Source organism: Vibrio sp. 10N.222.54.E6 (assembly GCF_041473955.1).
Taxonomy (GTDB): Bacteria; Pseudomonadota; Gammaproteobacteria; order Enterobacterales; family Vibrionaceae; genus Vibrio; species Vibrio tasmaniensis_A.
Window position 1 is genome coordinate 1 of record NZ_JBFRTD010000009.1, and the last position, 57,671, is coordinate 57,671.

The 57,671-nt window shown below is 45.2% G+C and carries 53 protein-coding genes; 15 read left to right on the plus strand and 38 right to left on the minus strand.

Annotated elements, in window-relative coordinates:
• From tuf to fkpA, 9 genes are all read right to left on the minus strand, one after another.
• Positions 1–1,022: elongation factor Tu (gene tuf / locus AB4513_RS04250; protein ID WP_102513627.1), on the minus strand; the 1,022-nt coding region annotated here is incomplete at its 3' end.
• Between the two features lie 146 nt (positions 1,023–1,168).
• On the minus strand, positions 1,169–3,265 hold the full coding sequence (gene fusA / locus AB4513_RS04255; protein WP_012604915.1) for an elongation factor G: 2,097 nt from the start codon (positions 3,263–3,265) through the stop codon (positions 1,169–1,171).
• A 166-nt stretch (positions 3,266–3,431) separates the two neighbouring features.
• Entirely contained in the window at positions 3,432–3,902 is a 471-nt protein-coding gene (gene rpsG, locus AB4513_RS04260; protein WP_012604916.1) for a 30S ribosomal protein S7, read from the minus strand.
• Between the two features lie 103 nt (positions 3,903–4,005).
• Entirely contained in the window at positions 4,006–4,380 is a 375-nt protein-coding gene (gene rpsL / locus AB4513_RS04265; protein WP_012604917.1) for a 30S ribosomal protein S12, read from the minus strand.
• Between the two features lie 181 nt (positions 4,381–4,561).
• Positions 4,562–4,837: a sulfurtransferase complex subunit TusB gene (gene tusB, locus AB4513_RS04270; protein ID WP_009848936.1), complete on the minus strand. Its 276-nt coding sequence runs from the start codon at positions 4,835–4,837 to the stop codon at positions 4,562–4,564.
• A gap of 8 nt (positions 4,838–4,845) precedes the next feature.
• On the minus strand, positions 4,846–5,202 hold the full coding sequence (gene tusC / locus AB4513_RS04275; RefSeq protein ID WP_009848935.1) for a sulfurtransferase complex subunit TusC: 357 nt from the start codon (positions 5,200–5,202) through the stop codon (positions 4,846–4,848).
• A complete protein-coding gene (gene tusD / locus AB4513_RS04280) occupies positions 5,199–5,588 on the minus strand; it encodes a sulfurtransferase complex subunit TusD (RefSeq protein ID WP_009848934.1) in 390 nt (129 codons plus the stop codon). Before tusD ends, tusC begins: the two co-directional genes overlap by 4 nt.
• Positions 5,582–6,307 carry a transcriptional regulator gene (locus tag AB4513_RS04285; RefSeq protein WP_012604921.1) on the minus strand — a complete coding sequence of 242 codons (726 nt, stop codon included), beginning with the start codon at positions 6,305–6,307 and terminating at the stop codon, positions 5,582–5,584. The genes tusD and AB4513_RS04285 overlap by 7 nt, the downstream gene beginning before the upstream one ends.
• Before the next feature lie 205 nt (positions 6,308–6,512).
• Positions 6,513–7,289 carry an FKBP-type peptidyl-prolyl cis-trans isomerase gene (gene fkpA / locus AB4513_RS04290; RefSeq protein WP_009848932.1) on the minus strand — a complete coding sequence of 259 codons (777 nt, stop codon included), beginning with the start codon at positions 7,287–7,289 and terminating at the stop codon, positions 6,513–6,515.
• A gap of 131 nt (positions 7,290–7,420) precedes the next feature.
• Between fkpA and AB4513_RS04295 the strand changes: the two genes are divergently transcribed.
• The gene (locus AB4513_RS04295) at positions 7,421–8,398 is read left to right on the plus strand and encodes a WD40 repeat domain-containing protein (protein ID WP_009848931.1); all 978 of its coding nucleotides are present in this window, start codon (positions 7,421–7,423) and stop codon (positions 8,396–8,398) included.
• Between the two features lie 5 nt (positions 8,399–8,403).
• Positions 8,404–8,631: a SlyX family protein gene (locus AB4513_RS04300; protein WP_009848930.1), complete on the plus strand. Its 228-nt coding sequence runs from the start codon at positions 8,404–8,406 to the stop codon at positions 8,629–8,631.
• 182 nt (positions 8,632–8,813) lie between these two features.
• Here AB4513_RS04300 and AB4513_RS04305 read toward each other — a convergent pair whose 3' ends face one another.
• From AB4513_RS04305 to kefG, 5 genes are all read right to left on the minus strand, one after another.
• Entirely contained in the window at positions 8,814–9,779 is a 966-nt protein-coding gene (locus AB4513_RS04305) for an isoaspartyl peptidase/L-asparaginase family protein (protein ID WP_009848929.1), read from the minus strand.
• 219 nt (positions 9,780–9,998) lie between these two features.
• Entirely contained in the window at positions 9,999–10,589 is a 591-nt protein-coding gene (gene slyD, locus AB4513_RS04310; protein WP_009848928.1) for a peptidylprolyl isomerase, read from the minus strand.
• Between the two features lie 94 nt (positions 10,590–10,683).
• On the minus strand, positions 10,684–10,884 hold the full coding sequence (locus AB4513_RS04315; RefSeq protein WP_009848927.1) for a YheV family putative zinc ribbon protein: 201 nt from the start codon (positions 10,882–10,884) through the stop codon (positions 10,684–10,686).
• A gap of 158 nt (positions 10,885–11,042) precedes the next feature.
• Positions 11,043–12,839: a glutathione-regulated potassium-efflux system protein KefB gene (gene kefB, locus AB4513_RS04320; protein ID WP_009848926.1), complete on the minus strand. Its 1,797-nt coding sequence runs from the start codon at positions 12,837–12,839 to the stop codon at positions 11,043–11,045.
• Positions 12,826–13,410, minus strand: coding sequence for a glutathione-regulated potassium-efflux system ancillary protein KefG (gene kefG / locus AB4513_RS04325; RefSeq protein WP_009848925.1), 585 nt, complete (start codon positions 13,408–13,410; stop codon positions 12,826–12,828). The genes kefB and kefG overlap by 14 nt, the downstream gene beginning before the upstream one ends.
• A gap of 174 nt (positions 13,411–13,584) precedes the next feature.
• Here kefG and AB4513_RS04330 point away from each other — a divergent pair, with 174 nt between their 5' ends.
• The 6 genes from AB4513_RS04330 to crp all read left to right on the plus strand — a co-directional run bounded on the left by AB4513_RS04330 (position 13,585) and on the right by crp (position 19,381).
• On the plus strand, positions 13,585–15,507 hold the full coding sequence (locus AB4513_RS04330) for an ABC transporter ATP-binding protein (protein WP_017096560.1): 1,923 nt from the start codon (positions 13,585–13,587) through the stop codon (positions 15,505–15,507).
• Positions 15,504–15,974: a TIGR02444 family protein gene (locus AB4513_RS04335; RefSeq protein ID WP_009848923.1), complete on the plus strand. Its 471-nt coding sequence runs from the start codon at positions 15,504–15,506 to the stop codon at positions 15,972–15,974. The genes AB4513_RS04330 and AB4513_RS04335 overlap by 4 nt, the downstream gene beginning before the upstream one ends.
• A 278-nt stretch (positions 15,975–16,252) precedes the next feature.
• Complete coding sequence (locus tag AB4513_RS04340) at positions 16,253–17,245, plus strand: hydrolase (RefSeq protein WP_009848922.1); 993 nt, start codon at positions 16,253–16,255, stop codon at positions 17,243–17,245.
• Between the two features lie 102 nt (positions 17,246–17,347).
• The gene (locus tag AB4513_RS04345; protein ID WP_009848921.1) at positions 17,348–17,560 is read left to right on the plus strand and encodes a YheU family protein; all 213 of its coding nucleotides are present in this window, start codon (positions 17,348–17,350) and stop codon (positions 17,558–17,560) included.
• Positions 17,561–17,637: 77 nt separating this feature from the next.
• Positions 17,638–18,507 carry a phosphoribulokinase gene (locus tag AB4513_RS04350; RefSeq protein ID WP_012604929.1) on the plus strand — a complete coding sequence of 290 codons (870 nt, stop codon included), beginning with the start codon at positions 17,638–17,640 and terminating at the stop codon, positions 18,505–18,507.
• A gap of 241 nt (positions 18,508–18,748) precedes the next feature.
• Positions 18,749–19,381, plus strand: coding sequence for a cAMP-activated global transcriptional regulator CRP (crp, locus tag AB4513_RS04355; RefSeq protein ID WP_004729651.1), 633 nt, complete (start codon positions 18,749–18,751; stop codon positions 19,379–19,381).
• Between the two features lie 184 nt (positions 19,382–19,565).
• Here the strand turns inward: crp and AB4513_RS04360 are convergent, their stop codons facing one another.
• The 18 genes from AB4513_RS04360 to pilM all read right to left on the minus strand — a co-directional run bounded on the left by AB4513_RS04360 (position 19,566) and on the right by pilM (position 40,328).
• Positions 19,566–20,357 (minus strand): DUF1338 domain-containing protein, encoded by a 792-nt coding sequence (locus tag AB4513_RS04360; RefSeq protein ID WP_009848919.1) that lies wholly within the window; start codon positions 20,355–20,357, stop codon positions 19,566–19,568.
• Positions 20,358–20,615: 258 nt separating this feature from the next.
• Complete coding sequence (gene astD, locus AB4513_RS04365) at positions 20,616–22,073, minus strand: succinylglutamate-semialdehyde dehydrogenase (RefSeq protein ID WP_102258058.1); 1,458 nt, start codon at positions 22,071–22,073, stop codon at positions 20,616–20,618.
• 39 nt (positions 22,074–22,112) lie between these two features.
• Complete coding sequence (gene astA / locus AB4513_RS04370) at positions 22,113–23,132, minus strand: arginine N-succinyltransferase (protein WP_009848917.1); 1,020 nt, start codon at positions 23,130–23,132, stop codon at positions 22,113–22,115.
• A gap of 107 nt (positions 23,133–23,239) precedes the next feature.
• Positions 23,240–24,451 carry an aspartate aminotransferase family protein gene (locus AB4513_RS04375; RefSeq protein ID WP_009848916.1) on the minus strand — a complete coding sequence of 404 codons (1,212 nt, stop codon included), beginning with the start codon at positions 24,449–24,451 and terminating at the stop codon, positions 23,240–23,242.
• A 465-nt stretch (positions 24,452–24,916) separates the two neighbouring features.
• A complete protein-coding gene (locus AB4513_RS04380; RefSeq protein WP_009848915.1) occupies positions 24,917–25,495 on the minus strand; it encodes an aminodeoxychorismate/anthranilate synthase component II in 579 nt (192 codons plus the stop codon).
• Between the two features lie 188 nt (positions 25,496–25,683).
• Positions 25,684–28,278 carry an ExeM/NucH family extracellular endonuclease gene (locus tag AB4513_RS04385; protein WP_102258059.1) on the minus strand — a complete coding sequence of 865 codons (2,595 nt, stop codon included), beginning with the start codon at positions 28,276–28,278 and terminating at the stop codon, positions 25,684–25,686.
• A gap of 384 nt (positions 28,279–28,662) precedes the next feature.
• Complete coding sequence (gene trpS, locus AB4513_RS04390; protein ID WP_009848913.1) at positions 28,663–29,679, minus strand: tryptophan--tRNA ligase; 1,017 nt, start codon at positions 29,677–29,679, stop codon at positions 28,663–28,665.
• Between the two features lie 175 nt (positions 29,680–29,854).
• A complete protein-coding gene (locus AB4513_RS04395; RefSeq protein ID WP_009848912.1) occupies positions 29,855–30,541 on the minus strand; it encodes a phosphoglycolate phosphatase in 687 nt (228 codons plus the stop codon).
• 102 nt (positions 30,542–30,643) lie between these two features.
• Positions 30,644–31,318, minus strand: a complete 675-nt coding sequence (gene rpe / locus AB4513_RS04400) for a ribulose-phosphate 3-epimerase (RefSeq protein ID WP_009848911.1) — start codon at positions 31,316–31,318, stop codon at positions 30,644–30,646.
• A 188-nt stretch (positions 31,319–31,506) separates the two neighbouring features.
• Positions 31,507–32,367 (minus strand): Dam family site-specific DNA-(adenine-N6)-methyltransferase, encoded by an 861-nt coding sequence (locus AB4513_RS04405; RefSeq protein WP_009848910.1) that lies wholly within the window; start codon positions 32,365–32,367, stop codon positions 31,507–31,509.
• Positions 32,368–32,436: 69 nt separating this feature from the next.
• Entirely contained in the window at positions 32,437–33,954 is a 1,518-nt protein-coding gene (locus tag AB4513_RS04410; RefSeq protein WP_009848909.1) for an SPOR domain-containing protein, read from the minus strand.
• Between the two features lie 79 nt (positions 33,955–34,033).
• Complete coding sequence (gene aroB, locus AB4513_RS04415) at positions 34,034–35,122, minus strand: 3-dehydroquinate synthase (RefSeq protein WP_009848908.1); 1,089 nt, start codon at positions 35,120–35,122, stop codon at positions 34,034–34,036.
• A gap of 24 nt (positions 35,123–35,146) precedes the next feature.
• On the minus strand, positions 35,147–35,665 hold the full coding sequence (gene aroK / locus AB4513_RS04420) for a shikimate kinase AroK (protein ID WP_009848907.1): 519 nt from the start codon (positions 35,663–35,665) through the stop codon (positions 35,147–35,149).
• A 176-nt stretch (positions 35,666–35,841) separates the two neighbouring features.
• Complete coding sequence (locus AB4513_RS04425) at positions 35,842–37,560, minus strand: type IV pilus secretin PilQ (RefSeq protein WP_102258060.1); 1,719 nt, start codon at positions 37,558–37,560, stop codon at positions 35,842–35,844.
• 35 nt (positions 37,561–37,595) lie between these two features.
• Complete coding sequence (locus tag AB4513_RS04430; RefSeq protein ID WP_009848905.1) at positions 37,596–38,114, minus strand: pilus assembly protein PilP; 519 nt, start codon at positions 38,112–38,114, stop codon at positions 37,596–37,598.
• A complete protein-coding gene (locus tag AB4513_RS04435) occupies positions 38,101–38,712 on the minus strand; it encodes a type 4a pilus biogenesis protein PilO (RefSeq protein ID WP_009848904.1) in 612 nt (203 codons plus the stop codon). Before AB4513_RS04435 ends, AB4513_RS04430 begins: the two co-directional genes overlap by 14 nt.
• Positions 38,705–39,319: a PilN domain-containing protein gene (locus AB4513_RS04440; RefSeq protein ID WP_009848903.1), complete on the minus strand. Its 615-nt coding sequence runs from the start codon at positions 39,317–39,319 to the stop codon at positions 38,705–38,707. The genes AB4513_RS04435 and AB4513_RS04440 overlap by 8 nt, the downstream gene beginning before the upstream one ends.
• On the minus strand, positions 39,303–40,328 hold the full coding sequence (gene pilM, locus AB4513_RS04445; RefSeq protein WP_009848902.1) for a type IV pilus assembly protein PilM: 1,026 nt from the start codon (positions 40,326–40,328) through the stop codon (positions 39,303–39,305). The genes AB4513_RS04440 and pilM overlap by 17 nt, the downstream gene beginning before the upstream one ends.
• A 151-nt stretch (positions 40,329–40,479) precedes the next feature.
• Here pilM and AB4513_RS04450 point away from each other — a divergent pair, with 151 nt between their 5' ends.
• Entirely contained in the window at positions 40,480–43,038 is a 2,559-nt protein-coding gene (locus AB4513_RS04450) for a penicillin-binding protein 1A (RefSeq protein ID WP_032555356.1), read from the plus strand.
• 107 nt (positions 43,039–43,145) lie between these two features.
• On the opposite strand, the gene oxyR is transcribed toward AB4513_RS04450, so the two are convergent.
• Complete coding sequence (oxyR, locus tag AB4513_RS04455) at positions 43,146–44,039, minus strand: DNA-binding transcriptional regulator OxyR (protein WP_009848900.1); 894 nt, start codon at positions 44,037–44,039, stop codon at positions 43,146–43,148.
• Between oxyR and AB4513_RS04460 the strand changes: the two genes are divergently transcribed.
• The 3 genes from AB4513_RS04460 (at position 44,038) to AB4513_RS04470 (ending at position 46,762) form a co-directional block, all read left to right on the plus strand.
• The gene (locus AB4513_RS04460) at positions 44,038–44,217 is read left to right on the plus strand and encodes a hypothetical protein (protein ID WP_017099997.1); all 180 of its coding nucleotides are present in this window, start codon (positions 44,038–44,040) and stop codon (positions 44,215–44,217) included. The two genes, oxyR and AB4513_RS04460, sit on opposite strands and share 2 nt — an antisense overlap.
• Before the next feature lie 44 nt (positions 44,218–44,261).
• Entirely contained in the window at positions 44,262–44,990 is a 729-nt protein-coding gene (locus tag AB4513_RS04465) for a glutathione peroxidase (RefSeq protein WP_009848898.1), read from the plus strand.
• 305 nt (positions 44,991–45,295) lie between these two features.
• Entirely contained in the window at positions 45,296–46,762 is a 1,467-nt protein-coding gene (locus tag AB4513_RS04470; protein WP_009848897.1) for a dihydrolipoyl dehydrogenase, read from the plus strand.
• Positions 46,763–46,942: 180 nt separating this feature from the next.
• Here AB4513_RS04470 and AB4513_RS04475 read toward each other — a convergent pair whose 3' ends face one another.
• A complete protein-coding gene (locus tag AB4513_RS04475) occupies positions 46,943–47,290 on the minus strand; it encodes a RidA family protein (RefSeq protein ID WP_004729674.1) in 348 nt (115 codons plus the stop codon).
• 87 nt (positions 47,291–47,377) lie between these two features.
• Between AB4513_RS04475 and AB4513_RS04480 the strand changes: the two genes are divergently transcribed.
• On the plus strand, positions 47,378–47,626 hold the full coding sequence (locus AB4513_RS04480) for a DUF3624 domain-containing protein (protein ID WP_032555354.1): 249 nt from the start codon (positions 47,378–47,380) through the stop codon (positions 47,624–47,626).
• A gap of 254 nt (positions 47,627–47,880) precedes the next feature.
• Here the strand turns inward: AB4513_RS04480 and argH are convergent, their stop codons facing one another.
• From argH to argC, 4 genes are all read right to left on the minus strand, one after another.
• Positions 47,881–49,755: an argininosuccinate lyase gene (gene argH / locus AB4513_RS04485; RefSeq protein ID WP_009848895.1), complete on the minus strand. Its 1,875-nt coding sequence runs from the start codon at positions 49,753–49,755 to the stop codon at positions 47,881–47,883.
• A 347-nt stretch (positions 49,756–50,102) separates the two neighbouring features.
• Positions 50,103–51,314, minus strand: coding sequence for an argininosuccinate synthase (locus AB4513_RS04490; protein ID WP_009848894.1), 1,212 nt, complete (start codon positions 51,312–51,314; stop codon positions 50,103–50,105).
• Positions 51,315–51,427: 113 nt separating this feature from the next.
• On the minus strand, positions 51,428–52,216 hold the full coding sequence (gene argB / locus AB4513_RS04495; RefSeq protein WP_009848893.1) for an acetylglutamate kinase: 789 nt from the start codon (positions 52,214–52,216) through the stop codon (positions 51,428–51,430).
• 12 nt (positions 52,217–52,228) lie between these two features.
• Positions 52,229–53,233 carry an N-acetyl-gamma-glutamyl-phosphate reductase gene (gene argC, locus AB4513_RS04500; RefSeq protein ID WP_102258061.1) on the minus strand — a complete coding sequence of 335 codons (1,005 nt, stop codon included), beginning with the start codon at positions 53,231–53,233 and terminating at the stop codon, positions 52,229–52,231.
• Positions 53,234–53,386: 153 nt separating this feature from the next.
• On the opposite strand from argC, the gene argE reads away from it, so the two are divergent.
• Positions 53,387–54,523: an acetylornithine deacetylase gene (gene argE / locus AB4513_RS04505; RefSeq protein WP_009848891.1), complete on the plus strand. Its 1,137-nt coding sequence runs from the start codon at positions 53,387–53,389 to the stop codon at positions 54,521–54,523.
• 251 nt (positions 54,524–54,774) lie between these two features.
• Positions 54,775–57,411 (plus strand): phosphoenolpyruvate carboxylase, encoded by a 2,637-nt coding sequence (gene ppc, locus AB4513_RS04510; RefSeq protein WP_170962733.1) that lies wholly within the window; start codon positions 54,775–54,777, stop codon positions 57,409–57,411.
• Positions 57,412–57,671: the final 260 nt, after the last annotated feature.

A 57,671-nucleotide genomic window follows, 5' to 3' on the forward strand; every position in this document is an offset into this window, starting at 1 on the left:
TCGCCTGTTACGTCAGTTGTACGGAAGTAGAACTGTGGACGGTAACCCTTGAAGAAAGGAGTGTGACGGCCGCCTTCGTCTTTAGAAAGTACGTATACTTCAGACTCAAACTTAGTGTGTGGGTTGATTGAACCTTTAGCAGAAAGTACTTGGCCACGTTCAACGTCATCACGCTTAGTACCACGTAGAAGTGCACCAACGTTCTCACCTGCACGACCTTCGTCAAGCAGTTTACGGAACATTTCAACACCAGTACAAGTAGTAAGAGTAGTCTCTTTAATACCAACGATTTCTACTTCGTCACCTACACGTAGGATACCGCGCTCGATACGACCAGTAACTACAGTACCACGACCTTGGATTGAGAATACATCTTCAATAGGAAGTAGGAACGGTAGATCAACAGCACGCTCTGGAAGTGGAATGTAAGAATCTAGTGCTTCTGCAAGCTCAACGATCTTGTCTTCCCACTGCTTTTCGCCGTTTAGAGCGCCAAGTGCAGAACCTTGAATTACTGGTAGGTCGTCTCCTGGGTACTCGTACTCAGAAAGAAGTTCACGAACTTCCATTTCTACTAGCTCAAGTAGCTCTTCGTCATCAACCATGTCACATTTGTTCATGAATACGATGATGTAAGGGATACCAACTTGACGACCAAGTAGGATGTGCTCACGAGTTTGTGGCATAGGGCCATCTGTAGCAGCAACAACTAGGATACCGCCGTCCATTTGAGCAGCACCAGTGATCATGTTTTTAACATAATCGGCGTGTCCAGGACAGTCTACGTGTGCGTAGTGACGTTCAGGAGTATCGTACTCAACGTGAGAAGTTGCGATTGTGATACCGCGCTCGCGCTCTTCTGGAGCGTTATCGATAGATGCGAAATCTTTAGCAACACCGCCGTACACTTTTGCAAGTGTAGTACAGATAGCAGCAGTTAGAGTTGTTTTACCGTGGTCAACGTGGCCGATAGTACCAACGTTTACGTGCGGTTTCGTACGTTCAAATTTTTCTTTAGACACAATCGTGTTCCTTCCTAGTTATGATTCGCCACGTTCATTATTGAGCGAGACGCGCCAGAAATTGCTATTTTATGCGCCAACTCTCGTTAGCGCAATATTTGGACGCATTGTTCTTTCAAAAAATGAAAAAATTGCGTCCCTTTTGTTTAACCACGCTCTGCAATGATTGCATTAGCAACATTTTTTGGCACTTCAGCGTACTCACTAAACTCCATAGAGTAAGAAGCACGACCTTGTGTCGCAGAACGTAAATCAGTTGCGTAACCGAACATGACAGACAACGGAACTTGTGCACGAATTATCTTCAGGCCAGCTGTCCCCTCGTCCATACCTTCGATGATGCCGCGACGACGGTTAATATCGCCAACAACGTCACCCATCCAGTCTTCTGGAGTAGTTACTTCAACTTTCATCATAGGCTCAAGCAAAACTGGTTGCGCTTCTAGTGCACCTGTTCTGAAAGCCATAGAGGCAGCGATTGTAAACGCCATCTCACTTGAATCTACTTCATGGTAAGAACCATCATATAGTGTAGCTTTGATATCCAAAACTGGATAGCCCGCTAATACACCATTGTTCATTTGCTCTTCAACGCCTTTAGCGACAGAGGTAATGAACTCTTTTGGCACGATACCATTGGCAATTTCATCTACGAAGACAAAGCCTTCACCGGCTTCTGATGGTTCCAGTTTCAGCCACACGTGACCGTACTGTCCTTTACCACCATGTTCGCGGATAAATTTACCTTCAGCTTTCGCTGTACCACGAATGGTTTCACGATAAGCAACTTGCGGATTACCAACGTTGCAGTTCACACTGAATTCACGCTTCATGCGGTCAACGATGATATCTAAGTGCAGTTCACCCATACCAGAGATTAGTGTCTGGCCAGTCTCGTCATCCGTTTCAACACGGAACGATGGATCTTCTGCCGCTAGCTTACCTAACGCGATAGTCATTTTATCTTGATCAGCTTGAGAGCGAGGCTCTACAACGATCTGAATAACTGGATCTGGGAATTCCATACGTTCAAGAACAATTTTATGGTTCTGATCACATAGAGTTTCACCAGTAGTAACATCTTTAAGGCCGATAATGGCTGCGATGTCACCTGCTCGTACTTCTTTTACTTCTTCACGCTTGTTTGAGTGCATTTGAACAATGCGCCCTAAACGTTCACGTTGTTTCTTCACAGAGTTGTAAGCTGTTTTACCGCTTTCAACAACACCAGAGTAAACACGGATGAAAGTTAAAGTACCAACAAATGGGTCTGTTGCAATTTTAAATGCTAGCGCTGAGAACGGTTCTTTGTCGTCTGCATGACGCTCTGCTTCGTTCTCGTCTTCATCGATACCTTTAATTGCAGGTACATCGACAGGAGAAGGAAGGAAGTCAACAACTGCATCTAGAACAGCTTGTACACCTTTATTTTTGAATGCACTACCACATGTAGCAAGTACGATTTCATTATTAAGGGTACGAGTACGAAGACCTTGTTTGATTTCAGCTTCTGTTAGTTCACCTTCTTCAAGGTACTTATCCATCAGCTCTTCATTTGCTTCTGCAGCAGCTTCAACAAGTTCTGTACGATATTCTTCAGCCATTTCTTGCATGTCTGCAGGAATATCTTCGTACGTGAAAGTCATGCCTTGGTCAGCTTCGTTCCAGTTAATCGCCTTCATCTTGATAAGATCGACAACGCCTTGGAAGTTTTCTTCAGCACCAATGTTCAGTTGAATTGGAACAGGAGTTGCGCCTAGGCGATCCTTGATCTGTTCAACTACACGCAAGAAGTCTGCGCCTGTACGGTCCATTTTATTAACGAAAACCATACGTGGAACTTGGTATTTATCAGCTTGACGCCATACAGTCTCTGACTGAGGTTCAACACCAGATGAGCCACAGAACACAACAACTGCACCATCAAGTACACGCAGAGAACGTTCTACTTCGATTGTGAAGTCAACGTGCCCCGGAGTGTCGATGATATTAATACGGTGGTCAGAGTACTGAGCTTCCATACCACGCCAAAACGTAGTAGTTGCTGCTGAAGTGATCGTAATACCGCGCTCTTGCTCTTGCTCCATCCAATCCATGGTTGCTGCACCATCGTGAACTTCGCCGATTTTGTGAGAAAGACCGGTATAGAACAGAATACGTTCACTTGTGGTTGTTTTACCTGCATCTACGTGAGCAACGATACCGATATTACGGTATTGCTCAATAGGAGTTTTACGAGCCACGGTTGAATCCTCTTATTAGAGACTTAGGGACTATTGCTATGTCTAGATTATGCGCTAGAAGCGATACTTCGCTAAAAAGTGCTTGCCCTAGAAATAGCAATAGTTCCTAGCATAAGCATAGGAACTAAAGAAGTGCTGCAAGGAAACTTGCAGCACTAAAAAGGTATTACCAGCGGTAATGTGCGAACGCTTTGTTTGCGTCAGCCATACGGTGAACGTCTTCACGTTTCTTAACCGAAGTACCTTTGTTCTCAGACGCGTCTAGCATTTCAGCAGCTAGGCGTTGAGCCATAGATTTTTCACCACGCTTACGCGCAGCTTCAACTACCCAACGCATAGCAAGAGCGTTACGGCGAACCGGACGAACTTCTACAGGTACTTGGTAAGTTGAACCACCCACACGGCGAGATTTAACTTCTACCGCTGGACGAACATTTTCAAGAGCTTCTTCAAATACAGCTAAGTGATCTTTACCAGATTTCTCAGCCATAACTTCTAGTGCAGTGTAAACAATCTTCTCTGCAGTAGATTTTTTTCCGTCAACCATAAGGATGTTAACGAATTTTGCCAGCAGCTCAGATTTGAACTTAGGATCTGGAAGGATCTTACGCTGGCCTATTACGCGACGACGTGGCATGGAATTTCTCCGTTGTCTTCTTCAGGTTTTTTCCAAAACTTTTCAGAATAATAAATAAATAGTGTTTGGCCTTACTTAACGCTTTCTTTTAAAAAAAGACGCATTAAGACTTAGGACGTTTCACACCATACTTAGAACGACCTTTCTTACGGTCGTTAACGCCTGCACAGTCAAGTGCACCGCGAACAGTGTGGTAACGCACACCTGGTAAATCTTTAACACGACCACCACGGATAAGAACAACACTGTGTTCTTGAAGGTTATGACCTTCGCCGCCGATGTATGAAGTAACTTCAAAGCCGTTAGTTAGACGAACACGACATACTTTACGTAGTGCTGAGTTCGGTTTTTTTGGAGTAGTAGTATATACGCGAGTACATACACCACGTTTTTGTGGGCACGCTTCTAGTGCAGGCACGTTGCTTTTAACAACCTGCTTTACACGAGGAGTACGTACCAACTGGTTAATAGTTGCCATTAACTAGCTCCTGATTTACTTGAAAGTAAGCTTGATGAAAAATCTAGCCCTATTACACATAGTGTAAATAGGGACGCAAAATTCTATTCAGCAGTGGGATGTGTGTCAAGAAATATACAGATCTTTTTTAGCCGTCTAGAGCTCAGGATGGTCTTTTTTTAACCACACTGATAAAATGCAGCTACCAAGTGACTGATTTGTCGTTCAAAACAGTCAGTTTTACGAATCCATCGAAGTCCACTTGATCCAGGGTGCTTGAAGCAAGTTGTTGTAAACCTCGACTATAAAGATCTGTTTTTAATACCGACACATGTTTAACGGTGGAGATTTGATTGAATAACTCATGATTTGGAAGGCAAACATACACCGCATCTTCAACCAAAAGGATATGGTCCTTTTGTTGCGAGTACATCAATGCAAGCTTGAGTTTGTCTACTGATTTTACAATATGAAGCATAACGTTCCCTAGAAAGTCAGTATTTTTTGGCTCTGAGCTAACTTCTGCGTCAACTCATTCATTTCTAGCGCAGTCACATCGATCAGTAAGTTATCAGTCGAGAGACCAAACTGATTGAGGCTATGTTGACACACGTAAACCTGCTCGATGTCGTAGAGGTCCATAAGCTTGAATGCAGAAATATAGTCACGTGATAAGGATTCATCAGGCTGTTGCGCTTTGAGAAGCTGTGTAACGCCATCAGCGACAAAGAATACGCTGATGTCTTCACTGTAAGCTGAAGCCGCTAACAATGCGTCTAGCCCTTCCCTACCTGCAGCCGTTGTATGAGGAAAGCTGTTAAATATAAATGCTAATGAGCTCAAAACTGGACAACCCTATCTTGCGTCAGAAGTGCTTCAGATAAACTCCCTAAGCCAGCTTGGGTAAACCCTGTCGCCAAGTTAGAGGCAATTAATTGATGTTGCGCCGCTTCTTCAGTGCTGATAACTCCACGCCTTAGCGCAGCAGCAACACATGTCTCTAGGCTAACATTGTGCTCGTCCGCCAGTTTTTGCCAAGCGGCAGCTAAGTCAAATTCATCATTAGCCGGCACAGTAATGCCAGAGCCATTACTGACGCCGTCTTGATAGAAGAACACACTGTGAAGTTTGTGGCCCTGTTTCAATAGAGCCACAGCAAACTGATAAGCACTTCTTGCGGATTGTGAGCCGTAAACGGGTCCATTAACTAAGAGTGTATAGCTTAACAACCCTCTTCATCCTCTGTTTTACGTTGACGGATGTACAAGTACACTGTGTGCTTAGAGATATTCAATCGCTCAGCAACGCGGTTAATCGCGTCTTTGATGTCGAAAATACCTTTGTCGTATAGCTCCATCACGATTTGGCGATTTTTGGTGTTGTTCGATACAGATTTGTCTGCATTGATCTCTTCAATCGTGCGTTCAACCGTTTGGTCGACAAGTTCTTCAACATCACTAGCAAAGTTAACAGATGACGCAGCTTCGTCCGCGTCTTGCGTAGGCATGAAAGATTGCAGAACTTGTGAGAATGGCGCATCTAAGTTCACGTTAATACACAATAAGCCAATCACTCGGTCTTCACCATTGCGGATAGCAACCGTGATCGACTTCATTAGTACCCCGCCTTTAGCGCGAGTAAAATATGAACGAGAGAAGTTACGCTTAGAACCTTCAATATCTTTCAACATTTTCAATGCAAGATCGGTGATTGGCGAACCAACCTGACGACCTGTATTTTCACCATTGGCAATTTTAATCGCAGATGTATTGAGGTCTTCTAAAGAGTGTAAAACGATTTCACAAAACGGACCGATCAGACTCGCAATACCATCAACTACGGCCTCATAAGATCTTAAGATAATTTTATCGTGTTCACTGAATGGCATGACATGGACTGATTCCATTTCGAGTAACATGTCCGCATTGACTGTTTCTGTAGTAGTCACTTATTCCTTACCTTCGTGTGAAAAATCAACAAATTTATGTAAGTTTATCAGAAAATTTTAATTGCACACCTAGCTAACATTGCAACTAGTGATTTAGAACAAGTTTAAAAATCAAATACTCATATTCAAGTCATAAAAAAAGCCTAACTTAAAGTTAGGCTTTTTATTCAATCAACGTATTTTAGCACGAGGCTTTTAACCGATATTATTGTGCAGGAGCTGCTTCAGCGTTATCGATGTTTAGTAGTTCTACTTCGAATACTAGCGTTGAGTTAGCTGGGATAGTCGGTGTGTCTTGCTCACCGTATGCTAGCTCTGGCGGGATAACGAACTTGTACTTAGAACCCACTTGCATCAGTTGTACGCCTTCAGTCCAGCCTGGGATTACGCGGTTTAGTGGGAATGTTGCTGGTTCGCCACGATCGTAAGAGCTGTCGAACTGAGTACCGTCTGTTAGCGTACCTTTGTAGTGTACTTGAACCGTATCAGTGTCTTTTGGAGAAGCGCCTTCACCAGCCGTCATTACTTGGTAAAGTAGACCAGATTCAGTTTGCTTAACGCCTTCAGTTTTAGCGAACTCAGCGCGGAAGTCATCACCCGCTTTCTTCACTTCTGCAGACTTTTCTGCCGCTTGTGCTTGCATCGTTTCAGCAACACGCTTGTCTAGAGCTTCAAGAGCTGCACGCGTCTCTTCTTCGTTAAGTGCCGTCTTCTCTGCGAATACGTCTTCGATACCTTGAAGAACCATCGCTTTGTCTAGGTTAATACCTAGCTCGCTTGGCTTATCAATGCTTGTGCTTAAGTAGTTAGCGAAAGATACACCGATCGCGTATGCCGCTTTGTCATCTTCTGTTTTAAAGTTTACTGCTGCAACTTTAACTTCTTCTACCTGTGGAGCTTCTGCCTTTGGTTCTTCTTTCTGACAACCAACTGCTAGCATAACCGTTGCGGCAAGCAGTGATACTTTTAAAACTGATTTCATTGAATTCTCCAATTAATGGCCAAGCCATTGGTTATTGTGCACAAATCTAATGATTAGATTGGTGTGAATACGTTAGTTATAACAATATACTAGTCATATGTCTTTCGACACAAACCGGATTATTGGATGTGATGCGAATATTTTTCCACTCATTGCTATGTACGATTGTCATCACCTTGTTAAATGGCTGCTTTTTCTTCCAAGATGATGACCAACGCTGGGAAATTGAACCCAACGGCGCCACCAGCTTTGCCCTAAGTAGAGATGGACGCTTCGCGCTGCTCTACTCGCAGCAAAAACAGCTGCTCCTTTGGGATCTTGCCCAGAACAAAGAACTGGCTCAGCTTGGTCCACAAGATCAATCCGAAAATCAAGTATCGCGTATTCGCATCTCTGACAATGGTCGCTTTGCCATTACCGCCAGTCAGATGAATTTCGCCGTTTGGGACTTATCTTGGACACAAGCTGAAGGGCTATGGTCGATTTCCGATGGCTTAATTCGCGATGTTGATATCTCTAGCAACGGTGAAAAAGTACTGCTGGGCCTATCTAATGGCAAAGCTATCTATGTGGACTTAGTCACCGGACGCCGTCTGGAGTTCCTCGCTCACCGAGAAAAAGTTAATTCCGTCTCCCTATCTTCGAATGGGCGCTACGCATTATCAGGCGGTAACGACTATAAAGCTTACCTTTGGGATACCGAATCAGGCTTGGTATTGCGTACATTCGAGCACGAACAAAGAGTCGTACGAGTTGCCTTACAACGAGATGGAGAGCTAGCTTTTACCTCCGATGGAGGGAATCAAGCGATGATCTGGGATCTTGAGACAGGTGAACCTCAAGCTCAATTGCAGAGCTGGTCTCGACAGCTAATTTTCTCCAGTGCTCGCTTTTCTGATGACGGCAGTATGTTGGTAACAGGTACGCCATCTAGCCAAGTGAGCGTGTGGAATACTCAAGATGGCAAACGCATTTCTCGCCACGACGCCGAGCCATTAAAAGATGCTCGCCCTCCTCGTGCGGTAGTGTATGATGCAGCCTTTGATGATAAGAACCGTGTGATATCGGGCACCTCTGCGGGCATTGCCCAAGCTTGGAATGTGGATTAAGAACGATGACAGAAAAGCGAGTTGAACAATTAGAAAGCCGCGTGAATGACCTAGAATGTCAGTTGGCTTTCCAAGAGCAAACCATTGAAGAACTTAATGAAGCGCTTAGCCAACAACAGATGTTGATCACGAGAATGCAAGACCAGATGAAGTTCGTGGTTGGCAAAGTAAAAAATATGGATGGCTCAAACCTCGCTGACGCATCAGAAGAGACGCCCCCTCCACACTATTAAGTGCGCTTTAAAGATAACGAATTAGTTCTAGTGACGCATATCGTTAGTTTTTCGTCCTCAATGTGTAAACACATGTCAGGACGGGACATAGAAAACCAAAAGGGCGACAGATACTTATCTGTCGCCCTTTTGTTTGTTTAACCTGCGCTAATTCAACTAAAGTCAGTTAAGCCAATACAAACTTAGTCATCGGCATAAATTTTTACTTCCACGCAGCCATTAGTATCAACACTCGCACGGTACATTCCTGAACTGTTCATACCGAAATGAATATCACCTTGTCCATCGATAGCAATCAAGCCTCCTTCACCACCCATGGTTTTCAATTCACCTTGAATAATCGTTTCACAAGCCGTATGCACATCTTCCTTGAGATAACGCATTCGTGCCGCCACATCACTGGCAACCATCTTTCTAAGGAAGAACTCCCCCATACCTGTTGTTGAAACGGCCACGTTGCCATTTTCAGCAACAGTGCCTGCACCGATGATTGGAGAATCTCCCACACGACCGTATTTTTTATTGGTTACGCCACCAGTGCTGGTTGCGGCTGCTAAGTTTCCGGCTTGGTCTAATGCGACCGCGCCAACCGTGCCGTACTTTTTATCATCTGGATATTTATCTGCTTGCTCTTCATCATATTTCGCTTCAGACAAAGCAAAAATACCTTTCTCTTTCATCAACTGAAGTTGGTCATAACGACGCTCAGTAAAGAAGTAATCTTGCTCGGTGAAAGTATGGTCATGCTCAAACGCAAACTTCTCGGCGCCTTCACCAATCAGTAGCACATGGTCGCTTTTAAGCATCACATCACGCGCAAGCTCAATTGGATTTTTGATATGGCGGACACCGGCAATAGCCCCCGCATCCATTTCACGACCGTGCATCACAGAAGCATCCATCTCAACAAATTCATCATGAGTCAGAACAGAACCTTTACCGGCATTAAAGTGGGGACTGTCTTCCATCACCTTAACTGAAGCAACCACTGCATCTAGCGCATCGCCACCCGACTGTAATACTTGATAGCCAGCCAAAACCGATTTTTCCAAAGCCTCGGTAATACCCGTTTTTAATTCATCACTCATTTGCTCTCGTATGATGGTGCCTGCACCACCATGAATGGCAATTGAAAAAGGCTGTGACATACAAACTCTCCACTGACGTCGACTTATAATGTTGTGCTATCAATACCACATCCAAGGTTTGATGTCTGATAGCGAAAACCAAACTATTTACGAACGCTTAGATTTGCGGGCATTTAGTTTGGTAGACGAAAAGCCAACTCAAAAAGCTAGCACCCTAAACGAAAAAAACCTCCACAAGGGAGGTTTTCAATATTCTTAAACTAAACCGTTAATTCGGTATTAGTGAGAACCACAGCTACCGCCGCCGCAGCAGCCGTCTTTTTTCTCTTCAGCATGGTCATGGCCTTCGCCACCACAGCAACCACCTTCGTGATCATGATCGTGGTCGTGACCGCCACAGCCGCCTTCTTGGTGTACGTGACCGTGTTGAACTTCTTCTTCAGTCGCTTCACGAACCGCTACAACTTCAACGTCAAACGTTAGAGTTTGGCCAGCTAGCATGTGGTTACCGTCAACAACAACTTCGTCGCCATCTACTTCAGTAACTTCAACTGGGATTGGACCTTGGTCAGTATCCGCTAGGAAACGCATGCCAACTTCGATTTGCTCAACACCTTGGAATACGTCTGCAGGAACACGTTGAACTAGGTCATCGTTGTGCTCGCCGTAAGCGTCTTCTGGAGTAACAGTTGCTGAGAACTTGTCGCCAGCGACTTTGCCTTCAAGCTCTTTTTCAAGACCTGTAATTAGGTTGTTGTGACCGTGAAGGTAATCTAGTGGAGCTTCTGCAGTTGATTGGTCAACTACTACGCCATCTTCAAGTTTCACTTGATATGCAACACTAACTACTACGTTCTTTTCAATTTTCATGAGAGCTCCAAGGAGGTTTGGACTAAGCTCGAACAGTTGAGCTTAGGAAAAATTCTGTACCCGGATATTATGGGGATCAATTGACGAAACTCAATCACTCAGGCTTAAAAATACCGATCATTTCTTGATTCGCGTGTTCAGATTTCTCTACAGTTTTCGGTTTACGCTGTTCTGTGAAGTCACAATCGACACATTCCACCAGCTCGATATTATTTTCAATCCACCAACGGAGTGTGTCTTGAGTCTTGCAGCTTGGGCAGCTCGCCCCTGCGATAAAGCGTTTTTTCTGTTTCACGTTCATATCCTTTACAACTCTGGATTCGCAGTTCTTCCGATCTAGATCTATTAAAGACAAAGCAGAGACCACGTTTATTATTAGATTAGTTATCTAGACTTTTATTTCTAGAGCTCAAGCTATATTTCTAGAGCTCTAGCATTAGTTATCACTTCAAGCTACTGCCAATAGTTTCGAGATTGGTGATCATTTTCCATCTCGTGTCCAAAAATCTCTTCAAGCTCTTTGCGAGCCTCTTTCGCTCTTTGGGCTAACTCGGCATCTTCGTTATGCTGAGGCAGCAACTCTTTCAGCATACCATTATCCAGTTTCCTAAAGTGTGCTTCTGCTCGCTTCGCTTTATATGGATGCATGCCAAGTTCGGTCAATGTTTGACGACCTAAATCTAATGCCCCAAGGAAGGTTTCACGCGAGTAGTTACTCACACCATGGTTAAGTAATTGATACGCTTCAACACGGCTTCGTGCACGCGCTAAGATCTTCAACTGTGGGAAGTGCTGCTTACACAAATCGACGGTCTTCATGATTTCATCAGGAGAATCGGTACATAACACAATGGCTTCTGCCTTGTCAGCTCCCGCAGCTCGTAATAGTTCAAGGTGAGTAGAGTCACCGTAAAATACCTTGTAGCCGAACTTCCTAAGGATATGTATTTGGCTGGCATCACTTTCAAGGACGGTGATACGAATCTTATTGGCGTACATCAAGCGACCAATGATCTGACCGAAACGACCAAAGCCCGCAATAATCACTCGAGGACTACGATCAACCACATCTGAAGACATCGCGCTTTCACTGATTTGATTAAGTTGGCGAGCAAAAAATCGGTCTTGCAGCTTAAGCATCAATGGTGTGGTCACCATAGAAAGGCTCACAACAACCAGTAAGAACGACACTTGGTCGCCGCTTAAGATGCCTTGTGCGCTCGCCGCGGTAAAAATAACGAAGGCGAACTCACCACCTTGGCTAAGGATCATCGCCATACGGCTACGCGCTTTAGTTTGAGTACCGAAGATACGAGCCAGCGCATACAACACCAAGCCTTTCAACACGACCAGAGACGACACCGCAATCAATATTGCGAATGGGCTTTCTGCCAGTAAACCTAAATTCACCGCCATACCAACCGAAATAAAGAACAAGCCAAGCAGTAACCCTTTGAATGGGTCAATCGCGATTTCAAGCTCGTGTCGATATTCACTTTCAGCCAGAAGTACGCCCGCCAAGAAAGTACCTAATGCCATCGACAAACCAATCTGCTGCATGATGACGGCAATACCAATCACCAATAACAGCGCTGCTACCGTGAACAACTCACGCACACCGCTCATGACTACATATCGGAACAGTGGTCTCAACAAGAAGTGACCACCGACAAGCAAGCCAATCACACCGCCTAGCATCCACAACATGTCAGCCCAACTGCCGCCCGTATTGCCAGCAAGCAAAGGCAGCATCGCCAACATAGGGATTACGGCAATATCTTGGAAAAGTAATACCGCAAAGCCAGACTGCCCCGCTTCTTTGCCACCAAGCTCTCGCTCTTCAATAACACGCAACGCAATAGCGGTCGAAGACAAAGCTAAACCCATGCCGATGACTAAGCTAGTTTGCCAAGTTAAACCAAACATACACGCGATGGCGGTAATAATCAGAGTGGTGATCAGCACTTGCGCGCCACCAAGTCCTAGAATGGGGGCTCGCATCTGCCACAGTTTTTTCGGATTAAGTTCGAGACCAATCAAGAAGAGCAGCAGTACCACCCCGAATTCGGAGAAGTGTAGAATCGCCTCTACATCACTGATTAAACCAAGCCCCCAAGGGCCAATCGCCACACCCGCTAATAAGTAACCGAGTACCGACCCTAATCCAGCGCGCTGTGCGATAGGAACCGCAACCACAGCAGCAGCTAAAAATATAACGCTACTTTGTAGAAAATCGTTAGTCAGAGCCATCATTCGCTCCTATATCTTGTAGCGGGTCTCGCAACCAATTTCGATACGCTTCTGCGTGTTGGTAACGCGTCATATCGGTGACATTTCGTGCCCAGTGTAAAACCAAAGGGGATATCCAGTGCATCTGACACAAAGCAGCAGTTAGCTCGAATGGTTGCAAAATCTCTTGTAATGGATATTTATTATAGCCTGCGGCACCAAACGCCTCTTCTTTACCACCGGTAGTAATCACACTGCGCCAGTGTTTACCTTTAAGCGCACTTTGCTCACCAAACGCAAAACCCTTGCCTAATACTCGGTCAAACCACTCTTTAAGTAGTGATGGGCAGGAATACATAAACAAAGGGTGTTGGAACACGATCACATCATATTCAAGCAGCAATGCATGCTCAGAAGGCACATCAATAAAGAAGTCAGGATAGATGGCGTAGAGATCGTGGACTTTGACATTCCCAAGCGACTCTATCTTTTTAACCATGATCTGGTTAGCGATAGAGGTTTGCGGCTCTGGGTGCGCATAGATGACCAGCACCTTTGGCACGGGGTTGTCTGTCGAGGGAGTATTACTCATTCCTTTGAAACATTCCTTTGAAGGCTAAACGGTGGCAAGGCCACAAGAATTTAAGCAAAAGTTACTAATATGTTATTGGCATCATAACGCAAATTGCATTGTGATCGACTTTTATCTGGTTTCAGCCTACTATGCAGGCGTCTGTTCACCTCTAATTTCTATGCTATTTCAATTATGATTACTTTCTCTGATATTCAATTGCTACGCGGCGGTAAGCCACTCCTCGACCAAGCATCTGCGACTTTTCACCCTGGCGACAAGATCGGTTTGGTTGGTAAGAATGGCTGTGGTAAATCTACGCTGTTCGCCCTAATTAAGGACGAACTGTCTATTGATGCAGGCTCATTCAGTAAACCAGCCCATTGGGAAATGGCTTGGGTTGCTCAAGAAACACCTGCATTAGAAAGAACAGCAATTGAATACGTGATTGATGGCGACCGTGAATACCGTGGCCTTGAAGATCAACTGGAGAAAGCCGAACAAGCCGACAACGGCACATTAGTCGCAGAGATCCATGGCAAGATTGAAACCATTGGTGGTTATAGCATCAAAGCACGCGCGGCTGAGTTGTTAGACGGCCTAGGCTTTCGCCAAGAACAAATGACATGGAACCTGACTCAATTTTCAGGGGGTTGGCGTATGCGTTTGAACCTAGCGCAAGCCCTACTGTGTCGCAGTGACCTACTGTTACTCGATGAGCCAACCAACCACTTGGATTTAGACGCTGTAATGTGGCTAGAGCGCTGGTTACAAAACTACCCAGGCACACTCGTTCTTATCTCACACGATAGGGACTTCTTGGATCCTATCGTCAACCGCATCGTGCATGTTGAAAATCAACTGCTCAATGAATACACCGGTAACTACTCGTCGTTCGAAACCCAACGAGCGCAAAAGCTAATTCTGCAACAAGCGATGTACCAAAAGCAGCAGAAACAAATGTCGCACATGCAGAGCTACATTGACCGTTTCCGTTACAAAGCTTCAAAAGCTCGCCAAGCGCAAAGCCGTATTAAAGCGCTAGAGAAAATGGAACAAGTACTGCCCGCTCAGTTTGATAACCCTTTCAGCTTTGAATTTAGAGAACCAGACGCACTACCAAACCCAATCATGATGATGGACGAGGTATCGGCGGGTTACGATGACAATCTGATTCTAGAGAAGATTCGCTTGAACCTAGTGCCGGGCAGCCGTATTGGTCTACTTGGTCGAAATGGTGCTGGTAAATCAACGCTGATTAAACTGCTTTCTGGCGAACTGAAACAGCAAGGTGGTGAGCTGAGCTATTCGCAAGGCGTTAAAATGGGTTACTTTGCACAGCACCAATTAGAGACGCTGCACCCTGAAGAGACACCACTTCAACACATGATGCAGATTGCGCCAAAACACACCGAGCAACAACTGCGTGACTACCTAGGTAGCTTTGGCTTCCAAGGTGAAAAAGCACTCGATAAAGTGGCCCCCTTCTCCGGTGGTGAAAAAGCGCGTTTGGTATTGGCTCTGCTGGTATGGCAAAAACCGAACCTATTACTACTCGATGAACCAACCAACCACTTGGATCTCGATATGCGTCAGGCACTAACGTTTGCATTACAGACGTTTGAAGGCGCGATGGTTATCGTATCGCACGACCGCTACCTACTTCGTGCCACTACTGATGATTTATACCTTGTACACGACCGTCAAGTTGCACCGTTTGATGGTGACCTTAGCGATTACTACAAGTGGCTAACCGAACAACAGAAAGTTGAGCGCAAAGAAGCACAAGCATTGGCACCAGCAAAAGATGGCGCCAACAGTGCAGCAGCAAAAAAAGATCAGAAACGTAAAGAAGCAGAGTTCCGGAAACTAACGGCACCAATTCGTAAAAAGCTGACTCAATTTGAAAAGCAGATGGATAAATTAACGTTAGCTCTTGAAGAAGCCGAGCAAGAATTATCCGATACTTCACTGTATGAAGCTGAAAATAAGGCTAAACTGAATAAAGTACTCGCTCTACAAGCGAGCAGTAAGTCACAGCTAGAAGAAGTTGAAATGGATTGGATGTCCACTCAAGAAGAGCTTGAGCAGATGGAACTGGATATGGATAGCTTATGAGCCCAGAGCACGCACCAATATCACTAACACTGGAACGACTATGGCAATTTAGCCTTCAGTATTACAGTGTGCGCGGTGTTAAGGATGCGTGCTTAGCTTTGCAAAACCAATTCCATGGCAACGTCAATCTACTGCTGCTTCTCAAATGGCTTGATGAGCAGCAACTCTCTTTCGCTGAGGAGGAGTGGCACAAGGTGCAACAATGCTTAAGTCGCTCTGAAACCTTGCTTCATAGTTATCGAGAGCTGCGTAAACACCTCAAAGCACACGTTGTTGATTCACTCTACCGTGAAGCCTTACAATTTGAGCTGCAGCTTGAAAAGCAACAACAGTCCGATCTCGTCGACTGCATTAAGTCTCTTCAACTTACAGCGAACCAACAATCACCGCTCGCTTTACAGTACTGTCGTTTATTAGGGGCGGAAAACCTCTACGACGCTTTTTCTGAACCAGCACCACAGCCCTAACGCATTTCCTTTTCCTTTTATTCAATCAAGCTCCAAGCTTAACTGCGCTCGCTCGTTACCATGATCGCATGCTGACTAAAAAACATTTGGGGGTGAGTCTTTAATACGCCCAACCTTGATATTATTCAACCAGTTACCCATCACCTGTTTTGGTCGATCATATCAGTGAAACCCTTGCGCTTATGCTAAGAATCAACCAAGCTCAAATAAAAACGTGGGCGTTTCGCTAAAAGCTCAACACTTTATCAAAGCCCATAAAAGAAGCATGGACTGTTTTTATGACAATATTTACCGCTGCCGCTGGCCTATCGAATCCACATTTACAAACCTTAGTGCCAAGATTTATTAGAAAGCAGGCGTTGTTTGCTCCTCAATGGCAGACCTTAGAAACTCCCGACGGCGATTTCCTAGACCTTGCATGGAGTGAATCGCCAGACGGTGACACGCCAAGCAATGATGATAAAAGTAACAAGCCAATATTCGTTCTATTCCACGGATTAGAAGGGAGCTTTGAGAGCCCTTACGCCAACGGGCTGATGAATGCATTTGCTAAAGATGGTTGGCTATCAGTGATGATGCACTTTAGAGGTTGCAGCGGAAAACCAAATCGCTTGGCTCGTGCATACCATTCAGGTGAAGTCGAAGATGCGCGCTTTTTCCTAAGGCATCTGCACGCGCAGTTCCCCAGCAACCCCAAAGTTGCAGTTGGTATCTCTTTGGGTGGTAACATGCTGGCGAATTATTTGGCTGAGTATGCCGACGACCCATTGCTGTCGGCGGCGACCATAGTATCAGCTCCATTTGACTTGGCTTGTTGTTCTAGTCGCATTGAGCAGGGCTTCTCCAAGCTCTATAAGAAGTATCTACTCAACTCTCTAAAATCAAACGCCTTGAAAAAAGTTAACCTGCTACAGGAAAAGCTGGGGGTCACAGCGGAAACCATTAAGAAGATCACCAAACTGTATGAGTTTGATGAACAAATCACGGCGCCTCTGCATGGGTTCAAAAATGCCCAAGATTATTATGCACAATGCTCCGCACTGCCTAAACTCAAGAAGATCAAACTACCAACTCAGATCATTCATGCCAAGGACGATCCTTTCATGACCGATGATGTGATTCCAAAGTTCGTTCTGCCTGATAACATCGATTATCGACTGTTTCAAAAAGGCGGTCATGTGGGGTTCATTACCGGCAGCACACTCAAGCCAAGATTTTGGTTAGAAGAAGCATTACCCGCCTACTATGAAAGTCTACAAGATTCGGCATAATGCATAATGACGAGTCTTAGTAAATAGCAGTAAAAATATTACTAAGCTCACTCATTTCTACAACAATAAACCTATCCATGAACATAAAAGAGAGAAGTATTTATGATCATCCCGTGGCAAGACATTGCGCCAGAGACACTGCAAAACCTCATCAAAGAATTCGTACTGCGTGAAGGTACAGACTATGGTGACGTAGAAGTTTCACTGCAAAACAAAATTGACCAAGTGAAACATCAATTAGCCTCAGGAGAAGTGAGTATCGTGTTTTCTGAACTGCATGAAACCGTTGATATTCAAGTCACAAAACGCTTCTAAGCTGCGCTCATAAAGGAGCCGTGTTATAGTGGTAAACGATTGCTAACAAGTAAGTTACTCAAAAGACAAGGGTTGTCATGTCCGCTAAACATCCAATTATTGCGGTGACGGGTTCATCTGGAGCCGGCACCACCACTACATCAGAAGCCTTCCGAAAAATGTTCAATATGATGGACGTGAAGGCGGCTTGGGTTGAAGGGGATAGTTTCCATCGCTTCACTCGACCAGAGATGGATGTCGAGATCCGTAAGGCGCGCGAGCAAGGTAAACACATCAGCTACTTTGGTCCACAAGCTAACGATTTTGGTGCATTAGAAGATTTCTTCCGTCAATACGGCAATGAAGGCACGGGAAAAGTCCGTAGCTATCTGCATACCTTCGATGAAGCCGTGCCTTACAATCAAATGCCCGGCACCTTTACGCCATGGCAAGAGATCCCTGAAAACTCGGATGTGATGTTCTACGAAGGTCTTCACGGTGGCGTAGTCGATGGTGACATCAATGTTTCTCAACACGTCGATCTGCTTATCGGCATGGTACCTATCGTAAACTTGGAGTGGATCCAGAAATTCGTTCGTGACACACGCGATCGTGGTCACTCTCGCGAAGCGGTGATGGATTCTATTGTTCGCTCAATGGATGATTACCTTAACTACATTACCCCGCAGTTTTCGCGTACTCATATCAACTTTCAGCGTGTCCCTACCGTAGATACATCAAATCCACTGAATGCAAAAGGGATCCCAAGTTTAGACGAAAGCTTCGTGGTTATACGTTTGCGCGGCATCAAAAACGTCGATTTCCCTTACCTGTTGGCTATGATTGATGGCTCATTTATGTCACGTCATAACACGCTTGTGGTGCCAGGAGGCAAGATGAGTTTTGCTATGGAGCTCATTGTAAGGCCGATCCTGCAACAACTTATAGAAACCGGGAAAATAGGCTAACAAAACAACATTCTGGTTGATTACTTTTCATACCGTGATCATGTGCACAATTTTGCGTAAAAAATCGTAGCTTGGTCACGATTAAAATCAAGAAATAGTACCTGAAAAAGGATACTATTCTTAAACGAAACACAAGATAGCTTGCAGCACTCAACGAGTGCTCTTATCCTAGCTAGGTCAATTCAGGCTTAGCTAAAATATGGAAAGCGGCAAGCATACCCTGCAGAGGAAGTAAGATATTATGGTTCTAGGTAAACCCCAAACCGATCCAACATTAGAGTGGTTCCTTTCACACTGTCATATTCATAAGTACCCTTCAAAAAGTACTTTGATTCATGCTGGTGAAAAGGCAGAAACCTTGTACTACATCGTTAAAGGTTCTGTGGCAGTTCTTATCAAAGACGAAGAAGGTAAGGAAATGATTCTTTCTTACCTAAACCAAGGCGACTTCATCGGTGAGCTTGGCTTGTTCGAAGAAGACCAAGAGCGTACTGCATGGGTTCGTGCAAAATCTCCTTGTGAAGTGGCTGAGATTTCTTTCAAGAAATTCCGTCAACTTATCCAAGTGAACCCAGATATTCTAATGCGTCTTTCAGCGCAAATGGCAAACCGTCTACAAGTAACTAGCCAAAAGGTTGGTGACTTAGCGTTCCTTGACGTAACAGGTCGTATCGCTCAAACGCTACTAAACCTAGCAAAACAGCCAGATGCAATGACTCACCCTGACGGCATGCAAATCAAGATCACTCGTCAAGAGATTGGCCAGATTGTTGGTTGTTCTCGTGAGACCGTAGGTCGTATCTTGAAGATGCTAGAAGAGCAGAACCTAATTTCTGCACACGGTAAGACCATCGTGGTATACGGCACTCGTTAATCTCGATTAACTGAGCCAAAAATTTGAAAGCCACCAAATGCGAATTTGGTGGCTTTTTTGTTTTCTAAATATCTAGAGAACAGATGCGGGAAGCAAAGTTATAAATCGGACTTCACTATTCTAAAGTATCTCGAAGCGAAGCGTACCCGCACCTCTAGGGCAAAGCCCATGCTCGTATTTTTCTTTAACCGTTGGTGCTTTCAAAGATCTTGTCAGCTGATGCCGCGACAAATCCGGTATAAAGCTCACCATTAGCCATCGCATAACGCTTAGCGAACTCATAGAAGCCGCCAGGAATCATCTCATTGCGTTCAACAAATGAAACTGGGACTTTGTCTGCCATTGTTGATGATTGCTCTAATAAGACCACTGGAGAGCCTTTCACCTCACCGCCAGATACATTGATAGTGAATCCCGACTCATTCAGATAGTCATTCACGGCCTGCACTTCATCGAACTTATTTAACTGGTTCACACTCACCGTAAAGTGGTTTGCACCGTAACCATGAGCGGCTAGCCAAGAAGCGTACTCACTCTCTTTTGCTAGCACTTGGAAATCTGCGAAGCTCAAATCCCAAAGACGACCACCAAACAAGAATTCATGACCTTGCAGTTTGCTAGCATCCACTTGCTCAACCAACTTAGCAACGATCTGTTGCAGGTCACTTGAACACTCTTCGACCTTCAACTCACTAATGAACACTTTTGGTTGGTTTGGATCTGGGTGCTCGTAGTGCTTAGCCACTAGCTTCTTGCTCTCAAATAAGTAATCGCCACACGCCTTGTAACCTAACTCAAGGAAAGGTTTAGCCAATGTTTCAATACCTAGCGGTGCAACATTGAAAGTACGCAGTGCAATGTGATCATTAATCAGAGCTTCATCTTCTTTCAGCAAATGGTGTACTTTCTCAGCCGATGGGCAAAGCCTGTGAATGTAATCATTCCATAGTGATTTAAAGAGTAGATCGGGCGTCATGGTGACTCCTTGTCAGAGGTTCTAGCAAGCTAGTAATTTGGATTAGAAAGGGAGAGGCTGGACATAGAGTCAGCAGCCATCAGCCTGTGACATACTTGTTCTATTATTATCTACCGCCCAATCTAGGTGTCGGACGTGGGTGAAAATAGGAAGCGATAACACCGCTTCCTTATTACACAATCAATCAATGAATCTGTTACTCATGAACCTAGAGCTCATAAGCTTATGATTCATCAAGTTAAAGCTTAAGAACCAAAACTACAGCTCAATACCTGGGCTAAACGTAGTTGGCAGTTGAGTTTCACCACCTTCCATTGACGCCATTGGGTAAGCACAGTAGTCAGCCGCATAGTAAGCACTTGGGCGTAGGTTGCCTGAAGCACCCGGGCCACCAAATGGTGCATCACCACTTGCACCTGTTAGCTGGCGATTACGGTTAACAATACCCGCACGGATATGGTCAACGAAGTATTCCCATTCGGAATCGTCGGTTGAAACTAGGCCTGCAGACAAACCAAAGCGCGTGTCATTAGCCAGTTCAACGGCTTGCTCTAGCGATTGGTAGCGAACCACTTGCAGTAATGGGCCGAAGTACTCTTCATCTGGCAACTCAGCAATGTTGGTTGCATCGATAATACCCGGAGAAACAAACGCCGCTTCGCCCGCTTTTGCTTCGACTAGGCTTACACCACCTAACGATTGCAGATTAGCTTGCGCGTCCAAAATGAACTTAGCTGCCGCTTCAGAGATTTGTGGGCCCATGAAGGGTGCTGGTTCTGCGAACGGCTGATCAACACGAATCTTCAAGGTAGCCGCAACGAGCTTATCGAGCAGTTGTTCACCCTTCTCGCCAACAGGAACATACAAACGACGCGCACATGTACAACGTTGACCCGCACTGATGAAAGCCGATTGGATAATGGTATAAACCGTCGCGTCAGCATCACCAAATTGGTCACTGATCACCATCGGGTTGTTGCCACCCATCTCTAGCGCCAGCATCTTGCCCGGTTGACCCGCGAATTGACGGTGAAGGATATGACCGGTATTAGCACTACCCGTGAATAGCACGCCATCAAGACCTTTAGCATCAGCCAGTGCGATACCTGTCTCTTTAGCGCCTTGCACTAGGTTGATCACGCCAGCAGGAAGGCCTGCTTCTTGCCATAGCTTCATCGCAAACTCACCTGTCCAAGGTGTCTGCTCTGACGGCTTAAATACCACGGTATTACCCGATAGCAGTGCTGGAACAATATGACCATTAGGTAGGTGACCTGGGAAGTTGTAAGGGCCAAATACCGCCATAACGCCTAATGGACGATGACGCAGTACGATTTGGTTACCTGCCGCTTCACGCGAAGCTTCACCAGTACGTTCGTGGTACGCACGAATAGAGATAGCGATTTTACCCGCCATTGCGCCCGCTTCAGTGCGAGTTTCCCAAATCGGCTTACCCGTCTCTTTTGCAATAATCTGTGCAATCTCTTCGCTGTTCTCTTTTACCTTCTCAGCAAAGTTCAACACGATCGCTTCACGCTCTGCAAAGCTCAGTTTCTTCCAAACTAAGAACGCATCACGAGCCGCTGCTACTGCAGATTCAACCTGCGCTGGTGTTGCACTATCGCCTTGCCACACGACTTCATTGTTGTATGGGCTTACTGATGTCATGGCGTCGCCTTGACCTGCCACCCACTGTCCTGCTATCCACTGAGTCATACTTCTATCCTTAAAATCTTCGACAGATAATCGCCGCTCTTATTGAGCCAACATACGAACGAATTCGCCTTCTTTTACTTCAAGAGCGCTTGCTACTTCAGATGATAAAATCACTGTGTCGCTTGCTTGGTCATACGCGCCTTTCGCGGCTACTGCGCGGAAGTTCTCAAATGAGGTATTACCAATTAGGAAGTCTTTAGAGCTGGAGTGCTCTGCAATTTGAACCTGAGCTCGAATCGCATGACGCACTGATTCAATGTTTCTTAAATCACACTCAACCGTTGGGCCTGCATCAAAGATGTCGACATAACCACGGTTAGTGAAACCTTCACGTTCCAACAACTTAAGTGCTGGGCGTGTATTATCATGTACCTCTCCAATCACCGCCTGAGCCTCTTTGCTCAGTAGGTTCACGTAGATAGGCAGCTTCGGCATTAGGTCAGCAATGAAGCCTTTCTTACCGATACCAGTGAGGTAATCAGCAAGCGTGAAATCAATTGAGAAGAAGTGCTCTTGCAGCCATTGCCAGAAAGGTGAGTTACCTTCCGCATCCGATACACCACGCATCTCAGCAAAAATCGTTTTCGAGAAACGCTCTGGGTGCTCTGACATGATCAGGAAGCGACACTTCGACATCAAACGACCATTCAATCCACCACGGAAAGCTGGACGCAAGAACAGTGTGCAGATCTCACTGCATCCGGTGTAGTTATTGCCGAAAGTCAGCAGCTTAACGACGTTATTCACGCCAAGCTTTTGCGATGAGTGAACCACTTTGCTGATGTGGTAAGAGTAAAACGGAACATCCCAGCCAATTGAGGCTTCGATGCCTGTCGTGCCTGCAACTTCTCCTGTTTCAGTGTCGAAGCCAACCATTAGGTAGCCTTCATCACCGGGTTCAGTCACGTCTTGTTTAGCAAAGCTGTATTCAGAGTGAGTAATTCGGTTAGTTAACAGTTCTTCGTTAACCGGAAGAGATGTGAATCCGTGACCAGATTCAACCGCGCAGGTATGCAGCGCATCGTAATCAGATAATTTTATTGGGCGAACAACTAGCATCAATATTCCCTCCAGATGCAAAACAGGCCCAAAACCAGAAGCTTGGGCCTTTAGCAGTACGTCATGGGATCGCTCTAATGGCGATCATTCCTATGACGCCGCTCAGGCTAAACTAGCGTAGCGATTGCTTTGTCTAGTTTTGATAAACCTTCTTCAATTTCTTGTGTTGTGATAACCAGTGATGGAGTAAAACGAACTACGTTTGCACCCGCAACCAGTACCATCAAGCCTTGTTCGCCTGCTGCTACTAGTACATCACGAGCACGACCTTGCCATGCTTCATTAAGCGCAGCGCCTAGCAATAGGCCTTTACCGCGAACTTCACTGAATATTTGGTATTTGTCGTTAATCTTAGCTAAACCATCACGGAATAGTGCTTCGCGTTCTTTCACGCCAGCCAACGTTTCAGGTTGGCTTACTACGTCAACAACGGCTTCAGCAACAGCACACGCCAGTGGGTTACCACCGTAAGTAGAACCGTGCGTACCCACTTTTAGGTGTGTCGCAAGTTCAGACGTTGTTAGCATTGCGCCAATTGGGAAACCACCACCTAGTGATTTCGCTGTGCTTAGGATATCAGGTGTCACACCTAGGCCTTGGTAAGCGTAAAAGTTACCTGTACGGCCATTACCTGTTTGCACTTCATCAAAGATAAGCAGCGCATTGTGTTTGTCACACAGTTCACGAACCGTGTTCACGAACTCAGATGTTGGAGAGATGATACCGCCCTCGCCTTGCAGAGGTTCCATCATGATTGCACAAGTACGATCAGAGATGTGCGCTTCTAGCGCTGCAATATCGTTGTAAGGCAGGTGAGTTACATCGCCCGGTTTAGGACCGAAGCCATCAGAGTAAGCCTCTTGACCACCCACCGTTACGGTAAAGAAAGTACGACCGTGGAAACCTTGTTTGAATGCAATAATTTCAGATTTCTCAGGACCGTGAACATCCGCTGCCCAACGACGAGCTAGCTTCAATGCTGCTTCATTCGCTTCTGCGCCAGAGTTGGCAAAGAATACTTTTTCTGCAAAACATACGTCGGTTAGCTTTTTCGCTAGACGCAGCGCAGGTTCGTTGGTCATCACGTTACTTAGGTGCCAAATCTTGTTTGCTTGCTCAGTAACTGCGTTAACCATTGCCGGGTGACAGTGACCCAAACAGCTCACAGCGATACCACCAGCAAAGTCGATATACTCTCGGCCTTGTTGGTCCCAAACGCGTGCGCCTTCCCCTTTTACTGGGATCATTTCCATTGGGTTATAACAAGGCACCATCACCTCATTAAACAGACTACGTTCTACTTTATTTTCCACTGTCATCGTACATTCCTTCTCGATACCGCAAGCTTCGCAAATAAGCGTAATGGTTCATAAGTGAGACAAAGATATTTTGTCTCGCCATAATCCCGCTGCAGCATTATATTTACATTTAATTAACCTTTTCAATAGTAGATTATTCTTTAGCCATCCCTCACAACCAGCTAAACGTCACTACCTATGACTATTTATGCATCAATTAATCTGTTTTATGAAGCTTTTTTTACCTAAACGTATGACTAGTAATAGCAAAGCCTTACTGGCACAGCGGTATATAGGGTTCGAGAGGAAATAACGCGAATAATTTTGCATAGGCTAAAAACTTAGCGAAGCGAGAGAGAAATGTTATAAAAAGTGATCGGCGTCAGAGGAGTAAGAGACTCGTAGAGCCCGAATTTAAACGCTTAACAAATTGGCTGACAGGTTTAACTGGCTTATTTAGGCGGAGAAAGGGGCAAATTTAAACACTCAACGCGCTAAGAAGTTAGCGAGAAGTTGGTGTCCCTGCTCTGTTTTAATCGACTCAGGGTGAAATTGTACGGCATCAATCGGCAAGGTTTTGTGTTGATAACCCATGATCTCATCCATGCTGCCATCTTCAAATTCCGTCCAAGAGGTCAATTCAAAGCAGTCAGGCAGCGTGCCATTTTTCACCACTAGAGAATGGTAACGTGTCACGGTTAGAGGGTTATTCAACCCCTGAAAAACACTCTTGCCATTGTGGCGGATGGGAGAGGTTTTACCGTGCATCACTTGTCTGGCTCGCACGACTTCACCACCAAAGACTTGAGCAATGGCTTGATGACCAAGGCACACACCTAAGATAGGCAACTTACCCACGAAGTGTTCAATGACTTGCAGAGAGATTCCCGCATCATCGGGCGTACACGGGCCCGGCGAGATAACAAGATGGCTAGGATTCAGCGCTTCGATACCTGCGATATCAATCTCATCGTTGCGAACAACTTTCACAGTGACCCCTAACTCACAGAAATACTGATACAAGTTATAGGTAAAAGAGTCGTAGTTATCGATGATAAGTAACATGGGTCGAAATCGTTTGCTAAATACTAAATGATTGGGAGATATAGGGGCGGTATTGTGCAATACCCATGGCGAAAGGCAAGTGGAAACTGCATTTCGCCAATAATTAAGGCCAACCTAAGTTGACCTTAATTGTTTACAGATAACTTTCAGTTACCTGTATCAACTGGCTTGCGCAGTTAACGATGTCACTACTTGCGACGACGCCACATTGCTAAGCCAAACAATGACATCAATGCACCTAAGCCGAATGAACCACCGACTTTAAGCTCAAGAACTGCCGGATCATGATCCGATGAACGGAAGTGATCTTGGTACTTCGGCAGATCACCTTTGAACTCTTCGTTGTAATCAAGCAACTTCGATTCACCGCCGTTGATGTGCCAGTCAGTCGCATCCACCACCATGTCTTTCAGGCTGTCGCTGATCAACAGGTGATCCAAAGCGCCAACCTCATCATTGTATGAGTAGCTCCAGCTGTCTGGGTGCTTTTGAGCCACAGCATTAATGTAGCCGTAGTTCTTAGTAATCACCGCACCGTTATCGCCAAACTGCTCGACACCGTCAATGTAGGTGTTACGCGCCGCTTTGATTTGCTTACCGTATTTCTCTTCAGAGTAATCCGTCAGTACCAGCATTGGGTCTTCCATGCCGTACGAGTTCATATCACCCAGAATCACTTTATGGCCTTTGATGCCATCTAGCGCTTCACCCAGTGCAACCGCAGCAGCCACACGGAAGTTCTCACATGAGCCTTGCTTATCGGCGTCAACACCACCTTGGCCGCCCTGTTCGACAGGGGCTGCATCTTCCCAACACTTAGAACCTTTCGATTTAAAGTGATTAATCGCAACGGTCAGTTTCTCTTTGGTGCCTTTCACTTTAAAAGTTGGCGCCAATGAGTCACGTTGATAGTTCTTACCGTCTTCAATCACCTTGCCTGAATCGTCTAACACTTCTGGTGCTTGTTGGCTTGGCATCGCGATAACACGGCTGTCTTTAAGCTTCACTACCTTCTTGCGGTAGATAACACCCGTTGTGATAACGTCAGTACCAATCGAGTCCATCTCGTCGGTTACGCCATCTTCGTTCGAGTCGACAGCCACAAAGGTATAACGGTCTTTCTTACGCTCAATGCGATCATTCAGTTGGTTTACAAGTTGCTGAATAGCAGAGCCTTCACCAAAGCCGTTGTTCTCAATTTCCATCAAACCAATGATGTCTGCATCTAAGCGAAGAATCGCGTTCACAATCTTCTCTTGCTGCATCTCAAACTCAGTGATGGTGTTCGCGCCACGGTTGTTGCCGTGCTGATTCGCGTCGCCACCAAATGGAGAGTTAAAGTAGTTCAATACGTTGAAGGTCGCGATACGTAAATCACCTTCATCCATATCTGGTTTGTCGGTACGCGGATCGTTACGTAAGAAGTTTTCAGCCGAGATCTGGTTGGTCGTAATTAAACGATACTCACCGTAGCTGTAGGTCAGCACGCCTTCTAGGCCAACAATGGTGTCATCAATGCGGATGTAATCTTCTGTTGAACCGTCTTGGTCGATATCAGTGCGGCCAAAATCTGGATAAAAAGGGACTTGTCCATCAGCCGCTTTTTGATCGGTTTCAACGAAAAGACGACGGTCTGCGTTGTCTTCAGTTTGCTGCTTCGCTTCGTCAGAACCCGCGGCGAAAAGCTGATTTGGCTGCATGTTAATACGCTCATGCGCCAGTACCATGTTGTTACGACGACCTGCGTAGTCATAACCAAAGGTACGCGTCACACGCATATCAAGTGCTTCGGTTGTTTTCACCAACATGCCTTCGTAGCGTTCAAGCGTTGCAGCGAAGTTCTCGTCACTGTCTAACACTTCAATCGCTGTCGCTTGTGGTGCTTGTTGTTCGCCCTGCTTTAGCCATTGGTTGTTTTCAACTTTAAGCTGAGTGTGGCTGTAGTATTCTTGAACCTTACCTTTCACACACACCACATCGCCCGCAGTTAAATCTGAGCTTGACTGGTTAGTGTGAATAAATAGACCTTCAGAGGTACTTGAATTGAAGTCATCCTCAAGTGCTTGCAGATAGAAGCCTTTGGTTAGGCCAGTAGTGACTGCACTTACCACACCTTTGACGAAGTATTCATCGTCAGTGATGTATGGATAGCCATCGATGAATGGCGATGTAGCGCCCTCACCTTGGATTTCTTGAATGGTGGTGAATACTGGGTCAGAGCCATCTTGTGTACAAGTAAACGCTTCTGGCAGTTCAACACTGTCTAGTGAACCTAGGCCTTCAATACTGTCTTTTGGTAGCGATACCCATTGTGAAGCATCAAACGTCGCAGAAGGTGTTTGTGTCGCACGAACCAAAGTAACATCTTTGCCCCAGTCCACATCGCCCATCAAACCAACAACATCATGTACCGAACCATCTGAATTCAAAATAGCCAGCGGGTCGTCACCGTTATGATTGGCGATAGAGGCATTAATGATGTCAGCTTGAGCTTTAATCTCATCACTCGCACTAGAATGTGCGACCACGAGTACTTCACCGGGCGCTAAAACGTGGCCATCTAAAGGTAAAGTGGCGCCCCATGATCCATTGCCATTGGCAGACTTCGCCAGTGAGTAACCATCTAAGTTAATGCTGCTATCGCCGTTATTGGCGATCTCAACCGCTTTGTTGTAGCTGCCGCCTTCCACATATTGTGAAATAAACAAATCAGCGTGTGCGCTTGTGGTTAACAAGCTACCAATTGCCACTGCTAGCAATGAAGGTTTGTGTAAAAGAGCCATCCGTTTCACCTGAGTTCATTGATTTATAGTCACTGCCATCTATGGACAGTCATGTATTTTGTGGTAACTATCAGGTTTATTTATGAAAGGAATAAGTCAGTTGGCAAGAAAATGAGGAACTTATCACTTTGGAATCATCAATTGTTTGGCACGTTATATATTTCCAACATATATAGAAACGAGAGTGACTTTATAAAGCTTGAGGATACCAAATAAGATCACCTGCACAGCATTAGCATGATGAATGTGTTAGCTAGATAATGCTTAAATTATCAATTCAAACAAGAGATTTACTGGGAAGGTAAATGGAGCGGGCAATAAAAAGCCCAAAGTAAACAAAGTCACTTTGGGCTTGAATTTCTAAACGAGTCGTTTTAGTAAACCCTATGGGCGAGTAACAAAACCTACCGCTTCGTATGCTTTTTTCAGTGTTACTGCAGCACGCTCAGAGGCTTTTTCGGCACCCGCTTTCATTACTGCGTCCATGTAAGCACGGTCAGCACGGATACGGTGGTATTCAGATTGAATCGGCTCAAGCATCTCAGCCAATGCTGCGCCTACATCTTTCTTAAATGGACCGTACATTTCAACGCCTTGGTACTGCGCTTCGATCTCTTCAAACGTTTTACCCGTCGCCGCAGAGTAAAGACCCATTAGGTTAGAGATACCTGCTTTGTTTTCCCAATCGTGAGCAATACGTGGTGGCGTTTCTGCATCGGTTTGCGCTTTGTTGATCTTCTTGATGATCGACTTAGGCTCTTCTAGCAGAGTAATCACGTTCTTACGGTTGTCATCCGACTTAGACATCTTCTTCGTCGCATCTTGCAGGCTCATTACACGTGCATTCACTGTTGGAATGTAAGGTTCTGGTACTTGGAAGATTGGCGTTTCAGGACCGTAAATGTTGTTAAAGCGAGTTGCGATATCACGCGCTAGCTCTAAGTGTTGTTTCTGGTCGCTACCTACTGGCACTTGGTGAGCACCGTAAAGCAGGATGTCTGCAGCCATCAACACTGGGTAGTCGTATAGGCCTACGTTTACGTCGTTTGAGTGACGTGCAGACTTATCTTTAAACTGAGTCATACGGCTCAGTTCACCCATTTGCGTGTAACAGTTAAGAAGCCAACCAAGTTGAGCATGCTCTGGTACGTGTGACTGAACAAATAGCGTGCTCTTCTTTGGATCAACACCGACAGCAAGACAGATTGCTAATGCGTCTAGAGTCGCTTCGTGCAGTGCTTTCGGATCTTGGCGAACCGTAATTGCATGAAGGTCTACAACACAGTATTGGCAATCGTAATCATCTTGCATCTGTTGCCATTGACGTAGAGCACCCAAGTAGTTACCGATACTTAGTTCACCAGATGGTTGAACACCACTCAATACGATGGGCTTGCTCATGGTTTTAATTCCTTTGCTTGTTAGCTAAGCTCGTTAACTTAGTTTCTTAACCTAGTATCTGAAAAACTTAGCTTCTTAACTTTAAAATAGAAAGCCGTACAGCTCTTCTGCACGGCTCATCCAGTGTACTCATTGATAAGTATTTTGCTAGTAGGTTAGCTAACTTTTATCCGCTTTATGCTGAAACTAGAACGACATCTAGTAATTGCGCAATATTGTCTGCGACATAGTCAGGGTTTGATACTGAAATCGACTCACCGTGGTTGTAGCCGTATGTCAGACCAAACGAGTGACAGCCAGCATTCTTAGCCGCTTTGATGTCATTGCTTGAATCGCCAACCATCAGCATCTCTTCAGCTTTTACATTGTGCTTTTCTAGCAACCAGTTCAACGCCACTGGATTCGGCTTTTTCTCTGGGAAAGAGTCGCCACCCAACACATCAACAAAGTACTTATCAATATCGTGTTGCGCCAGAACGGCTGGTACAAATTTCGATGGCTTGTTTGTTACAAGCGCCATGGTGAAGCCCGCTTTATCCAACTCAGCTAACGTTTCTTTTACTGATGGGTAAAGGTGGCTCAGCTTATGGCCACTCTGCTCGTAAAAATCATCAAACAAGATACGCGCTTTCTTTAGCAGTTCAGGCTCTAGGTTTGGATCAACCGTCAAGTTGCGGCTCAGTGAGCGCCCGATAAGAACGTCAGCACCATTACCCACGTAGTCGCGAACTTGCTCTTCGCTTACAGAAGAAAAACCCAGTTCCTGACAAGCCTGATCAGCGGCAACAGCCAAATCAGGCACGCTATCTAACAAGGTTCCATCCAAATCAAAGGCAATCAGTTTTATTGAGCTTAATGACATCTTACTTTCCTATTTATTATGTTCGTCTTATGAGTTGAGCTCCAAGACGTAAAAAAGGGGCCAATGAGCCCCTTAATATTCAATCTATCTGTAGTTTTACGATTATGCGTTTACTTTTGCAAGCTCTGAACGCATCTCATCAATCACTTCTTTGTAATCTGGTTGATTGAAGATAGCGGAACCCGCAACGAACATATCTGCACCCGCTTCTGCAATTTCACGGATGTTATCAACCTTCACGCCGCCATCAATCTCAAGGCGGATATCACGGCCAGATTCGTCAATAAGTTTACGAACAGCGCGCAGCTTATCAAGAGTATGAGGAATGAAAGATTGACCGCCAAAGCCAGGGTTCACTGACATCAGTAGAATCATGTCGACTTTGTCTAGGATGTAATCAAGGCAAGAAAGTGGCGTTGCTGGGTTAAGTACGACACCCGCTTTACAGCCGTGTTCTTTGATTAACTGTAGAGTGCGATCAACGTGCTCAGACGCTTCAACGTGGAAGGTAATCATTGATGCGCCAGCTTTGGCAAACTCAGGTACGATGCTGTCTACTGGCTTAACCATTAGATGAACATCGATAGGAGCTGTGATGCCGTAGTCGCGCAATGCTTTACAGATCGGTGCACCAAAAGTCAGGTTAGGTACGTAGTGGTTATCCATCACATCGAAGTGCACAACGTCGGCACCGGCTGCGAGTACTTTTTCGACGTCTTCACCAAGACGAGCAAAATCTGCAGACAAAATCGATGGAGCGATTAGAAAATCTTTCATACCAAACCTCTTAAGAGTGAGTAAATTGCGAATATCACCGCCTTGTGACCTCTCATACACAAGTACAAGACTCAATCCCAAGACTATTTGGTGTGCAATTCTACCTAAGCACCTAAGCAGATCCTAGCAGTTCGAAAGATTAGTTTAAGAAAGTACCCGTGGGTCACTCAATTTAATGAGTTCGAGGATTATGCTGACGACGGCAATTCTGTTGAAGCGTGTTGCTGGTTTTTCTCTTTATGGAAAAGCGCCAGTAACTCATCAACTTTATTGCGCCCTGCGCCATTCCGGCTAATGGTGCGTTTCACCTTGACCACGTTCAGTTCCGCACCATGGTATAAACGGCGCGTTAAGGTGGTGTCATGGTTTGAAATCAAGACAGGAATATCGCGTTCCATCGCCGCTTTTTCAGCGACATCCGCCAGTGCAGCTTGGTCATCTAAGCTAAAACCATTACCTGCGTAAGAGGTAAAGTTAGCCGTGTTCGACAGCGGTGCGTATGGAGGATCACAGTAAACCACGCAACCTTTGCGCGCGCGGCTAAAGGTTTCATGGTATCCCTCACAGACGAAGGTGGCTTTTTTCGCTTTCTCAGCAAAAAACTCTAGCTCGGCTTCAGGGAAATAAGGTTTTTTATAAGAACCAAACGGAACGTTAAAACCGCCCTTCTTGTTGTAACGACACAAGCCATTGAAGCCAAATCGGTTCATGTACAAGAAAGCTAACGAGCGATACATAACGTTATCTGTACCATTGAACTCAGCGCGAACATCTAAGAACACTTCTCTACGGTTATTCTCCGGACAGAACCAACGCTTCGCTTCAGTGATATAGGTTTCAGGATCGGTTTTAAGTAGATTGTATAGGTTGATAAGATCAGGATTAATATCTGCAAGTAGGTACTGTTCAAAATCAGTATTCAGAAATACTGATCCGGCACCGACAAACGGTTCTACCAATTTACGAGCAGGTGGCAGGTGACGTTGGATGTCTTCAACTAGGCCATATTTACCACCAGCCCATTTTAGAAAGGCACGCTGCTTTTTCATTTACTGCTCTATCTATCAACTCAAAAATAAGGCTGCGGAATGTAACATATTTTGAGGCTAAGCTCAGGGTTATTTCGCACGTTCTATCTCTCGATGCACTTGATTCATCGATTTTGCCCAAGGTTCCAACTGTTGAAGTGGTTTTGATAACGCACTTGCCGCATCTCGCGCCACTTGAATCGTTGGGTAATCTTGATAAGTGATAATAAACCACTTGGTGTCGTTACGAAGTGTTGGGTAAATACGAACCTTGTTCTCAAGCTCATACTCTTCAATGAAAGATTGTACATCTTCCAATGATGTCATCGCACTCAACTGCAGGGTATAAGCGCGCGGCGAGATAGCTTGTAGCTCTTCGCGTGCAAATGAAAATGTGATTTTTTTTATCGGAGGTGCTGATTGTGTTAGCTCTGAACCTTCATTCGTTGCCGGCAATGACTCACGTTCCACAACATCAGGCTGCGGGATAACGACTGCATCTGTCTTTTCTTCAACTACAGCTTCAATTGCACTGGTATCAACACTCTCAGGTTTATCATCAAGCAAAGCATCGACCACATCAGAGGTGATCACCACACGTTGCTGGTCTTGTTCTACCTGACCAACACTGGCTGTCTCTTCAACCACGACCGGCGGCAGAGAAGAGCTGTCATCGTCAGCACCTTGATAACTCATATCAACTTCGGCTTCAGAATCGACAGTTCCGTCGATTGTGGCTTGCTCAGTTACATTTTCCACTTCCAACGTTGGAATAACTGTCTGCTCAATAGGGGCGATAATAGATTGCGCTTTATCGTCAGGCGTTGGTTGATTAAACATCCACCAGTAACCGCCGCCGATAACAAGCAACAACAACGCCACCACAATCGCAATATTGATAGGTGAACCAATGATTGAGCGAATAATAATCCTTTTTTCCACTTTCAATTCTCCTAAGGCTATTAGCTCACCGGGCAAAGGTTGCGCTTTTTTAAATGCATTTCGCACCCGAGATTCTGACTCATCATCGACATATCGAATCACCAGTGACTCAAAGAAATGTTCAGCTTCTGGTTGCGAAAGATCATCGATCTCAAGGGCGATAGGTTTGTGCGGCTGACCGTAACTAAGTCGTGTTAATAGCGTGTCTAGGTGACCAGTTTGCGAGAACAGAACGATATTAATCGTCCATTGAGGGTTTGATTGAGATTCAAGTACCAACATCCATAATTCTGATACCAGTAGCTCAGACAGTCGGTGGGCGTCATCAATGACAATAAGCACATTACACGTATCTCCATCCAGCAACCTAGCAAGGCTATCAGATAAAGAATCATGTTGATTAAAGAGTGGGTCAGAAACAATCTGACTAAGAATAAGTGCGCGGCGCTGTTGATCGTCTTGGCTTGGGTGACAAAGCAGTAAACACTGATTTTTTTCTGTCGACCATGCTTCAAGATAACGCTGAGCTAACCAAGATCGGCCAGAACCCGTTTTACCAGCAACATTTACAAAGTTTGAACCAAAGTTAGTTAAAAGCTGTAAACGCTCTAGCAACTCAACTTGAGACTCTAACTCCAATACTCTTAAATCATGAGCCAAACTCATTGGGGATCCCTACTGATAAGTTCGATCTGTAAAGCGCTTGAGTTGCCTAGAGTTTAGCTAGGCAACCTCACAACCGAATTTAAAGAGTACGGCAGAAATCAATCGCTTGTTTAATGATGTCTTGAGGTACATCAGCAACCACTTCAGCAGTACCAATACTTGTTGGTAATACCAGACGCAACTGACCAGACAGCACTTTTTTATCGCGCATCATGTGCTTCATAAAGTCTTCAAAAGACATGCTTTCTGGCGTATGGATTGGTAGTTTCGCATTCTTGAGTATAGAAATAATTCGCTCAAGTTGCTGCTGAGAAATCAGTCCCTGTAATTGGGCGGTTTTTGCTGCCATTACAGTGCCTGACGACACAGCTTCACCATGTAGCCAATTACCATAGCCTAGTTCTGCTTCAATCGCATGACCAAATGTATGACCTAGGTTCAATAACGCTCTGATTCCTGACTCTTTTTCATCGATAGCAACCACTTCAGCCTTAATTGCACAACAACGAGCAATCGCGGTAATCAGTGCGTCTTCATCAAGTTGATACAGTTTCTCTAGATTCTGTTCCAACCAGCCAAAAAAGGCTTCATCGTAAATGATGCCGTATTTGATCACCTCAGCCATGCCCGCTGCAAACTCACGCTCTGGAAGCGTTGATAGGCAGTTAGTATCGATGATGACAGATTTTGGTTGGTAAAAAGCGCCGATCATATTCTTGCCAAGGGGATGGTTCACTGCAGTTTTACCACCCACAGAGGAGTCCACTTGAGAAAGAAGGGTCGTCGGGATTTGAATGAAATCAATACCGCGCTGGTAGCAAGAGGCAGCAAAACCGACCAAATCACCGATAACACCACCACCCAAAGCAATCACCACCACATCGCGGCTGTAATTTCCTTCAAGCATGTAGCTCATCACTGAGTTGAACGTTTCAAGTGTTTTGTATTGCTCACCGTCTGGCAACTCTAAAAGAGATGTCTGACAGCCGACTTGATCCAATAGCGATAAAATTTTATCAGCATAAAGAGGCGCTACTGTCACATTACTGATAACAACAACTTTCTGCTTACCTGATAAAAAAGAAAGGTACGCCGGGTCTTCAAATAACCCGGCGCCAATAGAGATAGGGTAGCTACGCTCAGCTAGATTGACCGTAATCCGTTCCATGGGTTTGCTCTCCGAAAAATGAACTTAACGTTCTTCTAGCATTTTTACGATCTGGTTGGCTACCACTTTTGCACTTTGGTCGTCAGTACGAACTGTGTAGTCCGCCACTTCTTCGTATAGTGCGTTGCGAGATACAGCTAGATCTTCTAGCACATCACGCGGGTTGTCTGTTTGAAGTAGAGGGCGTTTCTTGTCGCGGTTAGTGCGAGCAAGTTGCTTTTCAATTGTTGTCTCTAGGTATACAACAATGCCTCGTGCAGATAGACGGTTACGGTTTTCTTTGCTCAGCACTGAACCACCACCTGTCGCAAGAACAATACCTTGTTCTTCTGTCAGATCGTTGATTACAGATTCTTCGCGCTTACGGAAACCATCTTCGCCCTCAACATCAAAAACCCATGCGATGTCTGCGCCAGTGCGCTCTTCGATCACAGTGTCAGAGTCTAGAAACTCCATATGAAGTTGGGAAGCTAGGTGTCTACCAATTGTACTTTTGCCGGCGCCCATTGGGCCAACAAGAAAAATATTGCGTTTCTCAGCCATGTTTTTAGCAGTAATTTACAACGTTAATTCAATGACATCGCCACAAGGTAGGTCAGTACAAGTACTGAAATTAAAAGGCCCGTGGCACCGATTCCTCACAGATAATTCGTGATAAGACCCGAAATTATCAAGGTTAGGTGCCACTAATGCAACTTTATTTTTAATCTAATTGCTCATTACTGAATCACAACTTTAGGTGTAACAAAAATAAGTAGTTCACTTTTGCCTACATTTTCATAGCTACGACGGAACAATGCGCCAAGAACAGGAAGGTCTCCTAACAGTGGAACTTTATCAACTTGGCTGCTCACACTGTGTTGAAAAATACCACCTAACACGACCGTTTCACCATTATTAACAAGTACTTGCGTTCCAATTCTTTGCGTATCAATAGCGACAGCTTCACCGGTGCCGGTTTTCACCACTTGCCCCGGCCTATCTTGAGTCACGCTCAAATCCAATACCAAACGATTGTCGGGTGTGATCTGCGGAGTCACCTTGAGACTCAATACCGCTTTCTTAAATGCGACTGAAGTAGCACCACTTGAAGAAGACTCTAAATAAGGGATTTCAGTACCTTGCTCAATATAAGCGGGTTTTTTATTGGTGGTAATTAAGCGTGGGCTAGAAATAATCTCTGCTTTCGACTCTTGTTGCAGTGCTGACAATTCAAGATCAAGCAAGGTATCAGAACCCAGCTTGGCTACCTGAAACGCAATACTCGACGCGCTCGGGGAAGTTGCTCCTAAATTAACGTTGAGGAAATCGTCAATCGCACTATTCCCACCATTATCGTCATACGGTGTAATTTGCGATGGATGGTTGCCCTCTATCGAGCCGCCAACTTTGAAGCTTCCGTTGGTCGAGGAAACGCCCCAACGCACTCCTAGTTCATCAAGATTACCCTCAGTAACAGTGACAATACGTGCTTCTATCTGAACTTGCTTCACGGGAATGTCTAGCGATTCAATAATACCTCGTATCACCGCAATGTTTTCTTCCAATTCACGGATCAACAGGGAGTTAGTTCGCTCATCAATGGTAATCGAGCCTCGCTCGGACAACATGCTTACCGTCCCTTCCCCACCAATCATGTCGGCAATGTCGGTGGCTTTGGCAAAGTTAATCTTGATGATTTCCGACTTGAGTTCACCTAGCTCTTCTTCCAAACGAGATTTCTCTAGCGCTTGTTGCTCTCTAAGGTCGAGCTCAGCTTTAGGTGCCACCAAGATAACGTTGCCATCAACACGCTTATCCAACCCCTTAACTTGCAAGATAATGTCGAGAACTTGCTGCCAAGGCACACCATCTAAACGTAAAGTCAGATTACCCGTGACTGAATCAGAAACAACGAGATTGAAATCGTTGTAATCAGCAATAAGCTGCAAAACATTACGTACAGGGATATCTTGGAAGTTAATCGATATCACCTTGCCTTCTTTTTCTAAAACATTTTTCTCTATTGTCACTTCATCAATAGTAGGCCTACTGATCATTACCTCAATAAAGCGACCTTTTAAGTTGTATTCATATTGATAGTCACCAGCGATCGTTGCCAACAATCGCGTACTGGGCGTTTCCTTATACACCTCAATACCTTCAACTGAGGTCGCGAAGTCCTTCACATCCAGGAGGTAAAGCTTATCGTCATTCACCTGAGTATTGAGTAACTCGATACTTAAACCTTCCTGAGCACGTTGAACATCCACCACAGCAGTGCTGGTTGCCAATTCGATAATGATGACGGCGTCTTTCTCCTTGTTGACCCTAAAATCAATATTTTCCAATTGATTTGGCAAGCTCTCGGCATAGCTGAACACGCTAACCACCAACATCACAGACACAGCAAAACCTTGTAGAGCCTTGCTCACTAATCCACTTATTCCTTTAATCATATTTACATCTCATATCCACATCATGTGACATTGGTTTACTTCAGAGCGAGCCTAACGTTGCGCTTATGCCAACAACCTAAACCATCTGGAAGAGTTTCATTAATCTGTACATACTGGCTCGTCACCTTAGTAACTCGACCATTGTTTAAGCCAATAAACTGACCTTTTTTCACATTGACCACGTTCCCTTTTGGGGTTTGTACTAACCCTGAAACGCTTGTTCCACTGCCCATTACGCCTCTTAAACGCAGCTTACTCAGCGGGTATTTTTCTAACTTGCCAATACGAGAACGAGCGTTCGGCTGCCAACAGTCTTTCTTCACCAAGGGTTGATTTTGAACCATGGCTTCTTTAGGAAGTTCAAAGGGAGGGCGAAAGGCGTGGCGTTGATAAGTTGCGGCTAAGAACTCCGTTTCTGGGACAAGTTTTTCTACCTCTTTTCTCGCCTTAGCTTCAACTTGCCTCACAAAATCTTCTAACGAATCCTGACTGGCTTTACAGCCTGAAAGCACAAGCAGTAACAATAGGGACAAAAGGACGCTACTGAATTTCATCATTCACCTCCGATTTAAACTGATAGGTGTAAGCTCGAACCCTGAAATGTAGCGTGCTGCTTTCTTGACTGACTCGCTGCCAATTCACATCATCGAAGCTAATAATGCGTGGCAGTTTTGCGATGGCCGCGGAGAAATCGCCAATCTCATGGTAATCACCGGTTAGCTCAATATTGAGGGGTAACCGATAGAGGAATTCCTTGTTCTGCTTTTGACCCCAATCAATGCGCGTAAAGGTCAGCGCATTATCCAAACCAAGTTCATTCACTGAGGCCAACATACTGGCGAGCTCTTTTTGCACGGGCAGCTGCTCTAACAGATAATCGTAACGGCTAGTCAGCTCATCCAACTGACTCTGAAGCTTAGGCAAAGCCGCAACCTTGTTCGCTTTTATCCTTAACGTTGCTTTCAAAGTCTGCTCTTGCTGCTTCATCTGCTGCAGTTCATCGTCTAAAGGCAGTACATACAACCAAGTCCCAACACCTTGGATTAATATCATCAGCAACAGAATAACGAGCAGTTGGGGCAACAACGGCCATTCGGTGATCTCATCAGCATCGAGATCTTGCCAGCTAATCCTACTTTTAAGGTTAGCCATGATTTGTCCCCTTCTCTTTTCTGCTCGCGGTTGCGCTCTCTGCGGTTGTGTTTTCTAAAGAAACAGGGCTAAACACAAAAGAGACCTTGAAGGTCTGAAACTCTTTATTGAAGCGCTTTCGGTTATGGATAATAGAGTGCATCTCGACCCTTTTAAGAGAATCAGAACGCTCTAGATTGTCCAACATTGTGGCGAGGCGAGCCGTACTGTCGCTGATACCTGCCATCTCAATCTCCTGACCATTCATCTTTATCTTGTCGACATACACGCCCTCAGGAATCAGCTCCGGCATTAGATTCATAAAGTCGGTGGTCTTATTACGGCCAAGCTGCAAAGATTCCACCACATCAAGTCGAGTCAGAATGGCTTTGTGTTCTTGTTCTGCAACTTTTAACGATTGAATTTGTCGGTCGAGCTCGGCAATGTATTGATTAAGATAATTGAGGCGAGCTTGCTGTTTGGCTTGTTGAACCTGAAAATAGTGACCAACCGCCCATTGCCCTGTAAGTGCAATGATGACGCCAAGAATGACTAGGTGGATAAAGCGCTTCTTGTGTTGAGCGCGAATCTCATCACGCCACGGCAGTAGATTAATTTGATGCAACATGCTTTTCTCCCTGCCACTTGAGTCCACTCATCGCCATACCCGCGGCAATCCCAAACAGTTGCCAGTCCACAGGCAATCGGTGCCGCTTCGACACCTTATTCTCAAATAACGATAAAGGATTGAGCGATTCACAACTCATCTGAAAATGGCGCTCTAGATCTTCAACTACCATCGGAATGCTGGCCCCTTCGCCCATCAGCCAGATCCCGGATATCGGCTCAAGTGCATTCACTGAGGAATAGAGTTGCAACTGTCGCTTAAGCTTTTCAGCCAAATTGACAATAAACCGATGTGTCTCCTCTGCGTTGCCGAACACACCTTCTGTATAACTCGGGCTGTCAGTGCCGCGAAGATCTTGAGTACCAAAGGCGATGTCTTTATAGAAAGGTGCTGAATCCTGCGGGATAATGCCTAACGACGTTTGGTCAACTCCCACGTCCACCAGCAACCAGTTACTTTTTTCAGGATAAAGGCGTGAAGCCAACTGCCAAATATTGAGCAGACCATGTGCTTGGGTGTCGATGACAACAGGTTTAAATCCGGCTTTATTTAAAGCATCCGCTCGACTGTCTACAACTTCCTTACGAGTCGCATATATCTGATAGCTACTTGTCGATCCTTTACCAAATCGTTTGTCTTCCAGCTTTACAAAATCTAAACTCAGCTCCTCGATAGGAAAGGGAGATTGATGAGCAAAGGTTTGATAGATAGAAAACTCCTTTTCTCTGTCTTCTAAGTCACTCTCTATTTGCAGTACTTTGCTGATCACCGTGTTATCGGGTACCGAAATGGCGACGTTGCGACAGCCAAAAGGCAGTCCTTTCCTAAGTTCTTTAAGTTTCTTAACAGTTTTCTGATACTCCAAAGTATGGTTAGCTGTAAAAATGTCGTCCGAAATCGGCAGCTCTTTGTATCCCACTAGGGCATACAACTCCCCCACGGGTTTTAGTACCACGGCTTTGATGCTGTGATGATTTATATCTATACCTGTAATTAATGATGAACCCATGTGACCTAGCTCCTGAAGTGCCAAGCATTTCGTTGATTATCTAGGGGTTGTGATTATTAGTTAAATAAGCGTTAATAAACGAAAGCTAAGTTTTTAACCTAGAGTACAAGGGTTTGCTGCTTATCAGCCTTAACTAATCAGGGATTATCCGGTGAAGTTCATAAAGCGATTATTCATATTTACATTGATTTGCATGATTCTTGGAGTCAGTACAATTTTCGGGTTTTACTATTACGTAAAACCAGAGTTACCTGATGTTGCCACTTTGCGTGACGTAGAACTCCAAACGCCAATGCAAGTCTTCAGTCAAGACGGTAAATTGATCTCTCAATTTGGTGAAAAGCGTCGTAATCCCGTGACTTATGACGAGATTCCTCGCCACCTAGTTGAAGCTTTGATTGCTACCGAAGATAGCCGCTTCTACGAGCACCCTGGTATTGATCCAATTGGTATCACTCGAGCAGCACTCGTGGTTGCTATGTCCGGTTCAGCCAAACAAGGGGCAAGTACCATTACTCAGCAGCTTGCGCGTAACTTCTTCTTATCTAATGAGAAAAAGATCATGCGTAAAATCAAAGAGATCTTCATTGCGATCCACATAGAGCAACTTCTGAGTAAAGAAGAAATCATGGAGCTTTACGTAAACAAGATCTTCCTTGGTCACCGTTCATATGGTTTCGGCGCAGCAGCGCGTGTTTATTTTGGTAAGGATCTTCCTGAACTCACTTTAAGTGAATTGGCAACGCTTGCGGGCATGCCCAAAGCACCTTCAACTATGAACCCTATTTATTCTGTTGAGCGTGCGACCAACCGTCGTAACGTGGTGTTACGTCGTATGCTAGACGAAAAATACATCACTCAATCAGAGTACGATGACGCTCGCAGTGAAGAACTTATCTCGAAATATCACGGTGCCGAGATTGAACTGAGCGCGCCGTATGTAGCAGAAGTTGCACGAGCTTGGATGGTTGAACGCTATGGTGAAGCCGCTTACACATCAGGCATGAAGGTTTACACGACCGTTGATTCAAAACTGCAAAAAGCAGCGAACCAAGCCGCGATTAAGAACCTACTCGGCTACGATGAGCGTCACGGTTACCGTGGTGCTGAAAAAGTATTATGGCAAACGGCGCAATCAGCTTGGGATCATGAACAAATCGTTAAGCACCTTAAATCTCAACCAACCTATGGTGACTTAGTACCAGCAGTTGTAACCGCTGTTGATTCGAAAAGCGCTCAAGTTTGGGTTAAGAACCAAGGTGAAGGCACTATCGAGTGGCAAGGCATGAATTGGGCGCGTAAATTCCTAACGGACAACCGCCAAGGTCCAGCGCCTTCTCAAGCGAAAGAGATTTTGGCTGTGGGTGAGCAAATTTGGGTTCGCCATGAAGCAGTAACAGGCGATGAAGTATCTGAAGAGCCTACCGAAGAAACAACAACTGAACCTGAAACACCGATTGTATGGCGACTAAGCCAAGTACCGAATGCGAACACCGCATTTGTTGCAATGAACCCGAACAACGGCGCGGTATTGTCAATGGTGGGTGGCTTTAACTTTGTACACAACAAGTTCAACCGTGCAACGCAATCTATTCGTCAGGTGGGTTCTGGTATCAAACCATTTATCTACTCAGCAGCGATTGAGAAAGGCTTAACGCTAGCCTCACTGATCAACGATGCGCCTATCAATCAATGGGATAAGAGCCAAGGCACGGCATGGCGACCAAAGAACTCACCACCGACCTATGTGGGTCCAACTCGTTTACGTATTGGCTTAGCTCAATCTAAAAACGTAATGGCAGTACGTGTACTGCGCGAAGTGGGCTTGGATGATACTCGTAACTACCTAACTCGATTTGGTTTTGATATTGACGAAGTACCGCGCTCTGAAACCATTGCTCTGGGTGCGGGTAGCTTAACGCCAATGAAGGTAGCTCAAGGTTACTCAGTATTCGCTAATGGCGGCTACTACGTTGAACCTTTCTACATCAGCCGCATTGAAACACCATTTGGTGAGACTGAATTCCAAGCGACACCGAAAGTAGTGTGTAAAGACGATTGCCAACAGCCAATGACCTCAGATTCAATGGCTGATGAGTTTGCCGAGCAAGATGTGGATGCCCAAGTACAGTACGCACCCCAAGTGATCACTGAGCAGAACGCGTTCCTTGTTCGTGAAATGATGTACAGCAATATCTGGGGCGGCGGTGACTGGAGTGCTGGCACAGGCTGGAATGGTACAGGTTGGCGTGCTCAACCGCTGAAGCGTCGCGATATTGGCGGAAAAACCGGTACCACCAATGACTCGAAAGATACTTGGTACAGCGGTTACGGCCCTGGCATGGTTGCAACGGTATGGGTTGGCTTTGACAACCACAACCGTAACCTAGGTCGAACCAAAGCGAACTCTAACCTTGGTAAAAATCAAATTACAGGTGCAGAAGCGGGCGCTAAAACAGCAGAGCCGGCATGGGTTGATTTCATGGGCACAGCGTTAGCGGGTGTTCCGGCACAACGTAAAGAGCTTCCAGAAAATATCGTTCGCGTTCGTATCGACCGTGAAACTGGCTTACTGACCAACAAGTTTGATAGCTCATCAATGTTCGAGTATTTCGAGAAAGGCACTGAGCCAACCGAGTACATTACTGAACGTTTCAATGATGACATCTACTCAACGTCATCAGGTGAAGCAGTAGAAGAGCTGTTCTAGTTAGGGTTTGTTGAACCAAGTAACATGAACCAACAAAAAGGGTTGATATGTATTCATATCAACCCTTTTTTTGTGTCTATAATCAGAGCTATCTACGATTTAAATTACTAAACAGCTTTATCTAATTGAGTTCGGATAGCCTCAGCCAATTGCTCAAAGCGCCCCTTTAACGGAGAGCCCGGTCGGTAGGCAACAACAATGCGACGTGAAGGTGTTGGGTTCACCGCTGGAACGTAACACACACCATCTTTCTGTTTTTCCTTCGGTACCGATAGCTGAGGAAGCAAGGTAATACCTGCCCCTGCCGCCACCATGTTACGCAGCGTTTCTAAGCTGGTCGCTTTAAAGCGCTCATCATCTTTTGCACCCGCAGCAAAACAGAAGCCTAAGGCTTGGTCTCGCAAGCAGTGGCCATCGCCCAGTGCAAGTACGGTTTGTCCATTTAACTGCAGCATATCAACAGTGTCTTGCTTAGCCCACTCATGATCACACGGTACTGCGACGCTTAACGGTTCGTTATACACATCAATCTCTTTGAACGCCGCCGTTTCATCAACTGCAGCCAATACCAAACAATCAAGCTTGCCATCTTCAAGTTGACTCACTAGCTGATGGGTCTGCGCTTCATGCAGGTAAAGCTCAAGATCGGGAAAGCTATCTTTAAGATGAGGAATGATCTTAGGTAAAATATAAGGGCCAACGGTCGGAATAAAACCAATGTGCATCGGCCCCGTCATCGCTTCACCGTGTCCACTCGCCATATCTTTAAAAGTTTTCACTTCATTGAGAATACGCTTGGCTTGTTCAACAAGTTGTAACCCTGATTCTGTAAATATTACCTTCCTTGGACTACGCTCGGTTAACTGAAGTCCAATTTCATCTTCTAGTTTGCGTATTTGACCGCTTAGTGTCGGCTGACTGACAAAGCACGCTTCTGCCGCTTTTCGGAAGTGTTTATGCTCTGCGAGCGCCACCAAGTATTCAAAGTCACGAATGTTCATGATCAGTCTCTTACCTCAGGTTTTAATAAGAACAAGGGTTCTAATAGAAACATTTAAAAGAAAAATGCTCTTGATAGAATTTACCTATCAAAACCATAACATCAAACGATTAGAGCTATCAAAGGATTTGTCTAATAATGGGCTCAACGAAACGAAACAGAGCAAAGAAAAACGTTAAGCTCTGATAGAACAAAATTCAAAATACTATTTAAGGAAATCAATATGTTTGCATCTAAAGAAGGTCAATCAATCCCTCAAGTAACATTCCCAACTCGCCAAGGCGATGCATGGGTTAACGTAACGACGGAAGAGCTATTCAAAGATAAGACAGTTATCGTATTCAGCTTACCAGGTGCGTTTACACCGACATGTTCTTCAAGCCACCTACCTCGTTACAACGAGCTACATTCTGTATTCAAAGATAACGGTGTTGATGACATTCTATGTGTTTCAGTAAACGACACATTCGTAATGAACGCTTGGAAAGCAGACCAAGAAGCTGAAAAAATCACATTCATCCCAGATGGTAACGGTGATTTCACAGACGGTATGGGCATGCTAGTTGAGAAAAACGACATCGGCTTCGGCAAACGTTCATGGCGCTACAGCATGCTGGTTAAAAACGGCGTGGTAGAAAAAATGTTCATCGAAGAAGACGTACCAGGCGACCCGTTCAAGGTTTCTGATGCAGATACTATGCTTAACTACATTGCTCCTGAGCACAAAGAGCAAGAGTCAATCACAGTATTCACTAAGCCAGGCTGTCCTTTCTGTATGAAAGCGAAGCAGAACCTAATCGACAAAGGTTTGAACTACGAAGAAGTAGTACTAGGTAAAGACGCGACAACAGTAAGCCTACGTGCAATCTCTGGTCGCACAACGGTTCCACAAGTATTCATCGGTGGCAAACACATCGGTGGTAGCGAAGAACTTGAAGCTTTCCTAGGTTAATGACTTACCATCGATATAAGCTTAATCGTTAAGTTAACTAAGCAATATCAGCTAACCCACCCTCTTGTGGGTTAGCTATTCCAAACACTCTTATCTGAGCTTTGGAAAAGAATATAGCTTGTGACTCGCCCGTCTTTAACTAACCTATAGTTAGTAACAAGAAGCAGTTAGCAATAAAGGCAGAGCGACAAGCTAAACCTAATAAAACAGAATCACAAAACCTGCCCGTTATCCTGACTCTCAAAAAATCACCAGAGTTGGAGGGGTTCGTTCAAACTAAATTTAGCTATTGCGAGAAAATTATTATGAAACAAGTCAATGTAGATGTAGCAGTTATCGGGGGCGGTACGGCAGGTTTAGGTTCTTACCGCGCTGCAAAAGCACACACTGACAGTGTTGTGATGATTGAAGGCGGCCCTTACGGTACAACCTGTGCTCGTGTTGGTTGTATGCCATCTAAACTGCTTATTGCAGCGGCTGAAAGTGTACACCAAATTGAGAAAGCTCCGGCTTTTGGCGTTCACCCACAAGGGGATATCGTGATTAACGGCCGTGAAGTGATGGACCGAGTGAAGTTTGAACGTGACCGTTTTGTTGGTTTTGTTTTAGAAGGTGTTGATGAAATCCCAGAGCAAGACAAGATCTCTGGCTACGCAAAGTTCTTAGATGACAACACGCTACAAATCGATGACCACACAGTTGTGACGGCTAAGCGTATTGTTATCGCAACAGGTTCTCGCCCTGCATACCCTGCAGTTTGGAATGAACTTGGTGACCGTCTGATCATTAATGATGACGTATTCAGCTGGGATGATTTACCAGAATCAGTGGCGGTATTTGGCCCGGGCGTTATTGGCCTAGAGCTTGGTCAATCACTACACCGCTTGGGTGTGAAAACAAAACTGTTCGGTTTAGGTGGTCAAGTTGGCCCAGTAACCGACCCAGAGATCATGGCTTACGCAGACAAAGCCTTCAATGAAGAGTTCTACCTAGATGCCGACGTGAAAATCGAAAGCATGAAACGCATTACCACAGAATCGGGTGAAGCTCGCGTCGAAATCCAGTTCATCAATAAGCAAGGTGAATTAGAAACTAACATCGTTGAATACGTACTGGCAGCTACAGGCCGTCGCCCTAACACTGATAAGCTTGGCCTAGAAAATACCTCTCTAGAACTTGATGAACGTGGTGTGCCAGTTGCAGACCACTACACGCTACAAACATCGCTACCATCAGTATTTATCGCTGGTGATGCGAGTAACCAACTGCCTCTACTGCATGAAGCAGCAGACCAAGCGCGTATTGCCGGTGACAACGCAGGTCGTTTCCCTGAGATTCGTGCAGGCTTACGCCGCTCTAAAATCTCGGCGGTATTCTCTGACCCGCAAATCGCGATGGTTGGTGAAACGTACAAAGAGATCACCACCCGCCTAGGCACATGTGGCTGTTTCGCAACGGGTGAAGTGTCTTTCGAGAACCAAGGTCGTTCACGAGTGATGCTACGCAACAAAGGTATTCTGCACGTTTACGGCGAGCAAGGTACAGGCCGTTTCCTTGGTGCTGAAATGATGGGACCAAACGCAGAACACTTGGCGCACTTGTTAGCATGGGCACACCAGAACAAGATGACGGTTTCTGAAATGCTAGACATGCCGTTCTACCACCCAGTAATCGAAGAAGGTGTACGAACTGCACTACGTGACCTCAATGCGAAACTGCACCTAGGTCCAGAGATGGTGAAACACTGTCTGGATTGTGGTCCGGGCTGTTAATCTCAGACTATCGTTAGTCAGTTAACAAACGCTAGATACTAAAAAGGAAAGCCATTGGCTTTCCTTTTTGTTTTGGCTAAACGCATCAGCTAATCTAAAGTTAAACTCGTCATTTCAAAACCGAGGGACGAGGTATCTGGAATCTCTTGAAGCCATTGCGTCACTAAAAGCTTTAAGCCATTACTTCTCAGCGGCAATCACAGAGATCTCAACAAGTAGCGCTTCACGAGCCATGTCGCCAGTCACACATGCGCGAGCTGGAGCGTGGCCTTCAGGTACCCATGCATCCCATACTGCGTTCATTTCTTGGAAGTCTTTCATGTCTTTCAAGTAAATCGTTGCTGACAGCATGTGCTCTTTATCGCTGCCCGCTTGCTCAAGTAGGGCTTCCACTTTATCTAGCATCGTTTGTGTTTGTTCTGTGATGTCTTTAGTTGCATCAGCACACACCTGGCCACATAGGTAGATAGTGCCGTTGTGTTTAACAATACGGCTCATGCGTTGTTTGGTTTCTTGGCGCTCAATCATCGACTTTCTCTCTCTGTGTCACCGTGATCCAATATCTTGTGACGTGTTATTATCAAGGCAACAAGCATAACGCGAATCAAACCTAAGATGACATGCATTCATTGCAATAAAAGTGAAAAAATCCGTAACAAACTCGGCCGCTGCCAACGTTGTATGAACCAACTGATGGTGTTGTCGATTTTAAGTTGGGGAGCGTGGTGGTTATTTTTCAAAGAAGACCCAAAAACCATCAATGCCATCGCGTTGATGATGGCCGCTTTCACGTTCAGTGGGTTGTTGTGGTTGCATTGGATAATGAAATTTTTCGTGCTGCCTTTAAGGGAAAAGAAGCGTTAGCAGAAAGACTTGATTAGATAAACGATAATGGCTAGATGTTCGATTCAATGACCCGATAGTGCTTTGATTTAACGACCTACCCTCATTTCCCAAACAGCAGATAGAAAAAAGCCCCAGAACCAATCGATTCTAGGGCTTTCTTAGAAAATTCTAAGAAAAAGCAGTGGTACTTTAATAGACCGGACTTTTCTTAGTTTGTTCCCAAAAAAGATCAGATTTTTGATCTTTTTTTTAGGTGCCATAAAATCAATGCCTTATGCAACATTCACCTTTGCGATGATCTGTTCAACCAAATTCACTTCCAACGCCACTTCATCACATGCATGTTGGCGAGGACACTGATCACAATCTTTCAGTACCTTCTCAGGCAACAGAGATTTTGATGTCGGTAAAAAGTCATGCTTCATAAAGAACTCTGGGGTACGAGTCAGCACAAACACCTTCTTGATCGCCATTTGTCGCGCTTTATCAACCAAGTGCTGCACAATCGCGGTGCCCTGCCCTTGGCCTTGCCAACCAGCTTCAACACCTAACGAACGGATTTCCGCTAAGCCAGAGTCATACACATAAAGTGATGCACAACCTGTCACCTCTCCATGATGCTCTGCGACGGCAAACGAACCAATATCACGCACCAGTTCATTACGAGAACGAGGCAGGTTTTCACCCATATTCGCCCAGTAGGCCACCATGCCTTCCAACGCTTCAATATCGGTCAGACGAGCAGAACGAACCTTAACGATAGAAGTATCACGCTGTGATAAACGCTTCTCTGCTTGGTCAACCGCGTAAGCCACTTGTTGTGGTGATACACCGCCTAGCGCACTACGTTTTTCAAGACACGATTCAATGGTCAGGATGTCATACACATCCTCTTCAATCACCTCAGAGAACTCTTTCATCTCTGCGATGGTTAACTCTTCTAATGCGCAGCCTTTAGCAATAGCTGCGACGACTGTTACACCAACAATGTGGTGAGCTTCACGGAAAGGAATGCCTTTCGCTACTAAGTAATCAGCCAGTTCTGTTGAGTTCGCGTAACCTTGTTTTGCTGCTTCAAGTGTACGTTCGCCGTTCACTTTAATGCCGTCAAAACAAAGAGCAGCCATTTCCATACAATCATTCCAAGTATCTAAAGCGTCGAACAGACCTTCTTTATCTTCTTGCATGTCTTTGTTGTACGCCAAAGGCAGAGCTTTCACTGTCATCATCATTGCGGCTAATGAACCGTATACACGGCCAGTTTTGCCACGGATAAGCTCTAGCGCATCTGGGTTTTTCTTTTGTGGCATCAGAGATGAACCTGATGTCACGGTATCTGCTAACTCGATGAAGTTCGATTCACCCGAGTTGTAGAAAATCATATCTTCTGCAAGACGCGAAAGGTGAAGCATAGAAATAGATGCAATCGACATCAGCTCCATCACATGATCACGGTCAGATACTGAATCTAGAGAGTTACGCGTTGCACGATGGAAACCTAAGTTGTGAGCTAACTCTTCACGGTCCATCGGGTAAGCAGTTCCAGCAAGGGCACCAGAACCCAGCGGACATGTATCTAGACGCTTAATCGCATCATTCAAACGAGAATAATCACGCTCAAGCATTTCAACGTAAGCCAAGCACCAGTGAGCAAAAGTTACCGGCTGAGCACGTTGTAAGTGAGTGTAGCCAGGAAGTACGGTTTCTTGATGCTGAGAAGCGACGTTCACCATTTGGCTTTGTAGGCGATCCAATGCAAGTAGCAGTTGGTTACCTTGCTGACGACACCATAGTTTAAGGTCTGTGGCCACTTGGTCATTACGAGAACGGCCAGTGTGAAGTTTTTTGCCCAAGTCACCGACTTTGCCGATAAGTTGTTGCTCGACCCAGCTGTGAATATCTTCTGCATCAGAACGTAGAATCTGTTCAGGATCTTCCATCACCTCAAGTTTTAGCTCATTCAACGCTAACTCAAGCTTCTGTTGCTCTTCTTCTGTTAATACGTTGACCGACAGTAGAGCTTTAGACCAGGCAATTGAGCCCACAATGTCTTGCTCAGCCAATCGGTAATCAAAACGAAGAGAATCGTTAAAATCTTTAAACCGGGTGTCTGCTGCTTGGGTAAATCTACCGCCCCATAATGCCATTGTGTATCTCCTAATTGCACAGTGCTCACTGTTTTTGCAAATGATAATTCTGATTAAAATTCAGTATTTTTCTGATGGTTTAAACTTACGGCAATTCAAAATGAAAATAAAGTATTAATTCATTATTTTCACATATTTATTCATCAATGATTTAATCCACTATTTATTTTCAGCGTGATTCGCGAATTATATGCCATTCAATGATAAAAACCGAAGCTGATTTATTAGACTAATAGATAGAAAAAAGCCCATTCACTAGTCAATAGTGGATGGGCTTTGCATAATAATGTCTATTTGCTAACCTTCCGTTATTCGTAAAAGGCTAGCTTACTAACTCATGGTTAGGATTACTTTTGACTATTCAGAGCACGGATACGGCTTGATAGCGAGTAAAGACGGATAAAGCCTTCAGCGTGGCTTTGGTCGTAAACTTCATCTTCACCAAAGGTTGCAAACTCTTCTGAGTACAGGCTGTTGTCAGAACGCTTCTGAGTCACCGTTGCATGGCCTTTGTAAAGTTTGATAACCACTTCACCATTTACGTCTTGTGCTAGTTCATCTGTTGCCGCAAGAATTGACTTACATAGCGGAGTGAACCAACGACCGTCGTATACAAGGTGAGAAGCTTTAACACCTAGCTCTTCACGGAATTCGAATGCCGCTTTATCAAGAACCAGTTGCTCTACTGCACGCAGTGCTTCCATCATGATTGTGCCACCTGGAGTTTCGTAACAACCACGAGACTTCATGCCAACAAGACGGTTTTCTACGATATCGATACGACCAACACCGTGCTTCGCACCCTTCTCATTTAGGTAAACCAGTGCGTTGTATGGCGTCATTGTTTCGCCATCAACCGCTACCACTTCACCTTTTTCAACTTTAAGCGTCACAGTTTCAGATTCGTTTGGCGCTTGCTCTGGGTCTACAGTCCAAGCCCAGCAATCTTCATCCGGTGCGTTCCATGTATTTTCTAGCACGCCGCCCTCTGTAGATATATGCCATGCGTTTGCATCACGCGAGTAGATCTTAGTAAGAGAAGCCGTACAAGGGATGTTACGTTCAGCTAAGTAATCTAGACACTCTTCACGGCTCACTAGATCCCATTCACGCCATGGTGCAATTACGTGTAAGTCTGGTGCGAGAGCAGCAAATGCGCCTTCAAAACGAACTTGGTCGTTCCCCTTACCTGTGCAGCCGTGACACAGTGCGTCTGCACCGACTTTACGTGCAACCTCAACCTGAGCTTTCGCGATAATTGGACGAGCCATTGAAGTACCTAGTAGGTATTTACCTTCGTAGTAAGCGCCCGTTTTCAGCGTTGGGTAGATGTAATCTGCCACCATCTCTTCTTTAAGGTCAGCGATGTAACACTCAGAAGCACCAGATGCTTTTGCTTTCTCTTCAATACCAATCAGCTCTTCATCGCCTTGGCCTACATCTGCAACAAATGCGATAACTTCGCAATCATAGTTCTCTTTCAACCATGGAATGATTACTGATGTGTCTAGACCGCCAGAGTAGGCTACTACAACTTTCTTTACGTTAACTTTGCTCATTTTCTTTCTCCTAGTTTCCATACTGCACATGGCGGTCAGCGTTGGAAATGACTTCATTATTATGTGTTAAATTTATTTGTCTAAATTCTTTAAGTAGTGACTCGTTGTGAGGTCTACTGAGGTAAAAACTGCGTTCCTATGCTTTTACCTGCAAAAAGTTGTGTCAGTTTTTCTGGGTATCGCCAAGTGGCAACCTCGATTGGTCGTCCAAGGTCATTAGCGGCTTCTAGTGCAGCTTGTACTTTCACGATCATGCCATCGGTAATCACTTTGCCTGTAATAAGGTCATCAGCTTGTTGTTGATTAAGGCTTGGAATCAGGTGACCTTTGCCATCCAACACACCACTTACATCAGAAAGCAGTACCAGTTCAGCATCAAGCGCGCCTGCAACGGCAACCGCAGCTTGGTCGGCATTAACGTTCATCAGTTGGCCTTGCTCAGTCAGACCAATTGAGCTAATGATTGGCAGTGCGCCCGCATTAAGAATCGCTTGCAGGACGGTTGAGTCGCCCGGCTCCGCTTTACCTACCGCGCCCAGTTCAGGGTTCAGTTCGCTCACTTTGCATAAACCACCATCTGCAAGGCTCAAACCAACGGCATTGATACCGTCTTTAATCGCCTGACCTTGAAGTAGTTTGTTAGCCGTGCCCGCTAGCGCGCCAGCGATAACAGGGATCTGATCATAAGGAGTAACACGAAGCCCCTCTTTCTTAACGGTTTCGAGGTTCAACTTATTCATCAAATCATCAACAAGGTAACCACCGCCGTGAACAATCACGATTGGTCGCTGTGCCTGTTGTTGGTAAGCTGAAATCGCACCAAATAACTTGCTAAGTGTTTCACCACAAGATAGCGCAGCGCCACCTAACTTTATGATTAATGGTTGATTATTAAGGCTCATATCTAGATTCCCTTACACTAACGCAGTTAATGGCGCAAAACCATAACGTAAATTTAAACACTGCATCGCTTGGCTAGATGCACCCTTTAATAAGTTATCAATCGCCGAAACAACGATGATGTGCTGACCTTGTACCTTCCAGCCTAAATCGCAGAAAGGTGTCTGTTCTACATCTTGAATTCTTGGCAATGTCTCTTCGAGCAATCTCACGGCTGGCTTACCTTGATAAGCTTGCTCGAAGGCATCTTGTATCTGTTGTTCTGTCACACCGTCAGCCAGTTTCATGGTAATGGTCGCTAAAATGCCACGCTTAAAGTTGCCGAGGTGCGGGGTGAAAATCACATCACATCCTAAATGTGCGACCATTTCAGGTTGATGACGGTGATTGAAGACGCCATAAGCTTGCAGGCTCACTTCGCAGAAGCTGTTAACCATGGTCGCCTTGCGGCCTGCACCAGTTACACCGCTGGTTGCGTTAATCACTGGCCATTGGTTCTCATCAAGTAACTTGGCTTCAACCAAAGGCTTAATCGCCAGTTGTGATGCCGTTGGGTAACAACCCGCTACCGCAACAAGCTGAGCTTCTTTTATTTCTTGTTCGTTCCATTCCGCTAAACCGTAAGCCGCTTTGTCTAGCCATTGTTCGTGTTGATGTTCAAAACCGTAAAACTCTTGATAGAAGTTTTCACCTTTAACTCTGAATGCACCCGATAGGTCGAAAACTTGGCAATCGTTCTCTAGAAAAATGGGCGCTAGGTCGTGACTGACTTCGTGTGCCGTTGCTAGAAAAATCACATCAGACTGTTTAGCCACTTCTTCCGGATTTGTTAAAGGTTGTACTGGCATATCAATCAGGCCAGCTAACTTACCGTGCAGTGCAGCGATAGGTTTGCCCGCATCTACACTATTGGCTGAGACATATAAACCTGATAGCGTGAGCTCAGGGTGTCTGTTTATCATTAGAGCCAGTTCTGCTCCTGTATAGCCGCTTGCACCAATGATCGTGGTTTTCAACATCTCAACACATCCATTCTTGAGGTAAGTTACATTTCAAATTTGACTATTCATACTTAATTTTTAGCTATATTTGATTTCTTATGCATTAAATATGATTTAATATGTGTTTTACCGACTTATGGTTTTCCTGTCAATAGTAGAAGTGAAGATATTATGCAATTACCGAGTTTCCTTGAGGTCTATAAAGGCCTAATTTCCACCGACTCCATTAGCTCAACAGATCCAAGCTGGGATCATGGCAACGAGAAAGTGATCGAAAAAATGGCTCAATGGTTTAAAGACGTAGGCTTTAGCGTTGAGGTCGTGGAAGTCGAACCCGGCAAGCATAATATGGTCGCAAAGATGGGTTCTGGCGAAGGGGGCTTATTGCTTGCAGGACACAGCGATACCGTGCCATTCGATGAAGGGCGTTGGAACTTCGACCCTCACGCATTGACAGAACACAACAACCGCTTCTACGGATTAGGCACCGCCGATATGAAAGGCTTTTTTGCCTTCGTTTATGAAGCTGCGAAGAAAATGGATTGGAGCAAGCAAACCAAGCCACTTTATGTTTTAGCAACGTGTGACGAAGAAACCACTATGCTAGGTGCACGTCATTTCACTGAAAATGCGCCGTTTAAACCGGACTACTGCATTATTGGTGAGCCAACCAGCCTAGTGCCGATTCGTGGTCATAAAGGCCATGTCGCCAACGCAGTACGAGTAACGGGTAAATCAGGTCACTCTTCAGATCCAGCTTTAGGCGTTAACGCCATCGAGATCATGCATGAAGTGTTATTTGCTTTAATGCAGTTGCGTGACAAGTTAGTCAAGGAGTACCATCACCCGGGCTTCGCGATACCAAGCCCTACTCTAAATCTTGGGCATATTCACGGAGGAGATAGCGCTAACCGAATCTGTGGTTGTTGTGAATTACACTACGACGTTCGTCCTTTACCGGGCATCAGCTTAGATGGTTTGGATAACATGCTGCGCAGCGCGCTCAAGGAAGTAGAAGCAAAATGGCCGGGCAGGATTGAGATTACTCCCCTGCATGAGCCGATTCCGGGTTACGAGTGTCAGCACGATCATCCATTTATCGGTGGCATGGAATCGGTGTGTGAAACCGAATCTCAAACTGTGAACTATTGTACTGAAGCACCTTTCCTTCAGGAGTTATGTCCAACCTTAGTGTTAGGCCCAGGCTCAATCGACCAAGCTCACCAACCGGATGAGTTCTTAAGCTTCGATTTTATTGACCCTACAATTGATGTTCTGAGTAAATCGATCCGTAAATATTGTTTCTAGTTATTACTTTCCTTCCGATATTTTCGTATAAAAGCCACCCGAAAAGGTGGCTTTTATTCTGTTATCCCTGACACAGCCCGATCTTGTAATTAAATTTCACTTTTTCCCTAAGTTTTGAAAAATTTACTTCTCCCGCATTTTTAAACCTAATAATTGCAAACTTAGAATGCTTTATTTGACTAGATACAGCACTTTTCGCTAGATTGTGTACTTAACAAGGAACAATGGATGTAATTTTTTTACGAGGCAGGATGACAATGAACGAGAAATACGCCGCTCTCAAGAGTAACGTAAGCATGCTGGGACGCTTGCTAGGTAACACAATCCAAGATGCACATGGTGACGTTATCTTAGAGAAAGTGGAGACTATCCGTAAACTTTCCAAATCCGCCCGCGCAGGCAACAAAGCTGACCGTGACAGCCTAGTTGAAGAAATCAAAAACCTGCCGAACGAACAACTCACTCCTGTTGCTCGTGCATTTAACCAATTTCTCAACCTCACCAACATGGCAGAGCAATACCATACGATCTCTCGCCACTGTGAGGAGCATGTTTGTGAACCAGATGTGCTGCAATCTCTATTTTCCAAATTAAATCAGAATGACATCAGCAAGCTAGACGCGGCTCAAGCCGTTCGCGACCTGAACATTGAACTCGTTCTGACTGCACACCCAACAGAAATCACTCGTCGCACCATGATCAACAAGCTGGTAAAGATCAACGAGTGTCTGTCTAAATTAGAATTAAGCGACCTATCACACAAAGAGCGCGTGAAAACCGAACGCCGCCTAGAGCAACTGATCGCTCAAGGTTGGCACTCTGATGTAATTCGTCAGCAGCGCCCAACGCCACTTGATGAAGCTAAGTGGGGCTTTGCGGTTGTCGAAAACTCACTTTGGGAAGCTGTGCCTGATTTCCTACGTGAAATGGATGGTCGATTAAAAGGTTACCTTGGTGAAGGCCTGCCAATTGATGCGCGCCCTGTTCATTTCTCATCTTGGATGGGTGGTGACCGCGATGGTAACCCATTCGTAACGCACACCATCACTAAAGAAGTACTGCGTCTGTCTCGCTGGAAAGCCGCTGATCTATACCTAGGTGACGTGAACGAGTTGATTACCGAACTGTCGATGACCAAGTGTAATGATGCCGTTCGTGAATTGGCTGGCGATGAGCACGAAGCTTACCGTGCAATCCTGAAGAGCCTACGTACTCTGCTCAACAACACGCTAGAAGTGCTTGATGCAAAACTGCACGACGCAGAAGTACCGAAGAAAGAAACTCTACAGAACATAGACCAACTTTGGACACCACTTTACGCATGTTACCAATCACTGCACGAATGTGGCATGGGCGTAATCGCGGACGGTTCTCTACTTGATACGCTACGCCGCCTAAAAGCATTCGGCGTGCATTTGGTTCGTCTCGATGTTCGTCAAGAAAGTACTCGTCACTCAGATGTGCTATCTGAATTGACTCGCTACCTAGGCATTGGTGATTACGACCAATGGAGCGAGCAAGATAAGGTTGCTTTCTTAACCAATGAATTAAGCTCAAAGCGCCCACTGTTACCACGCGACTGGGAGCCATCTGAGCAGGTCAAAGAGGTTTTAGACACCTGTAAGGTCGTTGCTGCTCAACCTCGTGAAGCCTTTGGTGCTTACGTGATCTCTATGGCTCGTACTGCCTCGGATGTATTGGCTGTACATTTGCTTCTACAAGAATGTGGTTGCCCGTACCGCATGGACGTATGTCCATTGTTCGAAACGCTAGACGACTTGAACAACTCAGAAGCCGTAATGAAACAGCTAATGAGCATCGATTTATACCGTGGCTTTATCCAGAACCACCAAATGGTGATGATCGGATATTCTGACTCAGCTAAAGATGCCGGTGTAATGTCTGCAGGCTGGGCGCAATACGATGCAATGGACAAGCTAGTTAAGGCTTGTGAAGAAGAAGGCATTGAACTGACTCTATTCCACGGTCGTGGTGGTACGGTTGGTCGTGGTGGTGCGCCAGCGCACGCGGCTCTTCTTTCTCAGCCACCTAAAAGCTTGAAAGGCGGCTTACGTGTAACTGAACAAGGCGAAATGATCCGCTTTAAACTTGGCTTGCCAGATGTTGCAGTTAATAGCTTCAACCTATACGCAAGTGCGATTCTAGAAGCGAACCTTCTGCCACCACCAGAGCCAAAACAAGAATGGCGCGACCTAATGGAAGTGCTGTCTGAAGTATCTTGCGAAGCTTACCGCAACGTCGTTCGTGGTGAAGAGAAGTTTGTTCCTTACTTCCGCCAAGCGACGCCAGAGCTAGAGTTAGGCAAGTTACCTCTTGGTTCTCGTCCTGCGAAACGTAACCCGAACGGCGGCGTAGAAAGCCTACGTGCGATCCCATGGATCTTCTCATGGAGCCAAAACCGTTTGGTACTTCCTGCATGGTTAGGCGCTGGTGAAGCGATTCAATACTCTGTCGATCAAGGCCATCAAGCGCTACTTGAAGAGATGTGTCGTGAATGGCCATTCTTCTCGACTCGTCTAGGTATGTTGGAAATGGTGTACTCGAAGTGCAACATGGAAATAGCTAAGTACTACGACCAGCGACTTGTTGACGAAGAGCTATTACCTCTGGGTGAGTTACTGCGTGAACAGCTGCAAAAAGACATCAAAGCGGTGCTGAATGTAGAAAATAACGAGAACTTGATGCAAAGCGACCCTTGGGGACTTGAGTCAATTCGTCTACGTAACATCTATGTTGAGCCACTAAACATGCTTCAAGCGGAACTGCTTTACCGTACTCGTAAGTGTGAAACACCACCAGCAGAGCTAGAAGAAGCGCTAATGGTGACGATTGCAGGTATTGCAGCAGGTATGCGAAACACTGGTTAATTAGTGATTCCATCTACAAAACAAACAAAAGGTCGCCATTGGCGGCCTTTTTATTTTGCCAAATGACCGCTAGTGAGTATTTTGTCAGTTTTTTGGGTTATTTTGTCCATGTATTCTACTTTATGCTTATTATTTAGATATACTACTGCTCCGCTGCAGAAACACTCCAAAATAATAATCTGCGGCACTCGACCAATAAACTGGTCAACCTAGGTGATAAACGGCTTTGTAAGGTGACATAACCAACGATTGAGTTGGTG

Coding starts and splice junctions, on each gene's coding strand:
- rpsG (WP_012604916.1), bottom strand. CDS start 3,902: ATGCCACGTCGTCGCGTAATAGGCCAGCGTAAGATCCTTCCAGATCCT.
- rpsL (WP_012604917.1), bottom strand. CDS start 4,380: ATGGCAACTATTAACCAGTTGGTACGTACTCCTCGTGTAAAGCAGGTT.
- tusB (WP_009848936.1), bottom strand. CDS start 4,837: ATGCTTCATATTGTAAAATCAGTAGACAAACTCAAGCTTGCATTGATG.
- fkpA (WP_009848932.1), bottom strand. CDS start 7,289: ATGAAATCAGTTTTAAAAGTATCACTGCTTGCCGCAACGGTTATGCTA.
- AB4513_RS04295 (WP_009848931.1), top strand. CDS start 7,421: ATGCGAATATTTTTCCACTCATTGCTATGTACGATTGTCATCACCTTG.
- AB4513_RS04300 (WP_009848930.1), top strand. CDS start 8,404: ATGACAGAAAAGCGAGTTGAACAATTAGAAAGCCGCGTGAATGACCTA.
- AB4513_RS04305 (WP_009848929.1), bottom strand. CDS start 9,779: ATGTCACAGCCTTTTTCAATTGCCATTCATGGTGGTGCAGGCACCATC.
- slyD (WP_009848928.1), bottom strand. CDS start 10,589: ATGAAAATTGAAAAGAACGTAGTAGTTAGTGTTGCATATCAAGTGAAA.
- kefB (WP_009848926.1), bottom strand. CDS start 12,839: ATGGCTCTGACTAACGATTTTCTACAAAGTAGCGTTATATTTTTAGCT.
- kefG (WP_009848925.1), bottom strand. CDS start 13,410: ATGAGTAATACTCCCTCGACAGACAACCCCGTGCCAAAGGTGCTGGTC.
- AB4513_RS04330 (WP_017096560.1), top strand. CDS start 13,585: ATGATTACTTTCTCTGATATTCAATTGCTACGCGGCGGTAAGCCACTC.
- AB4513_RS04335 (WP_009848923.1), top strand. CDS start 15,504: ATGAGCCCAGAGCACGCACCAATATCACTAACACTGGAACGACTATGG.
- AB4513_RS04340 (WP_009848922.1), top strand. CDS start 16,253: ATGACAATATTTACCGCTGCCGCTGGCCTATCGAATCCACATTTACAA.
- AB4513_RS04345 (WP_009848921.1), top strand. CDS start 17,348: ATGATCATCCCGTGGCAAGACATTGCGCCAGAGACACTGCAAAACCTC.
- AB4513_RS04350 (WP_012604929.1), top strand. CDS start 17,638: ATGTCCGCTAAACATCCAATTATTGCGGTGACGGGTTCATCTGGAGCC.
- crp (WP_004729651.1), top strand. CDS start 18,749: ATGGTTCTAGGTAAACCCCAAACCGATCCAACATTAGAGTGGTTCCTT.
- AB4513_RS04360 (WP_009848919.1), bottom strand. CDS start 20,357: ATGACGCCCGATCTACTCTTTAAATCACTATGGAATGATTACATTCAC.
- astD (WP_102258058.1), bottom strand. CDS start 22,073: ATGACTCAGTGGATAGCAGGACAGTGGGTGGCAGGTCAAGGCGACGCC.
- astA (WP_009848917.1), bottom strand. CDS start 23,132: ATGCTAGTTGTTCGCCCAATAAAATTATCTGATTACGATGCGCTGCAT.
- AB4513_RS04375 (WP_009848916.1), bottom strand. CDS start 24,451: ATGACAGTGGAAAATAAAGTAGAACGTAGTCTGTTTAATGAGGTGATG.
- AB4513_RS04380 (WP_009848915.1), bottom strand. CDS start 25,495: ATGTTACTTATCATCGATAACTACGACTCTTTTACCTATAACTTGTAT.
- AB4513_RS04385 (WP_102258059.1), bottom strand. CDS start 28,278: ATGGCTCTTTTACACAAACCTTCATTGCTAGCAGTGGCAATTGGTAGC.
- trpS (WP_009848913.1), bottom strand. CDS start 29,679: ATGAGCAAGCCCATCGTATTGAGTGGTGTTCAACCATCTGGTGAACTA.
- AB4513_RS04395 (WP_009848912.1), bottom strand. CDS start 30,541: ATGTCATTAAGCTCAATAAAACTGATTGCCTTTGATTTGGATGGAACC.
- rpe (WP_009848911.1), bottom strand. CDS start 31,318: ATGAAAGATTTTCTAATCGCTCCATCGATTTTGTCTGCAGATTTTGCT.
- AB4513_RS04405 (WP_009848910.1), bottom strand. CDS start 32,367: ATGAAAAAGCAGCGTGCCTTTCTAAAATGGGCTGGTGGTAAATATGGC.
- AB4513_RS04410 (WP_009848909.1), bottom strand. CDS start 33,954: ATGAGTTTGGCTCATGATTTAAGAGTATTGGAGTTAGAGTCTCAAGTT.
- aroB (WP_009848908.1), bottom strand. CDS start 35,122: ATGGAACGGATTACGGTCAATCTAGCTGAGCGTAGCTACCCTATCTCT.
- aroK (WP_009848907.1), bottom strand. CDS start 35,665: ATGGCTGAGAAACGCAATATTTTTCTTGTTGGCCCAATGGGCGCCGGC.
- AB4513_RS04425 (WP_102258060.1), bottom strand. CDS start 37,560: ATGATTAAAGGAATAAGTGGATTAGTGAGCAAGGCTCTACAAGGTTTT.
- AB4513_RS04430 (WP_009848905.1), bottom strand. CDS start 38,114: ATGAAATTCAGTAGCGTCCTTTTGTCCCTATTGTTACTGCTTGTGCTT.
- AB4513_RS04435 (WP_009848904.1), bottom strand. CDS start 38,712: ATGGCTAACCTTAAAAGTAGGATTAGCTGGCAAGATCTCGATGCTGAT.
- AB4513_RS04440 (WP_009848903.1), bottom strand. CDS start 39,319: ATGTTGCATCAAATTAATCTACTGCCGTGGCGTGATGAGATTCGCGCT.
- pilM (WP_009848902.1), bottom strand. CDS start 40,328: ATGGGTTCATCATTAATTACAGGTATAGATATAAATCATCACAGCATC.
- AB4513_RS04460 (WP_017099997.1), top strand. CDS start 44,038: ATGATCAGTCTCTTACCTCAGGTTTTAATAAGAACAAGGGTTCTAATA.
- oxyR (WP_009848900.1), bottom strand. CDS start 44,039: ATGAACATTCGTGACTTTGAATACTTGGTGGCGCTCGCAGAGCATAAA.
- AB4513_RS04465 (WP_009848898.1), top strand. CDS start 44,262: ATGTTTGCATCTAAAGAAGGTCAATCAATCCCTCAAGTAACATTCCCA.
- AB4513_RS04470 (WP_009848897.1), top strand. CDS start 45,296: ATGAAACAAGTCAATGTAGATGTAGCAGTTATCGGGGGCGGTACGGCA.
- AB4513_RS04475 (WP_004729674.1), bottom strand. CDS start 47,290: ATGATTGAGCGCCAAGAAACCAAACAACGCATGAGCCGTATTGTTAAA.
- AB4513_RS04480 (WP_032555354.1), top strand. CDS start 47,378: ATGACATGCATTCATTGCAATAAAAGTGAAAAAATCCGTAACAAACTC.
- argH (WP_009848895.1), bottom strand. CDS start 49,755: ATGGCATTATGGGGCGGTAGATTTACCCAAGCAGCAGACACCCGGTTT.
- AB4513_RS04490 (WP_009848894.1), bottom strand. CDS start 51,314: ATGAGCAAAGTTAACGTAAAGAAAGTTGTAGTAGCCTACTCTGGCGGT.
- argB (WP_009848893.1), bottom strand. CDS start 52,216: ATGAGCCTTAATAATCAACCATTAATCATAAAGTTAGGTGGCGCTGCG.
- argC (WP_102258061.1), bottom strand. CDS start 53,233: ATGTTGAAAACCACGATCATTGGTGCAAGCGGCTATACAGGAGCAGAA.
- argE (WP_009848891.1), top strand. CDS start 53,387: ATGCAATTACCGAGTTTCCTTGAGGTCTATAAAGGCCTAATTTCCACC.
- ppc (WP_170962733.1), top strand. CDS start 54,775: ATGACAATGAACGAGAAATACGCCGCTCTCAAGAGTAACGTAAGCATG.